Consider the following 57671-nt stretch of genomic DNA (forward strand, 5'->3'; position numbering starts at 1 on the left):
AAAGACAGTAACCAACCACACCACTCGCATCGAGACCCTCGAAACCAAGGCGAAGGCAACCCCTCCGACACAAACACAGGCGATGCCGTCAGAGGTCAAGGTTGTGCTTCCGGACGATATTGCCCGAAAGTCCGACATAGAGAAAGCCGTGACTGAGATTACCCGCAAATGCAATGCCGGAGAACACCCGATACCGCAGTCGGTAACGGTGACTGTCAGTGCATTGGACGCACTTGAAAAAGTGGAGTATGACAAGGCTATCCGAAAGGCTGTCAAGGATGAAATCCAGAATACCGATAAAAAAGCCGTAGAGAACAATGCTATTCTCAAAAGAATTGAGAACCGGCAGAACAGCTCTGATAACGAAATCGCGTTGCGCAACAAACTAAATGCGTTCAAAATCGGGTTCGTAATAAACGTGGTCGTTTTCATCGCATTCGGTGTCATGTTCCTCCATCAAGACAACGAGATTGAGCACCTCAAACGAGTGGAATGGCTCTACCGCTGGAGCCGCATAGGGAGGACAGACACCGAGGAATATCAGGACTTTGAACGCCGTATGCTCGATGGGAAGAAAGAAGAACGTGAAGGCATGAAGACCAAAATCTTCAACATGGAGCGCAACTCCCCGCAGTTCCTCTACTTCCGTCCTGTCGATGACTGGAAACCGGAACCGCCGGAGTCACCCAAATCCGAGGAAACAGAGCAATCAAAGCCAAAGGCTGAATCAAAGCCGAAGCCATTGCCTCATGAGAAACGTTCCCGCCTGACTCCGGGTGAAATAGAAGCTATCAAGAGAGTGCGGGCAAACCCCCATATCCCCGAAGATGCCAAGCCTCCATTACCAGATGGATATGAATAATTCGTGATAACTCGAAGACAGGCAACCCCGACAATCACTGCCGGGGCTGCCTGTCTTTGTCTATGTATGATTAAGCTGTTTTTACTTATCGGTTGGCCATAGACCTGCCGATTTAACTTTATCAGTGAGTTCTGATATTTCGGCATCTGTCAGTTGGTGTATAGTAGTATCTCGCTTGAATGATTTTGCAGGATGTTCTTTCTTTACGCTTTTGCGAAGTGCCTTTTTCTCTTTCTGAAATTCAGCCTTTTCGCGGAGATATTCTTCTTTCATTTCGGCATACTCTTGGCGAAGTTCTTCTTGCTCTGCTTCCAGTCCTGCCTGTTCCTCGGCTAATTCCATTTGCTCTTTCTGAAATTCAGCCTGTTCAGTTTCGTAATCCGATTCTGTGTGCCTGCAGGAGAAGAGGCTTACCGCTATGATTGCTAATATTGTTAGAAGTTTTGCTTTCATATCATCTGTTGTCTTTCGTTTCGTGATAATCCTGAATACCATCCACTACGTTTACATCCACCTTCTTACCTCCGGAGAAGTTCCATGTAAGCGAGAATCCGACATACTGTACGGGGTGGTGTACTTATATGACACCTTGTTCGCTCCGGCTTGTCGGTCGAGTTTGCGACGGTTGCCTAATGGGGTAAAGTCCAATGCTACTTGAAGATTATCGCCAAGAAATGTCTTGTAAATCTGCCCGTTCACATTGTAAACAGCATGGTATGTGCGGTCGAGAGTGCGATAGGTTGGCTCGAAGTTGACGTTTAGCATACCGCCCCAGCCGTGACCGAATCGGAAATTATTGTTGAAATAGAAATATTCCTTGAAGCGGGTCTTGTTATAATGTATTCCGTCAAGCGTTGTGTTCTCGGGAGTGATTTCAATTCTCCCGGAAAGTTTGAAACGCCACCATTTAGTTGGTGCTTCCATCCATTCCGCACCGAAGCCCCAGACACCTTGACCGTTTATATTCACCGGCTTGGCATAAAATACATCGGGAGTCTCCTTGCTCTGGAATGTTTGCCAATATATCCGGTCGTGAGAATAGGCGTAAAGGGCAGTCAGATTAATTTTATTTCGGAGCAGAGATAATCCGGCCATTACTATGTCGGCTGATTGTGCTTTCAAATCAGGATTGCCCACGGTATAATTGTAAGTGTCGCTCCAGTTGATTACCGATGAAATAGCTGTGTATGGTATATCACTGAGAGTCCGCTTATAACTGAGCATGAGAGCATGATTCATTTTCGAGCCGAAAGGCATCATGACCTGTACTGTCGGATTTATCGACCATTGGGTATTTGTACTTTTGTTGCCTACTGAACAGTCTTCGTAGGAAATACGGTTGAGCTGCCAGTTGACACCTGCACTGTATTTGAATTTCCAAACTCTTCCTTGTGCCGAGGCATAGACTATGGGAGTGAATCCGGAAGTCTTGGTCGGAATATCGCTTGTCTCAAAACGATCGTTTTCAACAATATCGGTCGGCGTGTAGTCCGAGGATATGAATTGTGCGGAAGCACCGAATTTCCATATGAGTGTACGGCTGTGGGGATAGCTGAAATCAGCTTTGAATTTCCATAGATTGAGATTGTCGGTTTCATCTAAGGCGGCAGTCTTTTCCGAATCAAGGAAATAGCTGCTGTTGTTGCGGCTATGACGGTTCAGGTAGTCGGCTGTTAGTTCCATCTGAGAGCCACGAGAGGAAAGCGGTTGTGAAAACCGAAGAGTCCCTTCCTGTAGTACAATATTTTTGCGACTGCTGACTGATGAAGTCAGACTCTCATTGTCTGATACAGATGAAGGATGCGGACGATACAAAGATACCAGATAGCTGCCTCCGAGTTGAGCACCTGAGTTGAACTGCTGCGTTAGGCTAAGACGGTTTCTGAAATCGAAGCTGTGAGATTTGGATGACTCTGTGAGAAATGTATGAAGGTTGTCACCCGTCATTGTCTGTTCTGAATTGTCCTTAACCTTGGTTGCCCCGGCATAAAGGTTGTCATACACGCTTAACCCCTTATATCGGTAGTTTATCATGCCACTGATTCCTTCGTTTCCGAACCCACAGCTTCTGTACCAGTCGGCATTTGCAGAGATACTGCCATAATAACCACCCTCCGGAGGACGGCGGAGCGTGATCATTATTGTACCTCCGCTGAGCGAGGCGTTCTGGTCCGCTCCGGCAAGATATTTGACCTGAACTTTGTCTATCATCTCACCCGGAATATTGTTCAGTTCCGAAAGGTCTGAGAGCTTCACGCCGTCAACATAAATCTCACTTGCGGCGAGGCCGTTGATTTTGAAGTTGCCGTTCTCACGGGATATGTTTGGAAGGAATCCCAGTACATCGACAGCGGGCTTCCCCTTTGCGATATCCATACCCCGAAGATTAGTAGTGTAGCCTTCGGCGTTGTTTGTAGTGCGCGAGGCAACCACAGTCACCTCTTGAAGCTGTCGCTCCCTTTGAGCGTATGCTGACAGCCAGACAATGGCTGTCGCGAAGATTAAAATTAACTTTTTCATATCGCTTGGATTTTGAATTTTCACACTGCAAAGTTAGTGTGAAAACAGCGTCCAAGACTACTTAAATATCAACAAAATCATCTTAATCCCGTAACGTAATATATTGACATTCAATGGAAATAGTTTGTAAAAATCTTAAATCGGCCAAATTGGGTCTTAAGGTCGAATTGAAGCCGTCAAAAAGGTTATGAAATCATCTTTTGGCGGTAGATTCAACTTCTTTCTGATTGAGGTTTTGCTGACATATACCGAGTTTGAAGTCTGCTGAATCAAGACACCGATTTCTTTTGTCGAGAAGTCGGCACGCAACAGGCATAGGATCTGTATTTCTCTTTCGGAGAATACCCCCGGATAGTCATTGAGTAGTTTTGTATGGAAGCAATCATACAATTCGTCTATCACAGGATATAGCTCTTGCCAGTTAACCAAGGCGTCGGATATGGATTCAGAATTGCCGACATTGCAGATTTTTCTTAATGCCTCCTGATTTTGAATTGTAGGAGATTCGGCAAAAGTCTTGATTATACCTATCTGCTGCAAAAGTGTCTTTTTCAGTAGTGCCTTTTTGTCGTCGGTGGATGAAACAGCCGCTGCTTTTGAAAGTTGTTCCAACGCATCTATTCTTTCTTCTGCCTCTATAAGCCGTTGTCTTCTTCTATGTGCAATCAGATAAATTACACCGATAAGAACTAGAGCCACGAACATAAAGGCCACGATAAACAGCCACATTCTTTGTCGTTCAATGGTAAGTTCATAGTTGCGACGACTGAGGTCATAAGAGGTTTCAAGCGCGTCATCACGCTCTTGTCTTTTTGTCTCAAGGTCATTGCTTACGCGCCTCAAAGAATTGGCGGTGTTGGAAAGACGGCTCAGCGAGAGTGCTCCGCTATGTTCATAGTTCAGAACTATTTTTAGAAATTCAAGATATGTAGCGGCAACCGGATCGTTGCGGAAGAGATCGACATTCATACGGTCAATCATATCGGCATATTCAGTTGCTTCCGTTAAATTGCCCGAGTTTAGCTGAAGGTTTATCATCGGCACATAGAACTCGGCAAGTTTTTCAGCAGGCGCGCCTTTCATGCGCTCAATGGCATCTTTTAGAATCTCTACCGCCTTTGTTGAGGTCTCTCTCCGTTCGCCAAGAGCGGTAGCATAGTTCACGCGCAAATAAAGCCATTCTGCCGTCCCCGTTTCCGGAGCTTCCGGCAAATCAAATAGCGAATCGCACAGCGCAACGGCATCAGAGCTCCTGTCGAGTGCTACGAGCGGCGTTATCTTCTTGATTTCAAAGTTAAACCGCTTCTTGTTGTCGTCAGCAAGCCGTATTTGCCGCTCTATTAATTCCAAAGACCGGGAATAATCTTTGTCCGCAAACGTAAATCCAAGAAGTTCCTGATTGAGATTCTTTTGAATATTATCTGGCATACTGGCTGCCACTGAATCAATAAGAGAGAAAGCCTCGTCCTTAAGTTCTATCGACCGTAAATGATGTGCCTGAGCTACAACTGATTCTATATATGCTGTAGTATCACCGTTATCTTTATAAAAATTGACAGCAACCGGGATAATTGTATCGGTAACCAACGAATACCCCATATACATATTGGCTTTGGCATGTATCAGAGCATAACGAGCCTTCTGCTCCCTTGTCGAAAGAGCCTCATAGTCAACACCTTTCAGAATCATATAGGCTGAGTCCGGGTGCTGCTTAATAATAGCCTCCGCCTTGGACAACCGACATTCTATCTCTGTATTGCGACCACACGACATCGCCAAGCTTGCCACGATAAACGCAACAAGTATCAGCAGTAATGGGTATCTATGTAGAAGTTTCTTTGTATTCATATTCAGTGACAGCCTATTACACAGCCGTTTTAAGATACAAAATTACAAAAAATCGGCAACAAAACGGCTAACCGTGCCTGCTTATCTTTTTCTGTCCCTTTCTTTTGAAATATTCTTTTGAAATATATGCGCAATTCACACGATAAACAAGAACAGCCACAATAATGACAAACACAATTGCCAAGATACCTGCACATCCTCGCATAAAGTACAATAATTGCCAAGATACCTTATCCAACAGGAATATCATACTAATCATCATGGCAATAGCCACCCCAATAACGCAAAGAGCGATGCGCTTTAATCTTAAATTCGCAGGAGTATTATACAATGATTCGGTAAAATTTGAGGTTGTTCAGCCTTGGCTAAGCCGCTAACTGAGCCAACCGATGATTTATTTTCTTAATTATTTTGAGATGCGGAGATTTTCCGCAAGTCGAAATAATTGTTGAGGCGAGATAAGATTCAAACATAAGCCGTTTGAACTGCGCTACCGAAAGATCCGGATAATCCTTCCTTATGACTTCTTTGCAGACATTGAGGGCTGTGAAGGAAAGATTGAACGCAAAGTCAAGCCGCTCCCTGTCGCGGGTCTGCTGTGACTGAAGTCCGGTAAACTGCTTGGCATCGCGTATGCCGAACTCAATATGAAAGCGGGTGCGGTAGAAACCGATGATCTTTTCAGGCCTCATATAGGTGTCGGTAGAGAAGTAAAGAAGAGGCTCTGCGTTTTCAACCGGACAGACCACGATACGGATGTCGCGTTTCAATGCCCTCGAATGTACGACTGCCGTGTGACATCGGGTTTTGTTTCCTTTGGAATCCTCATATATGAATGAAGTGAACACGGACATATCAAGGTTGGAGAAATCCACTTTCTCTCCATACTTTTTCTTTCTGCCGCGTCTTCGCGGGGCGGAGGAATCCGGCATGGCCAGATACCTCAGATATGAGTTGGCACGTAATCTCCCGACAAATCGGAATCCCATGCCAATCACTTCATTTACAAACTCATATTTGGAGAAAAAGGCATCGGCAACCAGAATATCCGTCAGTGAGAGCAGCTCTGTCGCCTTTGACCTGACAAGTGCCACATACCAGTCAAGCATTGACATTTGTTTCTCAGATTCAAGAGTCCTGAAGTTCGGTGACTGGACAGCACCGAGCATCACGCATGTATGTTTACTCAGACTTATTGCCCCGATCGCCATTATCTCCAGACCGCGTTTGACACGTTGTGCCACCCCGGACCAGAAACGGCCTATGCCATACGTCAGTCTGCCTGCTTTTGAAATGAACGACGGATCGATTGCCACTGCCATGTCATCGGCCGGCCCAAAACAATCCTGCGCCATACCTATGTTGACTTTCATCCAGTCTACGGCTGTCTTGAAATTGGAGGCAAAGGTCTTGGCTGTATGACCGCCATAGCGCGACAGCCGGGTAAAATTGACTTTGCCCGGAATCAACGCTACAGTGCGTATTGTTAAAATCAGCCAGTTGAGGAACCTTTTGCTCATCTTGGTTGTAGTATTTTCAAATACCGACTTACACCGAAAGGTGAAGTCTTTGAGAATCGCCAATACGTTCATGGTATAAGTGTTTTATAATGAACGCTTTGGCGATTCATTTGTATTTGACAATTCGACATATTAACTTAAGTTTCAACTACTTCGGTTATTTTTACCGAATCATTGTTATATAACTTTCTAAGTTCTTCTCTGTCCATGTGATATGTTCTCAGACTGGTTGATTGTTTCTATCTGCGGCCATCACCTTGATAAAGATGTTTTCATCTCAAAATGCGGATAATTCAGAAAATGCAAGGGCTTAATCTTGATTCTTGCCCGTTTGCAGGGCAAATATCTCTTTCTGGCGCTCAATTTCTGCGGTTAATTCTTCCCTTGTCGGGAGGTATGTCAGATATTTGGCTGCATAGAGTTGCTTGCTGTCTTTGAGGATTGAATACCGTGCCAAATCCTTACTCGTTTCCGAGCAAAGGAGTAAGCCGATTGTAGGATTATCACCTTCCGAACATTTCAACTCATCGTACATTCGGATATACATATCCATCTGCCCGATGTCCTCATGCGTAATTCTCGATGTCTTTAAGTCTATTAGCAGGAAACATTTAAGGATATAGTTGTAGAATACGAGGTCTATATAATATTCGCCTATGTCGGTTTTTATTCTCTGCTGACGGGCAACAAAGGCATATCCTTTGCCAAGTTCAAGGATGAATTTTTGCAGGTGGTCGATAATCGCGGATTCAAGATTAGTTTCCGAATACGCCGCATCTTGCGAAAAGCCCAAGAACTCTGCCACAACCGGATTCCGCAGAAATTTATGCCGGTCTTTCTGATAATCTGCGGTAAGCCGTTGCATCTCATCAACGACTTCACCACGTTTTGATTCCGGTGTCTGAAGCAGACGATGATAATATTGAGAGCCGATGTTGCGGTCAAGGGTACGGTAGCTCCAATTTTCGGTAGATGCTTCTCTCAGATACCAATCTCGCTCATCCTCGTTTTTAACACGCATAAGACGCTCATAATGCATCCATGAAAGGTTATTAGGCATGGGATAGACACACTCCTTGCCTGATATGGTTGTCGGAGATTCAGCAAGCAATGGTTGCTGATTCAAAAAGCAGTTCTTAAATTCAGCAAGCAGTGGTTGCTGAATTTGTAATCCTCTGAAAGAAAGGTAGAACTTCCTATAATTACGGAGGGTGGTAGCTGAATAACCTTTGCCATATTCTGCCGTCAACGCCTCTGATGCAAGCTCTATGATTCGTTTACCATATTCAGCGCGCTCCCGACCATGCTGCTCCTGTTCGACAATTCTTTTTCCAACAAGCCAGTTAGCCGCGACTTGAAAGAGGTCAGCGGCCTGATATGCCTTTTGTTTGGCGGTATATACTATCGCCTTTATATCGCTGATGAATTGAGCGTCATCAGCGTTGATATTGTAGTATTTATTCAGCTCGGATTGCATTTTGCAAAGTTACGAATTTTATTGGGAATCAGGGCTATTATCCGAGAATGTTAACAAGATCTTGTTTCATTTCCTCGTCAATGTCGCGATAACGGGCAAAAGCCTTGCTGCCCTCTTTGTGGCCTGATAAAGCTCCGACAAGATTGGGGTCTTTGACTTCCTTGTAGATGTTGCCGATAAAGGTACGTCGCGCGAGGTGGCTGCTTGCAATCTCGTTGATAGCCCGCTTCTCTTCATTGCCGGTAGTAGGATTCAATACGGTCACAATACGGGTGATACCGCATCGGGTAAAAATTTTCTTGATGGCATCGTTGTATTTTTGAGGGCTGATGAAGGGCAGAAGCATGTTCCCTTTCTTGTGGTCAGCATATCTGGATAAGATTTCTTTCGCACGATTATTTAGTGGCACACGAAGCACCTCAGGGCGCTCTCCTTTCGTTTTGTCAGGGATATACTCAACAGCTCCGTCAATTACACTATTGTCTGTCATACGCATAAGGTCGGAAACACGACACCCGATAAGACACTGAAAGACAAATATGTCGCGCTGGACTGCCAAAGCCGGATTTTCCGAGAGGTCAAAATCGGCAATCTTCTCCACCTCGGCAACAGATATATAATATGGCCGACCATATTTTTCAGTGCCGATTCCTTTGAATTTCGCAAAAGGATTGTTTTGCGTATACCCTCTCTCAATGCACCAGTTATAGAAAGCACGGAACCGCTTGAATGTGCAGCAGATGGTATTCGCTCCTTTGGGTTTGGGTCGTTTAGGCTTACGTTGAGTGCGGACTACTGCCGGAACCTCGGCATATATTTCCGGATATTTATCGAACAACTCCGGCTCTGCTTTCAGAAAATCTCCAAATTTCTCAATCCAATCGGTTGTGAAATTGTCGAGAGTCATCTTATAGTTGCGGTTTGCTGTTTTCTGAATGTACATCTCAAAACGACTCAATGCCCGCGCAAGGACTCTATAATGGTTCGCTCTCGCAGTGGAAAGAGGATGTTTTTCAAGATATTCATTAAACAGCCCGAAGAACGTCAGTTCAACTTTTTTCACCTCATATTTTTCAGGGTGGTTGAAATGGTCTATCAAATCGCGGAAAAAATCCTGCGACAGACTCTCCGGTGGATTATCTATACAGGCTGATACGATAAGTTGCTCCAGCGTAGTCAGACGTTTTTCTATCTCATTAAGAGCCTTCGCCTCTTTCTGATTGGCTCTCGGCATAATAATCGCGCCATCTTTGAAGCGTTTTGGATTCATATAGATGCCGCTTTTCAGCCGCAGACGCAATGAGCGCGAAACAGTCAGCCGAAGCAGAATCTCAGCCTCGCCCGAAGTGTTAACCTTTGTAGATATGTTTCTCGTGATTGTAGCCATAAGAAGTAGTTTAGATTAAGAACGTCGCAAAGATAAACATTGTTGTCCATCACATCAAGTTTTTGTCCACATTTTGTCCACCAAAGTTAAATCTGCGTGTTACTCATTAAATCTTAATTACTCGCACAAGGCACAATACTAATACAGATATAACGCTGTAATATAGGCGATTATAGCTACTTGTTACTTAGGATAGATATTCAACTCCATTCATCCTCATTCATATTTATTGTTCTCTCCGGGGTCACAATCAAAAATGGCAAAATGCCGCAAAGCACTGAAATCACTTGATTTTCAGTGCTTTTTCTTTTTGCCAAAATTTCAGAATGGCGCAGAATACAGAGGTGGTGAGTGAGTCATTAGTGAGTACTCACGTTTGTGAGTAATTCGACTCACGGTTGGCAGAAATCATCAGTGAGTCGGCTGAAACACCGAAAGTTAAGCCGTTATCACGCCTCACAAAGTGGGGTTTTGAGTATGGGAACGAACCTTTGACCCGGTTGGGGTCGCAATTTTCAGAGCTTCTAAACACTATTTAACTCTTAAAATATTCTTTAACCATAATTCCCCGCTCAAAACGCTGTTTGAAGCCGATTTCTGCGATTTGCACCATTTTGCACCATTTTGCACCGTGAGCTGGACTCACGGTTTTGGTGAAATACAGGCGTGAGCCGTCCAATCAGTCATATCCGTGATATTTGATGTTCTTTCTCGTTTGGTGATGTCGGCGAAAATGATTATATTTATATAACCATTAAACCCACAGAGAAATGACACCAGATTCTTATTTTACTCTGACTTTCTACGCAAGGAAGCCAAAGACAGAAAAGAGCGAATATCCGCTCTACGCCCGTATCTCGGTCGGAGGCCAGATGACGGAGTTTACAATCGGTCGTTCAGTGAACCCCAAACACTGGAACCAGAAACGCAACCAGAGCGATGGCACATCGCGCCGCGACAAGGAGCTGAACAAATTTCTTGAGATGGTGCGCGCCCGTTTCTGCGAAATTCACAACATGCTCATCCGTGAGAACAAGCTGGTAAATCCGGCTGTCCTTAAAGCGCATTACATGGGAACTATGGAGAAGCCCAAGATGATGTGCGAGGTGTTCCGCGAGGCAAACGAGAAACGCAAGGAGGAACTTGACCGTGGTGACATCGTGAAGCCCACCTATCAGCGCTGGACTCGTTGCGTTGCCTATCTGGAAGACTTCTTCAAACTTCACTACAAGACCGACGACATTCCGATAAAGGAGGTTACATCGGGGATGCTTGACGACTTCGAGCATTTCCTTCGCATGAAGAAATCCTGCGCCAACAACGCTGCCGTGCGCTATCTCCGCTGCGTCAAAAACGTGTTGCAGTACGCTCTCGCCCACAAGTGGATAGACCACGACCCGTTTATCGGCAAGAAATACCAGCGTACATACAGTGAGCGTCAGTTCTTGACCGAGGCTGAAATAAAGACCATAATGGATCTTGACCTGAAGGAGTTGCCACGACTGGAAGTAGTGCGTGACACCTTCGTGTTCTGCTGCTTCTCCGGACTTGCCTTTTGCGACATGAAATCACTCACCATTGACGACATACAAGACGATGACAAAGGCAATACTTGGATACGCAAGGCCCGTGCCAAGACAGGAGAAATGTGTATAATCCCGATGCTTGACATACCCCGCCAGCTCATCAAAAAGTATTCGGATCATCCTGTTGTGAAGGCTACGGGAGTAGTCATGCCGGTGATTACCAACCAGAAGATGAACGCCTATCTGAAAGAGATTGCAGATTTGGCAAAAATCAAAAAGCATCTGACAACCCATGTGGCGCGCCATACATTCGCCTCTATGTCGCTTTGCAACAACGTGTCCATCGAGGTAATATCCAAGATGCTCGGACACAGTGATATAAAGACAACGCAAATTTACGCCAAGATGCAGGATCAAGCTGTGTATGATGGTATGGCAACCATGCGCAGCAAATTCAACAATGTGCAGGTGGTATAAATTCGACTGTCACTGAATGAAATAAATGCGGTCATCGGTATTACCCGGTGGCCGCATTTTCGGTTTCAGTATTTGGGGCGGTATGTGGATTTCAAAAATTCCTCCACATCATCATCTGCATAGAGTATCTTGCCGTCAAGCCGGTAATAGGCAATCTGCCTGTTATCACGGTATTCCTGCAATGTGCGTCTTGAAATGTTGAGTTTTTCCGAGAGCTGGGCATCGGTATAAAACTTTTTGCCCAAGAACGACGGATGTATTTCAGTGTTCAATCTCTCAACGATTTCAAGCACTGTAAGACTGTCGGCATGGAAATTCCCTATTTCATTACTGTCATGAGTATATATCGTTCCCATTTCTCGGTACAGCCTCTACCCGTTCAAGTAATCCGAAAGCATCTCCGGCGAGGAACATAGATCCTTTCCCGCTCTTGATGAACCCTATACGTCCACTCTTTTTGAGCGAGCGTGCTTTGGACTCGGAGATATGGAGCAACTCACAGAGTTCCTGCAACGTAAGCCAATCATCAGGCTCTTTGTTTCTTACGCGCTCGAAGAAAGTGATAAATACTTTCTTCAAATATGACATTCGGCTGAATATTTCTTCAAGTTCGGATTTTTCGATTTGAACAAACTCTGGCATAAATTATTGGTGGATTAAGTGGTGGATGGGATATGTGTTTGAAAAAAGAAGGCGGGTATCCCTCCCGCCTTCTCACCACTAAATCCACAATCAAAATAAATTATGACTGCGATTCAGTGGCAAAGTTAGCGATTTTTATCGGATTATGCACTATGGTCAAGCGGCTATTTTTCAATCACGATATAAATTATCGCTGTCGTGGCGGTCATTCGTTTTTGGGCGTGTAGCACAGAATGTCGGTGACGGTATCGGTGAGCCATTCGCCGAAGCCCTTGACGGCTTTTCTGCCTGTTATTGTTCCGTAGGGTATCTCGTCAGCTCCGTATTGCCCGACCAGTATGCTGTGGGCAAGATTGTAGGGAGCGAGGTCAAGCAGCAGACGGTCGCCTTCGGGCGTGCAGGCGATAGTGCCGTCCTTTATCGTGATGAAGCCCTTGCGCACAAGACCTTCGAGTGCCGTGCCGTATTCGTGTACGGTGTGGCAGTAAGGCATATCAGGGTGCGTAGTGTCTGCGGTCAGCGTCGCATATCCGGTGAGGTTGGCAAGTGTCGGAACAAAGCCGTATGAAATGGGCGATACCTCTTTGACCGGTGCCATCATCTTTTCGACTATGGTGATTGTCTGTTCCGATGTGCCTGTATATTCGGGCTTCGGCTTTCTCACCTCCCATCGGCAGGTGAATGTCAGTCCGGCGATTTCAGCCGTCACAGAGGCATACTGCTTCTTTTCCGGTGGCATTGCCGCCGCGTCCATGCGCCCTGCAATAAGCCTGTACAGGCTGCGCTCGGTCTTTGTGGCTCGTTTGGATAGTCGGCGCAACACGGTTATTCTGTTGCCGGCGTCCGGTGCGGTGATGTATGGCGATGAGATAAAGCCCTGCTCGTAGAGCTTCTCCGCTGTCCTGACGGTGAGCGACGGCATAAAGCCGAAGTTGTCGAATGCGTCCATCTGGAGAGTGAGCATCGTGTGGAGTCTGACTACCGACGCATCTTCCTCCGTGACGGTCATCCGCGCCTTGACGGGTTCGCCGACAGGGATAGTGTCAACGATTGCGGCACAGACCCTCTCGCTCTGCCAAGACTGATCAGAAACGAGGTGCAGCCCTCCGTAATCGAGGAAGATTCTGTACGCCTTCGGCTGGGCGTCATATTGTGCCGCCTGTTCATCCATGTCACCGAGATACTGCATGGCGACGACCTCCTTGCGTGTCAGCGGCTCGCCTTCGTAATACCAGCGTTTGAGAACTCCGGCGAAATTATATTCAAACATCATGTCCATCGCGCCTGCCACAAGACCCGACTGGGCGAGATTGTGCAGGTGACGGCCCTTTTCTCGCTTGGAGAATGAACGCCTGATAGATGCACGGGTAATGCTGGGAAGCCACATGCGGCTCGTCGGATGCCCGACTCGGAAGTGTCGGCAGATATTGAAGAAACGCGCCTGAGCGTCTGCACCCTCGTCTGAGGCGAATACCACCTCTTTTGCGTTACGGAACAGCGGTTTGAGAACGCGGTCACGTTTCTTGTCGGTGACGGCGATCTTGAATTTCTCCGGCACGAATGGCAGACAGCCGTTAGAAGCCTTGTCAAGACCGACAGGCTTGATGAAGCCGCGGTGAACGTAGACGACGGTGATGTCGCCGTTGGTATATACCCCGTATGCCGGGTTAAGTGTCGCCTTCAACGCTTTGGCGACGGCTATGGCTATGCGGTATTTTTCGCATAAAATCAGTTGTGTCATAATTTTTGTGGTTTAGTTGGTGAATGTTTTGAGAACATGGGGAGGCCGCGCGTACCTCCCCATGTCGTGAAGATACTTGTCAGGATACTGACAGGTTGCCGGAGGCGGGATATTTGTCGCAGTGGATTTTGTGGATTCAGTGGTCGGATCTATGTTCCGGCAGACGTGTCAGCGAATCGCAGTCGTTTTGACTGTGGATAACGGATAAAGTGGTGAGGCGGCTACGGCTTTGGAGTCTTGAGCTTGGGCTGGTGCTGCTTTTTCTGCTGCGCCTCGTCCTTCGGCTCTGTCTGTCCGCGCTGGAGCGGTTCATTCACGTTCTTGGTCGCCTCGTTGGTCTTGCCGTCATCGTTTACCGCCATCTGGGTTTTGCTTTCCTCGGCGATGCCCACCACCTTGTCGCGGTCGGGATATACGCGGGTGGTCTGAGGCTTGCGCTCTTTGGGATCATATTGCAGGTATATGGTACAGTCGTTGCCACTCCTGTCCTTGCCCTCACCGACGAGTACCTGTTTCCCGGCGAGGTAGTCAGCCTGTTTCTGCTCGTCAAGCGGAATATGGTACCACTGTGTCAGACGCTTGGGATTGCCGTTGGCGTCGTGCCAGTTGTCTTTGAGGCTTTGCCCGGATTGTTGCCCGCCCTGTTGCTGGCTCTGTTGTGCCCGCTGTGCCTCCTGCTCGTTCTGCTGACGGTACTGAGCCGAGTTGACAAAGGCGATGTCACGCTTGGAGGCGTTGTATTGCAGGTCGGCGGTGAATTTCTGACCGTTGGGGAGTTCGACGTGCTGTTCCTTGATAAGACCGCCGCTTTTGAGTATGCCTATCTGCTGCATTGTCAGATTTATATTGGCAACCTTCTGTTTGATAAAGATTTTATCGATAGGAACGCTCTCGATTTCGTTTGTGAGGCGGTCTATGCTCACGAGGCATTTATGCACCTCTCCTGTCGCTGGGTCTTTGAGGTCAACGGCTTTGCCGAGATTGCCCGTGTTGGATAACTCCACCTTGTCCTCGGCGGTGAATGTGTAGCCCCGGAATGGCTGGTCAAGCAACGGTTCTTTCTTGACGAAATGTGGCGTGAGCGAATATGTGCCGTCGGGATTTGTGCGGAATGACAGGCGTGCGTCCAGCTTTTCGCCGCTTCCGTCGGGGTCGTTGACTTTATGTAGCTCAGGCGACTTGTGATGGTAAACCATTTGTTGGAGCGCGCCTGACTTTTCAAGATCCTCCCGGCTGATGCCCCATTGTTTCTCTATCTCCGCCCAGTTCACCTTGTCGGGGTCAACCGGTTTGATTTTTGCGGCGGGTGTCTTCATCTTGACGCGGTATTTGTCAAGCATCTCCCTGTTGGTTTCGGGGTCGTTGAGCATTTCCGCCATAGGCTGCCCCAGAGCCTCGTAGTCGGCGGCCGACATCTTGAATATGCCGAAGGTGGTCGGGTTCTTCGCCTGACGCATGAAGTTGGCGATGAATGCCTCGATGGGGTTCTGCCCTTTGGTGAACTTGATGAGTTCGCTTAACGGGGTCGATTTTACATCGGCCATTTTGGGGGTGCCGTCGGGGTTTTGACCGACGACCGCGCCTACCTGCCCGGTTTCATTGTCGCGGGCAATCAGCACTTCTTCCTTTGGATTTTCTTCCATGAGTGAATTAAAGATTTAGCGGTGATTATTTATCGGTGTTTCCACCGGTGTTGTTATGTTTTTTCTTCATCTTGGGATAGTCCGGATGCCGGGAGCTGATGAAGTGATTGTCTATGAAATCATTGAAGGCTTCCTGTGTCACGAATGCTGCCCCGCAGGTCAGACTTTCGTAGATTTCAATTTTTCCCTCGTCACGGTATTTGCGCATTGTCTTTTTGGAGATGTGCAACCCAAAGGCCACATCATCAAGGGATATTATACGCTTACCGTGGTAAAATAATTCGGGAGGTGCGCGAATGTCGTCATTGTGAGTTCTGATGCCGGCGAGAGCCATGCCTGCAATCACAGCGGTCTTGAAATCCGCTTCGGTGGATGTTCCGTTGCCCATAATGTCATTCCGCGTCTGTGGTGCTGAACATCTCTCTGAGTGCCACGCTCAAAAATAAGAACATGAGGCAAGCGACAAACCAGTCGATATTCTCCGCATTGTCATCGCACACAGGAGCGGAACATGCTTGCTTTCCGTCGAACTTACGCTTGAATGAACGTTTTTTCTTTTTCGTGGAAGACTTCTTTACGAAGTCGGTGGCATTGGGTGGATTTTTTGTTTCCATTCGGTTGTTTTGGGTTTGGTTTGCGAGGAATAGCCCTCGGTTGAAATTATAACCGAATGGTTGAAAATTGAGGTGATCGGAGGCGTGTTAAAATCAACAACACACTAAATAGCAGCCTCTTAATTGCTTGAAATTTACAATAGTTAAATTTTTGCTTTCACGCTGGATAGTAAATAAACCTGAAGATTAAGCGTGAAATATATCCTTAAAATGAAAAAATGGCAGATTAGATTAAGGCAAAAAAATAGCGTATAATATCTACGCTAACTATTGAAGGTTCTGCAATACCTATGACGATAGCTTGAATACTATACGCTATGCAGTAAGCATAGCATAAGCATCACGCCAAGCTCGTCATTAATGAATTTTGCAGATTCTCAATAGAACTTATGCGGAAGTTATGTTATCCTATAAATTTGATGCGATTGACTCTACAACCGCAGTCTTTGCTATTTTAACACTGCAAAGTTAGTGATTTTTTACGAGCTGTCAAACCTCCGGCTCGCCCTTCTTGCCGATACAGTGTTTTTTACGCTGTTCTATCAGAGCGCGTTCCGATATTCCCAACAGCTTTGCCGCTCCTGTCCAAGAACCACTGCGACGGTACGCCTCAATGATTTTTTCCTTGTCTTTTTGCGGCTTGCGCAGAGTAAGGCTGTCATCTGCATCAGGCTCCGACTGGCTGAAATTGAGGTCAGTTGCCGATATTATATCTGTCTTTGAATGGAATGCGGCATAGAGGACGGTATCTTTCAGTTCCCTTACATTGCCGGGCCACGGGTGCAGCTTCAACGCTTTGACTGCCGAGGCATCGAGCTTTTTCTTGTGCTGTTCTCTGCGATGGGCAAAACGTGTCAGGAAATAGTCTGACAACGGCACGATGTCTTCGGTCACTTCCCTTAATGGCGGCACTGTGATGTCAACTGGTCGTAGAATGTAGAACAGATTTGGGCGAAACGTCTTTTCAGACACCATACGACGCAGGTCGGGGTCTGCTGTGCATATAACCCTCACATTCGGATGCTCGTTTTCAAGTATATGCAGAAGCACCGATTGTTTCTCGAAGGTCAGCAACTGCACGTTCTTGATTATGATCGTACCGCCGTCAGCCTTCTTGAAGTACCCTTCCATACGGTTAAGCACTTCGCTGCGCAGATTTGCAGGGTCATGGTTGCCCACAAGTGCCGCGCCGCCGGCTTCTATGACGGTGCATGGCTTTTGCGACCGCGAACTGAGCCTGTAAATCTCTTTTGCAATCTGCTCTTTCCCTGAACCGCATTCGCCGAAGATGACGGCATTGACATCCGTCGCGGCAATATTTCTTATTGCCCGCTCAATCACAGCAAATGCCTCGCTTTGGCGTGGGATAAGCTCGTCATGGAGCAACAGCATTGTTCTGCCCGGTCTTGCATACCTGCCCACTGTTTCGACAAGCTGCTTGTCCATTGCCGGACGCTGAATGATGTTGACGGCACCTCCGTCTTTCATCACATCGGCAATATCCAATGGGTTGAGATTGTCCACTATGGCGACTACGGGAAATCCGTATCCCTCCGTCTTCTGCCAGTTGATTAACTCCTGTGCTGTGCCACGGACGAATTTCATCGCCGCGACAATCACTGCGCCGGGTGGCAGTTTTGCCACCTCGTCTTTTGCGGCCTCCATCGTATCGACGGCAATCGGCTCATATCCGTGCTTGACAAGCAAGCCCGACATAAGCCGACGGTCTGATTCGGAGGCATCTACAATTAGAATTGTCTTCATCGTGTAGTAAATAATTAAGTTAAACAGATATGTAATATTTATTATTCTGTCATGTTTTCAATATTGCCAGCCATAATGAATGGGAGATTTCTTTTTATTCTATCCTTTGTCCAATCCCACCACCGAAGCGACAGTAGTTGCTCAATAATATCCGGGCTATACCGTTTGCGGATTACTTTTGCCGGTATACCGCCAACGATAGAGTAAGGAGGAACATCCTTAGTTACGACTGCTCTTGTTCCTATAATGGCACCATCTCCGATTTTTACACCGGCAAGAATAACTGCCTCAAAACCAATCCATACATCATTGCCTATCACGATGTCACCTTTGTTGTCCCAAGCAGAAGCTACATTTGACTTTTCCAATTCCCAATCTTCATAAAACAGAGAGAATGTATAGGTTGACAAAGATTTTAGTGTATGGTTGGCACAGTTAAACAGAAACTTTACACCACAGGCAATGGAACAAAACTTGCCAATTATCAGTCGCTCATGATTAATAGGGTAATGATACAGCACATTATTCTGCTCGAACTGACGAGGGTCTGAGATAAAATCATTGTAAATCGTGTAATCACCTACCTCAATCGACGGGTCTTTAACCACTGCGTTCAGATAAACGGTTTGTGTGTCACCCTTACGGGGATATATTTTATTCATCATATCCTGTTGTTTTTTGAATTGTATAATTTCAGATAAATAAAAGATTGAATACCGAGCATTATCACATATAGATATTCTACGCTCCAATAAGTTGCCAATCGGACATTGAGATTACTCAATCCCCATAAACAGAATAAATAGGCGATAGTAGTGATTACTTGAAAAAAGAATACGGTCTTTGTCGCACCGGTACCTGTCACCGCATTAAGATAAATATAACCCGGCAGTGCGAAGAAGTAATTCAGAAGCATAACCACATATGGTTGCCATGCGATTTGCTTAACAACCGGATTTTCAGTATACGCCCCGATAATTAATGGATGAAGTGACAACGCAATAATAATCAATGGGGTACCGATATAAAGCCCCAATCGGATTACCTTATGACAAAGCGGAAAAACTGCATTTCTCTCACCTGCGCCAATTGAATTGCTTACCAAAGAGCTTGTGACAGCCCCCAATGCAGTTACTATAACAGAGAATAAAGCGGAAACACTTCTTACAATATTAGATACCGCCAATTCGATTTCTCCCAATCTCTCAATAGCGATAAAAAACAAGAACCAGATGGCTACGCTTGTAAAAAACTGGAGCATACTCCAGACAGAGACAGAAAACACCTCTTTTAGTATTTTTATGTCTATACGCCAAGATAAACCATACTTGTGTTTTCTTACGCAAAGAAACATATAAGCTACCAATATCAACAATGAGCACAACTCTGCAAATGAAGAGCCGATAGCGGCTCCTGATATACCCATATCATATCTGAAAATCAAAAGCCAGTTGAGAGGAATGTTCATCAATACGGCAGTTAAAGCAGCTAAATTCAGAGGTTTTGTTTCTGTAATGCCGACTAAAAACGAGCGGATAGCAAGAAACGGGAAAGAGAAGAACAATCCTATTATACGCCAATCCAGATACTTGACAACTGCATTATAGACTTCGGGAGAGGTAATCAGATACTTTAATAGTTGTGGAGAAAAGAACTTTGATAACAGACAAAGTAATGACGCAAGTATCAGTAAGAAACACAGGCCTTGAAAAAACGTTTTTCCAGTTTCTTCGTATTTTTGTTCTCCGTTGCGTCGTGCAATTACAACTTGCAGCCCTACACTGAACCCTAAGCCAAGCATATAGATTGCCAAGAACCATATTCCGGCAAGTGCGGATGCGCCAAGTTCGATTTCACCGACATGCCCCAAGAACAAGGCATCGGTTATATTTATCAGCTGTTCAATAAGAAAGCTCATCATCACAGGATATGCGATGAGCCATATTTGTTTATAGCTATAATTCACTTGTTCAAATCAATATGATAAGATACAGTAAGCCACACCACATAATGCGGTGTAACGCTGCCTAATGTAAAATGAAATTGTAAAATGGGGATATATGGCAAAGCAATAAAGGGCAGGCTTCGATAAGCCTACCTATTGCTGAATAGCATTAGTTGAGAGTGCTATTCGTTGAGCGTAGCTATATGCACAACTGCCATTTCATATTGTTGAACTGTGCTGTATTTTCGATTTGTTCCACAAAGTTAATCATTATATATGAGTTTGCAAAATAATCTCTTTTTGAATGAGTGTTATGGCGGCTACGGGAAATCCGTATCACTCAGTCTTCTGCCAGTTGATCAACTTCTGCGCTGTGCCACGGACGAATTTCATCACCGCACCGATAACTGCGCCCAGTGGCAGTTTCTCTCTACGCTTCGCTGAGAGCGCCAAGGCGATAATGCCAGTACAACCGTCCGCGACAGCAGGTATAGCTTAAAAAAATAGCCGTCCAGGTTTTGGGCGGCTATTTTTGTGAGAGTTTCCAGCGGTCGGGAAGCAGGTCGCGGTATTTTTCGATCGGGGTGTTTGGCGGCCATGCGGCACATCGGTCGATTATGTCGCAGAAGTAGTCGAAGACGTTGACTCCGCAGCGGTGGCAGGTGATCGCAAGAGAGTGGTACAGGGCGGCGGCTTCGGCTCCGGAGTGGGAGCCGATTGTAAGTCGGCGACGGGTCAGGGATATGTAGCGGTTGATTCGCTCGACTTCGTTGTTGTCGAGTCTGTAGGTGGGTGAGGCAAAGATGCGTGGTATCTCGTCCCATTGTTTGAGTGCATGTTCGGTGGCGGCGAGCAGCGGGTCGTCGGGTGGCACGCCGATGCGGTCTTTGACTGCTGTCAGTCTCATGCGGATTTTCTCGAGCATCACCTTGGAGTATCGTTGTCTCCACTCAAGGTGCTTTCCCGCCGTCCATCCGTCTTTGCCTATGCGGTGCTGATGCTCGAAGTGGTAAAGGAGTCCGAAGAGCTTTGCTATTTCCTGCGCCTTTGGATTGTCTTTCAGATCGAGAAACTTTCGCTTGATGTGCTGCAGGCATGGCAAGCGTTTTATCCCGCTCATCCCACCGATTCCGATATGCCGGTATCCCGAGTAATAGTCGCACTGGAAGGCTCCGTTGAAGCCTTTTATGTGTTGCTCGAAGACTTCGGCCGAGCGGGAGCCGTCGTCATAGAAGAAGTACACAAGCCCGGTTGTCATGCCGACGAACACCCATATGTAGCCTTTCTTGATCTTTCTTCCCGAAGGAGTTGCCACCTGCAGCCGCACTTTCTGATAGGTCTCGTCACCGCAGATATAATTGTCCGCGACTATTGCCTGACCCAGCGCCTTGTATAGATTTTCCAGATGTACCCTTACCTTACTTACGAGCTTCTGTGCGGTGCCTTTGTCAAGGTCGAAGCCGTGGGCACGGAAGTATTCGACAGCATTTTCAAGTGGCATGCAGTGGAGATAGCGTAGCTCGGCGAGTCCGGCTATGAAGGAAGATGTATACTGCGAGTTAAGCAGCGGTGTGGCGGGTGCGGAACCTTTGTATATTTTCTCGTCCTGCACGTATTTTCTGACCTTGTAGATAATTTTTTTGAAGCGCATCGGCTCCATGACGTAGCGCACGACATCGCACTCGCCGATAAACGTCGCCGCCTCGGGATTGAAGTCCGGACTGTCAGGCTCCACTATAATGGTCTCCACCTCACACTCCGGATGCGTCTTCCTTTTGGCGCCGTTGTTGGTACGTTTCTTCTCTGGCTTCTGCTGTCGAGTTTCGGATGTGGCAGGAGTCGTCACCGGTTTCTTCTGACGCTCCGACGGCGAGCCCTGCAGACGCTGCACTGCCTGACGCGCGGCTTTCTCTTTGCTCAGTTCCGCACTTTTGCCTTTCATAGCCTCCTCCATTGAGGCCATTTGCTTGCGCAGTTCATCTACAGTCGCCACAAGCTTCTCGTTGGTCGACTGCAGCTTTTCATTGGATAAAGTAAGCGAGCTGACAGAGGCCAACGCCTCGTCGAGCCGCCCTTGAAGGAACTCGATCTGACGTTGCAGAAACTCTATCAACTCGTTCTTTTTCATGGTGTAAAGTTACAAAAAATATCTGACATTTGCAACTTTCCACGCCATTTATTTATTTGATTAACAAATTATTAAGCCTTATTTTACGGCCATTCTGAAGCGATTTTCGACCATCACCTTCACAGGCGTGAGGCCCCTCATCAGCATATAGAAATCGTCCCATTGGAGCCTGCGCACGCCGTCATCGCCCTTTTTGAGCACCTCCCGGAAACGGCCTCGCGACAGTCTTTTTGTGTACATCAAAAATCCGTCGCCATCCCATTTCAACGCCTTCATGGTCTTGCGGTCCTTTGAGAAAAACACATACACATCGCCCGATGCCGGAGAATGCCCCTTCCACGACCACACCATCTGGGCCAGACCCCGGATGCCGTAGCGCATCGATACCGGCTGCCGGCATACCCAGAGCCGCATATCCGCCTCAAGACTCCACATCACTCCTGCGTGTCATGACATCCACCAGAAGCGCCAGCCCCTCCGCGCTTATCTCTCCCAGACTCACGCCTCGGCCCCAACCGAGTTCGATGTGCACGTCACGCACGACACTGGTGGCACCGACATCCCGGCTCTCATCCGCAACCTGAATACCGGGAACCTTAACCTCCCGGAATAACGGCCCGCCACCTTCCCGCGACGAATCCGGTCTCTCCGGCAGACTGCGTTGATAATCGCTTATGCTGATTTTGCGGCGCCGAAGCCACTCATAAAGCCGCTGGACGTTGACGCCGGTACCGGCACAGAAACGGTTCAATGCGATATAGCCGTCTGTCTCGCATTGATTCTTGTAACGCGTCCATGTCTCTGAATAGACATCGGACAAAGACTTGTTATAACCCATGATTCTTTTTGTCGACAAAGATACAACTCTCTTTCGGAGTTCGTCAATATGCTATCGCGGATGGTTGTACGATTATCTCCCTTAGTTCTGCGACAGGCACGTCGAAATCTGAGGCGAGCAGCTCTTGACTGACCTCGTTGTAGTCAAATTCAAAATTTGTGCAATCCGTGAGGTATTCAAGCATGAAGCACCACACGGCATATCCTGTGTGGCTGAATTTACGACGCAGGGCTTTGACCTTGATGTCGTTCCTCATGTCTATGTCGTGGCTGAAGTAGTCTGCTCCGCCGTTGTCGTTATTCTTTTGTCGTGCCATGTCGTGGGTCGGTCTTATAGTGTCGCAACAATGGATTTACGCAGCCGCTCGTTCCGGCTGTTCCATTCGAAGGTTCGTATCATCCATTGCTTGTAATCTGATGGAATGTCCTTAATTCTTTCCCCTTTGTATTTGCCAAAGGGCATTATTTCGATTGGTGGTTCTTGTTTCGTATCGATTGCCGTCGTGTCCTCTCTTGTGTACTTGCCGATTTGGTCGATGGGTATGCCGGAGAGAAGCACTCCTCCTGTGCCGAAAAGCCGCCACATCTTGCCCTGCTCGAATACCAAGTCTTCAATTCTGCCGAACCGCTTCACGTTCCCTCCGAGGTCAACGATGAGTGCGTCTTCCTTGTCGGGGTCTATTCGTGTGGCGCGTCCGAGGATTTGGTAATAAAGGGCTATTGAGGCGGTGCTGATACCGAGGACGATGCAGTCTATCTTGGTGTAGTCAAATCCTGTAGAAAGCACCCGGACATTGAACAGCACCCGGAGTCTCCCTGCCCGGAAGTCTGCGATGTTCTGTTCTCGCTGTGCTTTGTCCATGTCTCCGTAGATGACCGCTGAATGTGGATAATGCTCGGAGAGGGCTATTGCGTCCGCTACGCTTGGCGCAAAGGCGAGGATATGCTTTCGGTCGGGATTGCTGTCAAGGGCGCGTATGATTGCGTCTGTGCCGCCGTTTGCGTCGTATGCTCGCTGTACGCTGTCCTCGGTATATTCGCTCTTGCTGCTGTTGAATACGAGGAGGCTGTCATCGAACCCCTCGGTCTGGTATCGCAGCTTGCACCAAAATCCGAGGCGCACCATTTCCTGCACCTGTCCTACATGGATTATCTCTTTGAAGAAGTTCCCTTTCTTACTCCGGCTCGTCAGCATGACAAGTTTGGAGTATGTACCTCCGTCTCTGTCACGATTCGTCTGCAATTTGACCGGGGTTGCGGTTATGCCGAGGACGTGCGTAATTCCGCTCTCTTGGAGGAAACGTCCGAGCATTGAGTCTGCTTCTCTTGGATAAAGGTGCGCTTCGTCTATGAGCATCTTCGTGAAGCCGTGTCTCTTGAATTCCGCACCGAGGTTTTTGATTGAGCCGATGGTCGCGTATGTAATCTGTGCCATCTCTCGTTTCCCGAAGCTCGCGCTGTAAATCCCGGCATTGCTCCCGAAGCCACCGCAGAGGGTATCGTACTTTCGGAAGTTCTGCTCAAGCAATTCTTTTGATGGCTGGAGGACGATGAGCTTGTCGGTCGTGTTCTTTGCCACAAAAGCCGTGAGGATTGACTTGCCCCATGCCGTCGGCAGGACTATGAGGCTCGGCTTCGGTTTCTTCTCTTGGAAGAAAGCGATTGCTTTGCGTATTGGTTCTTCTTGGTTTTCCCGGAGTGTAATCATTTCGTAAAAAAGTAATGCTCCGCAGGTAGGGCTAACCACGCACTACAGCCGCGTCGGGAGTCCTTTCGGTCTTCCCACCCATGTGCGGAGCAAATATTTTCATTCTTTTTCATGTCGTCGTTTCGGTTATCGCAACCATGTATGATTGGGAGGTAATCACTTTTGTGGTTGCTTTTGCTTCTTGTCGAGCTTTGATTCCACCGGGAGCGTCTGCTTGCGCTCCAGCTTCTTTGCAAGGTTAAGTGCCATTCTACGGGCGTTAAACTGCGTTGTGGTGCGCATTCCACGTTCTTGGAGCATAGAAGCGTATGCTCTGATGAATTCGACCGCTTTGTCCCGGTCTGCGTTGGAAATGCCAATCATAACCCTATCTGTATATCTCGGTTTTGTTATTTGAGCAGAAGTCTTCGCGCTCCCTGTACTTGGTGCGTGTATGCGGCAGCAAGGTCGGGGTGTTCGGCGACAAAGGCTTTATCGTCGAATTTGTTGCTTGGCTTCGGGGCTTTCCATGTGGCGATGGTGTCTCCACCGTAGGAGAGTGCTTCTGCGTCTTCAAAAGCCATCTTCAGGGTTGCTTCAAGACTTTCCTTGCGCTCCTTGAGTGCGTCGAGTTCTTTCTTGACCACCTTGAGGTCTTGGTATGCCGAGAAGACCTCCTCGCTACACTCGATGATTTTCCCTCCTGTGTGGCGATTGTATTTGATGAGAACGTCGGCTACGTTGACCGCGCTGGGTTCTTGACCTCCTACGATGTTGTCAGTCCAAAAGCGCGAGACGGAGTCGATGAGCCACTCGAAGAAGTCAGGCACGAGCTTGAGGTCTTGGTATCCGAAATCGAAACCTTGTCCGGCTGAAAGCCATGCGAGGCTACCCTGCGTATATCCGGCTACACCGAGCTGATACTGCACCTGCGCAAACCAATATTTAGGGAGGTCTTCCGGGTCAACTTTCATGCGCGTGGTCTTGATTTCGAGGATGCCCTTATTGTCGTTGGCTCGGCTATCGTCTGAGAGCCAATAGGTGCGGTCGGGGCTTACTTGGAGATAGGGACGGTCGTTGTCTCGGATAATCCAATCGATCGCGCTGCGCTTGATGATTTCGCGTCCTGTCGCGTCGTTCCACATCCGTACAACCATCCGCGATAGCATATTGACGAACTCCGAAAGAGAGTTGTATCTTTGTCGACAAAAAGAATCATGGGTTATAACAAGTCTTTGTCCGATGTCTATTCAGAGACATGGACGCGTTACAAGAATCAATGCGAGACAGACGGCTATATCGCATTGAACCGTTTCTGTGCCGGTACCGGCGTCAACGTCCAGCGGCTTTATGAGTGGCTTCGGCGCCGCAAAATCAGCATAAGCGATTATCAACGCAGTCTGCCGGAGAGACCGGATTCGTCGCGGGAAGGTGGCGGGCCGTTATTCCGGGAGGTTAAGGTTCCCGGTATTCAGGTTGCGGATGAGAGCCGGGATGTCGGTGCCACCAGTGTCGTGCGTGACGTGCACATCGAACTCGGTTGGGGCCGAGGCGTGAGTCTGGGAGAGATAAGCGCGGAGGGGCTGGCGCTTCTGGTGGATGTCATGACACGCAGGAGTGATGTGGAGTCTTGAGGCGGATATGCGGCTCTGGGTATGCCGGCAGCCGGTATCGATGCGCTACGGCATCCGGGGTCTGGCCCAGATGGTGTGGTCGTGGAAGGGGCATTCTCCGGCATCGGGCGATGTGTATGTGTTTTTCTCAAAGGACCGCAAGACCATGAAGGCGTTGAAATGGGATGGCGACGGATTTTTGATGTACACAAAAAGACTGTCGCGAGGCCGTTTCCGGGAGGTGCTCAAAAAGGGCGATGACGGCGTGCGCAGGCTCCAATGGGACGATTTCTATATGCTGATGAGGGGCCTCACGCCTGTGAAGGTGATGGTCGAAAATCGCTTCAGAATGGCCGTAAAATAAGGCTTAATAATTTGTTAATCAAATAAATAAATGGCGTGGAAAGTTGCAAATGTCAGATATTTTTTGTAACTTTACACCATGAAAAAGAACGAGTTGATAGAGTTTCTGCAACGTCAGATCGAGTTCCTTCAAGGGCGGCTCGACGAGGCGTTGGCCTCTGTCAGCTCGCTTACTTTATCCAATGAAAAGCTGCAGTCGACCAACGAGAAGCTTGTGGCGACTGTAGATGAACTGCGCAAGCAAATGGCCTCAATGGAGGAGGCTATGAAAGGCAAAAGTGCGGAACTGAGCAAAGAGAAAGCCGCGCGTCAGGCAGTGCAGCGTCTGCAGGGCTCGCCGTCGGAGCGTCAGAAGAAACCGGTGACGACTCCTGCCACATCCGAAACTCGACAGCAGAAGCCAGAGAAGAAACGTACCAACAACGGCGCCAAAAGGAAGACGCATCCGGAGTGTGAGGTGGAGACCATTATAGTGGAGCCTGACAGTCCGGACTTCAATCCCGAGGCGGCGACGTTTATCGGCGAGTGCGATGTCGTGCGCTACGTCATGGAGCCGATGCGCTTCAAAAAAATTATCTACAAGGTCAGAAAATACGTGCAGGACGAGAAAATATACAAAGGTTCCGCACCCGCCACACCGCTGCTTAACTCGCAGTATACATCTTCCTTCATAGCCGGACTCGCCGAGCTACGCTATCTCCACTGCATGCCACTTGAAAATGCTGTCGAATACTTCCGTGCCCACGGCTTCGACCTTGACAAAGGCACCGCACAGAAGCTCGTAAGTAAGGTAAGGGTACATCTGGAAAATCTATACAAGGCGCTGGGTCAGGCAATAGTCGCGGACAATTATATCTGCGGTGACGAGACCTATCAGAAAGTGCGGCTGCAGGTGGCAACTCCTTCGGGAAGAAAGATCAAGAAAGGCTACATATGGGTGTTCGTCGGCATGACAACCGGGCTTGTGTACTTCTTCTATGACGACGGCTCCCGCTCGGCCGAAGTCTTCGAGCAACACATAAAAGGCTTCAACGGAGCCTTCCAGTGCGACTATTACTCGGGATACCGGCATATCGGAATCGGTGGGATGAGCGGGATAAAACGCTTGCCATGCCTGCAGCACATCAAGCGAAAGTTTCTCGATCTGAAAGACAATCCAAAGGCGCAGGAAATAGCAAAGCTCTTCGGACTCCTTTACCACTTCGAGCATCAGCACCGCATAGGCAAAGACGGATGGACGGCGGGAAAGCACCTTGAGTGGAGACAACGATACTCCAAGGTGATGCTCGAGAAAATCCGCATGAGACTGACAGCAGTCAAAGACCGCATCGGCGTGCCACCCGACGACCCGCTGCTCGCCGCCACCGAACATGCACTCAAACAATGGGACGAGATACCACGCATCTTTGCCTCACCCACCTACAGACTCGACAACAACGAAGTCGAGCGAATCAACCGCTACATATCCCTGACCCGTCGCCGACTTACAATCGGCTCCCACTCCGGAGCCGAAGCCGCCGCCCTGTACCACTCTCTTGCGATCACCTGCCACCGCTGCGGAGTCAACGTCTTCGACTACTTCTGCGACATAATCGACCGATGTGCCGCATGGCCGCCAAACACCCCGATCGAAAAATACCGCGACCTGCTTCCCGACCGCTGGAAACTCTCACAAAAATAGCCGCCCAAAACCTGGACGGCTATTTTTTTAAGCTATACCTGCTGTCGCGGACGGTTGTACCAGCAGTCCTATCCCTTCACAGTGGAGGTGATGCCATACGCTGACAAGATTGCCAAAGGGCAGACCATCGAACTGCGCTTCGAGATAAAGCCGGAAGGCAACTATTCCAACACCCTCTACACAATCCGCTACTTCCAGTATGACGGCGAAGGCTCGCTAAAACTCGTTGACGGCCCGGTGCTGGTCAACAACGACCGTGTGCTTCTGGAAAGCAAGACCTTCCGTCTGAACTATACGCCAAATCAGCCGATGCCCATAAATTCCTCGTGGTTGTGGAAGACTTATGTAATGGACAACATACATCCTCTAATGTGGCGATGACATTTATGTTTGCATCACCTGATAAGTGATTAAGGGTGTGTGCATTAACTTTAATCATAACAACATAATTTTAGGGTTAAGAAAATAGTCATATTTTATATCAGACATTTTTTAATTCTACAATATGTTTAATTTACTATTCACAAACTTCTTGGATTTGCAAAGACATGAGCAAGCCTCATTCTCTGAGCAAAGACAAGCATATCTGCACAAACTACACGCAGATGGAATGGGCATTCGACATTTGCGAGGATTGGCTGGTCTGCTAATCGCAATTGATGAACTTCTTGCCCTTAGAGAAAGTGACACATTCGAGATTCCATTGGAATATATCGTCCAAAAGACATCTGAATGGGATTCGATGACACGTCAACAACGGTGTGATATGCGCGTGGAGGTTAATTTCCATTGTCGCTTTCTTGGTGCGTCCAAGAGATGGTTGACATATTTGGGAAGACTGGATCACCGCTATTATCCTGAGGATAATATAATCAGCAAGATTTTTCCAAGAGGATACTTTCGAGTTCGACACCTTGTCTCACCGATGTATATGGAACGGCTCGCATATCTGGAAGCTCAAGAACAACAGGGGGTTCCTTCAGTGACTTTGAGACGAATCGCACAATATCAACTGACAGCCATAGAGTTGCTTGATTTACCATCTACTTCTCTTGTAACCATGAGTGAAATACAAAACGCGGCAGCTATATGGCGAGATGTTGAGGATCCAAGCAAACGAAAGAAATCCGGTACCGATAATAGTTATCGGACGTTCATTCATGTCACAACTAATTGGCTTTCACATATGGGACTACTTGCCCAGCCGGAGGAACATGATTTTCCCGAAAAAGACAAGATCATGTCATATCTCAACTGGCTTGTTGAATCCAAAGGATATTCTGCCCAGACTCATAGAAGCCGTCTGAGTATACTTCGTCATCTGATGAATTACCTTCAGGGCTCAAGTTTATTGCTTGCCGATATTCAATCTACAGACATTGACAGTTATCTCAAAGAACGTCATTACAATGGGTGTAATCGACGCACTATTGCAGGGCTTGTATCCGTACTACGTTGCTTCTTCAGATATGCGGCTGATAGACAATGGGTGAAAGACGATTTGTGGAAAACACTTTCCGCCCCTCGGCTGTACACGATGGAGCAACTTCCGTCATATCTTCATTGGGATGATGTGAAAGTTATCTTGACTGAATCTACGCGAAATCCGACGATTCAGGGCATAAGGAATCATGCAATTTTATCGCTTTTGGCAATGTATGGCTTGAGATCCAGTGAAATCACTGAACTGAGACTCAAGGACATTGACTGGCGGAATAGCGTCATTCATCTGCGTAGGGCAAAAGGATGCAGACCGCAGGTAATGCCTCTGATAGATGAGGTTGCACAGCCACTTCTGAGATATATCCTTGAAGCTCGTCCAAAGTATCCGAAGCAGGAGTTTGTGTTCCTTACTACCCGAGCTCCATTCCACGGTATATGTACATCAACAGTTTACCAAGTGGCAAGTAGATCTCTGGAAGGCAGGCAACTCAACATAAGGCATCATGGTCCTCACAGTTACCGACACAGTTGCGCAACGAGACTGGTCAATGAAGGACACTCTCTTAAAGAAGTCGCAGATGTGCTCGGACATGTGAAAATCGATACTACCGCCATCTACGCCAAAGTCAATTTCTCCAGACTAAGGGAAGTGTCGGATATGGACTGGAAGGAGGTGCTTGAGTTATGATGCTCAATAGTGCCATTGACAAATATGTCGAGTATAGACGTTCATTGGGAGAGTCGTTCAAAACCAATGCGAATCTTCTGAAACAGTTCTGCAATTATCTGGGAAAGATATGAATCTGTTAGAGATAACCGCATCCATCACATCAGATTTTTTGCAATCAGGAGGCAACGAGATTACTCGAAAGTGGTTTACGCGTCACGCTGCTCTGTCTGGCTTCTTCCGGTGGTGCATGTCACGAGGGTATGTATCAAAAATACCCTTGACTATGGATAAGCCTAAGAAACCGCAGCGAATAACACCGTATATTTACTCAGATATCGAGCTCAAGAAGTTGTTCTCAGCTGCCATGACATATCAGAAACGGCCTTCTCTCACATATCCTGAATGCGTCAAAGCAATCCTTCAGTTGACATATGTGCTGGGGTTAAGAATCTCAGAAACCATGAGCCTTCGCATGAAAGATGTGGATCTGGCAAACTGTTGTATCACAATCCATGAATCCAAATTTTACACGTCAAGAACTGTCACTTTCAACGAGGAAGTAAAGAGACTGATTGAAAAGTTCTTTTCATGGAGAAAGGACAACTGCAAGATCTCTGATGAAGACACATCTCTATGGATTATGTGTAACGGCTCGTCAATGAGACTGAACTGCATAAACGGCATCTTCAAAAAGATACGTATAGAAGCAGGAATCAGCCGAAACGACAACACAAGGTATCAGCCACGTATCCACGATCTTCGTCATACGTTCGCTGTGAACCGATTAAGAAAGTGGTACCAAGATGGTAAGGATGTTCAGACTCTTTTGCCTGTGTTATCTACCTATCTGGGCCATAAACAAGTGAGTTACACAACTGTGTATCTTACCATGACTACCGGACTGCTCTCAGATGCGGCCAATCTATTCTTTGAATATGCAAACCCCAAAACAAATCAACATGAATGAAAAAACCATATATCTCAGTTATTGGGTGCGGCGTTATCTCACCGACTATATGCTGGCTGCCAAGAATCTGTCGCGTAATACGGTACGTAGCTACCGCGATACCTTCAGACTTCTTGTTGGCTACCTTCGAGATGTCTGTAATAAAAATCCAGACAAGCTCCACCTTCAGGAACTGACAATCAATGTCGTGTCAGACTTTCTTGACAATCAGCAGGAAACCCGTAACGTCTCAGTGGCTACTCGAAACCAAAGACTTGCCGCATTACAGGCCTTCGCAAAGTATGTATCCATGAACTCTCCGGAGCATATGGAATGGAGCCGAAACATACGCAATATCCCTAAGAAGAAAGCCCCTAAGAAAATGATAACGTATCTTGAAAAGTCTGAGATGGATGCTTTGCTATCTCTGCCCGACCAGAGATCCGCTCAGGGCAGACGCGACTACGCTCTTTTGATCTTCCTATACAATACAGGAGCGAGAGCCGAAGAAGCATCCGACCTGAACGTATCATCCGTGACGCTTGCCAAAAGCAAAAGTGAATCAACAATCCCCTTGGTAACCATTGTTGGGAAAGGAAACAAGACTCGCAGATGCCCCCTTTGGGACAATGTCTGTGCAATCCTTAAGACAATAATCAATGACAGAAAGCCAGATGAACCACTCTTCTTAAACCGCTACGGCCAACGTATAACCCGATTTGGAATATACGAAGTGGTGAGTCGGTATGCTCAAAAACTGGAACTACAGTTCCCTTCCGTAAGGGACAAGAGAGTTAGCCCACATACGATCCGGCATACCACCGCAACACATCTTCTGCAAGCAGGAGTGGATATAAATACGATCCGTGCTTGGCTCGGACACGTATCTATAAACACAACGAACATCTATGCTGAAGTAAATATGGAGATGAAAGCTAAAGCTCTCATGACCTGTGCTATCGATAGTTCCAATGGGAAGAAAATCTCATGGAAAACCGATGAAAATCTTCTCTCTTACTTGGATAGCCTATGATGAATCTCTGCCAGTGCCTTCAAAATAATGTTGTGAACAGCAAACTTACATATCTGATTTACTCATCGTTGGAGGCACTGTTAAACATAAATGTCATCGCCACATTAGAGGATAACTTCAGCTCAACCCCGTGGGAACAGACAGCGGCGACGATAACGACGGCAAGATTGTCAGCCCGATTGTGACACCCGTAAACCCGGCTATCCGATGAAGAAAATCCTGCTGATGTTCCTCGCGTTGCTCACCGTGATGGTGGGCAACGCCGCCGGGCGGAAGATAAACATAATGGAACTGCCGCCATTCGAGAGAGCTGTGATTATCATCAAGAAATTTGAAACGTTGCATGACTCCCGTCGCCACTGGCCTTATCTGGGCTATGGGCATAGAAAATTGCCCGGTGAAAAATATTTCAAAGGCTATCGTATGAGCGAAAAAGAAGCCGATGCCCTGTTACGAAAGGATTTGAGAAAGTTTATTGCGATTTTCAAGGAGTTTCCACCGAATGATGCGCTGTTGCTCGGTGTTCTATCCTACAACATAGGCCCCGGCGCAGTCAAAAAAAGCTCCGTATATCGTATGCTGAAATCCGGCGACCGCAACATCTTCAAAGCCTACACAGCCCACTGCCACTACAAAGGTAAATTCCACAAGCAATTGCACCAACGGAGGCTGACAGAATACTTATGCTTGTACAATCATAAGTGATAGCCGCTGTGCCCAACACAACAAAATAAGTTTATTTACGTTATATATTATATAATGCTTGGGTATATAAATTTTTATTTGTACCTTTGCATCGCTCATCTGTAAACAGAAGGAGTTTCGAGGCTCGGTTTATCAAGGCATAAATCTGAGCCTTGTGTTTTATGGTGGGGTAAATAAAGATTGTATTTATACTATAGTATTTGAGGCAATCTCTTACGATATTTCTTTAATATCGCCTTCTCCCCATATTCTCGATTAAGATAGTACGCTGTAAGCAAGAAATAGCCTTTTGAATCACCATGCTGAGGCTCAAGGACTATAACATATTTATGGGTCTTGTTATAAATATATGTTTTGATTACATCTTTACGAGCTTTCTTGTCGCGTTCTGTTGCACTAAAAATAATGACACTATCGTCAATTTTTTCTTCTATGTGAGGTCTTATCCAATGTAAGCGTTGCGAACGATGAATGTCAAATACTCGATGTTTAACTCTCTTTCCATCCTCCTCAATTTCAATTTCTTCCGTGGTAAGATGAGTAAATTCTCTGTCCATATCCAGTACCCCATCACTTTTTAACGGATAAATCCGCTTGCCTCTGAAGATAAAATTTGGATTATCCGTTATATCCCTGTCAAAAATACCTCTCAAGGAATTGTTCCGATCTCTGTCAGACATAAACGCAATGTCTAACAAATCGGGATATTTTTTCAATTTATTAAAAGGCATCGTTTAATGTTTAAGAGAAATATAAAATAAATTCACCTTCTGTGCAGAGAGCGGAGAGGTGCAAGTTAATGATACGTATGAATGGCTTTCAATGTACTCAATAATTCTACGCTTTGCGACAACTTTCCCTTCAATGTTTCCGGTTTTAATCCGCAACTTGTAATTTATTGCCCCCATTAAGACATCTGCCAGTTGAAGGAAAACACTCTCATGAGAACGGATAAATTGAAAATTGCCTATCGAAGCATTATATTTAAGTATGTCCTTTAACTTGTGCAGTTTCATTTGGCTACAGGTATCCTTAATATCAAAATAGATATTATGTAGCGCAGCCATATCTGTTTTATGATGCAATAATTGGAAATACATTCTGAAATAAAAATCATTGTATGTATATTCCGCCCGACTTTCGTCTATATGTGACTTGTCAACGACTACCGCCCGAAAATTCAGGCCGGATACCGAGAAAAAATATTCTACCAGTTCTCGATACATTTGATATGTCTTGTCGTGTATCCCAGTCCACTTCCATTCGCCATTAAAGGCATATTTTGTTTTGATAGCCTTTAATTGCTCTCTAATCATTTTTATTTGATTAGAGGCTACACTTACATACCCGTATATCATATAAGGACACCCATCATTTGGTAAATGGGTGCTTTCATCGCAATATATATTGAATGTCTTGTTTTTTTGTTCCATAATAGTATGCAAAGATACTACAAAAACACATATGAATCAACTTTCTATTGTGATAGTGATTGATTAAGGTTATACTGCTCAAAATTCCAGTCTGCGCATTTCATATCTGGTGATTTCTCTCCCTGATTCAAGTATATGTTGAAAATCTTGAGATATTATAGAAAAAGATCCCCAATCGCCGCCTTTTGGCGGCCGAAATTTTTGGCAAAATCAAGGCTGGCAACTTCATCGCGAGGTCGCCAACCTTTTCTATATTACGACTTGGCTAATGTTATTTCTTCTTGTTAAGCCACTCGTCACGGCGTCGTCTGCACTCGCTGAGAGTGTCTGCCACGCAGGAATATAACTCTCCGTCAGTGTGGCGGTAGTCATATTGATAGTGTTTCTTTCGCCGTGAGCGGTAGCCGGTGTAAAACGCCTCATATTGTTCAGTGCCGGGAGTGGTAGTAGTGCTGACTCCGTTGGCGGTTAGCTTGGTTGCCATAGTATTGCTGTTTAGTATTCTACAATCAGTATCCGATATTCAAAAGTTATATCGGGGTTGGTTATCTTCCTTTGTTTAAGCCATAGATGGTGACTGCCAAAGCCATATACGAAGTATCGGTCAAGGTCGTACTTATTGGCAAAGTCAGCTACTATCTGCCGTAGCGTTTTCTCGCTGTCGGCATAGAGAATATGGTTCACAAATTCTATGATAATTTCGGCTATCTTATCGTCAAATATGATGGTCGGATGTTCAAATGTCACGTTCATAATCGGTGGGTGTTGTGACCTGCGCCATTGCTGACGCAGGTCGGATTATACATTAGGCAGTCATTCGTGCTTTGATTAGCTGGGCGTTGGAGTTTACCAAATCCACAATGCGGTCGTGGTATGGGGTGTTGAGATTTCCCTTGCCGTGGCATTGCACCACTCTGAGGGTCTGCAAATCAACCTCCACGGTTTCTATGATTCTGTCACCAATCCTTGCGGACAGCACAAGTGACTCTGCTTTTGTGTAGTAACCAGCTCCGAACACGCATATATTCTGCGCTTTGCCTTCCTCATAGTATTCCTCGATACTTTCAAGAACCTTTACCGTTATCTCGTTGTCGGAGATTACCAGCCCGAAGAATTTGGACTTCATAGCCTTGAAATCGTCCTCACGCTGTTTCTCCTCCAACAGTTTACGCTGTTCACGGTCACGCCTTTCAGCTTCCCATCGGCGTTCATTCTCAGTGCGCTCCTTCATTCGCTTGGCTTCTATTCTGCGCATCGCCCTGTCGTGTGCGTCAATGAAATCTGCGGGGCAGATGTTCTTCGGGTTGCGTATGTCCTGCCCAAGATTGTTCAGCATTTGCAGATAGTCACACCACAGTTCAAGGCTGTTGATTTTGTAGTGGTGGCGTTTGGCGATTAGATATGATGCCCAGAGCATCTCGGCATTGCGTGGGTTGAGGATAAAGTATTTCATGTCCTCAATCTCTCCGGATTTCATCAGCGTTTCAATCCGTGTGTCGGAAAGCAGCCTCTTGAAAAGCAACACGGGTGAAATACCGTAGAAATCGCCCTTGAACCCGTTGCGTCTGAGCTGTGGGATTGTGCGTATCAGCGGATAGACTTCGCTCCACTTGCAGACATCATCGTAAAGGCTGTTGTATGGGCGCACCTCCATGTCGCTGTATAACGACCACTGGTCGCAGTAGTAGGATGGAAATGTGCGGAGCAATGCCATGTCGGTCACTTTGCCGTCGGGTGAAATCCAACGCTGAACCACCTCGGTGCAGTAGAATTTCATCGGCTCTCCCTTCTTGCTTGAATAGTGAGCCTGCGCCACTCTGATTACCTGATAACCCCGGCAGGTGGTGAGTATGCAGAAATACCGTACACCCTTCTGAGTGCGTCTGCGTGTGTCCTGCACTTTCAGTTCCGCTCCGCAGTGAGGGCAGATGCAACCTTCAAGGGCGTCACACAGCGTGCCGTCACCGCTTTTCCATGAGTGTCCGCAGTCGGGCAGGTAAGCATACCGCTTTTGGCTCGGTATGCGATATGTTCAACGCAGTTGGTGTATGCCCACTCGGTCTGCTTTGTGGATATTGGTCGCAGGGTTGCTGAAAGTCGTGCGACCTCTTTCTGTATCATTGTCTTGGGTTTCATAGCTGTAATGTATTAGAAGTCAAATAGACTGCGTTGTTCAACTTGGGGTCTGTTCTCTGTCGCTTTCTTGGATTGCGAAGGTCTGCGCATTTTGGACGTACAACCATCCGCGATAGCATATTGACGAACTCCGAAAGAGAGTTGTATCTTTGTCGACAAAAAGAATCATGGGTTATAACAAGTCTTTGTCCGATGTCTATTCAGAGACATGGACGCGTTACAAGAATCAATGCGAGACAGACGGCTATATCGCATTGAACCGTTTCTGTGCCGGTACCGGCGTCAACGTCCAGCGGCTTTATGAGTGGCTTCGGCGCCGCAAAATCAGCATAAGCGATTATCAACGCAGTCTGCCGGAGAGACCGGATTCGTCGCGGGAAGGTGGCGGGCCGTTATTCCGGGAGGTTAAGGTTCCCGGTATTCAGGTTGCGGATGAGAGCCGGGATGTCGGTGCCACCAGTGTCGTGCGTGACGTGCACATCGAACTCGGTTGGGGCCGAGGCGTGAGTCTGGGAGAGATAAGCGCGGAGGGGCTGGCGCTTCTGGTGGATGTCATGACACGCAGGAGTGATGTGGAGTCTTGAGGCGGATATGCGGCTCTGGGTATGCCGGCAGCCGGTATCGATGCGCTACGGCATCCGGGGTCTGGCCCAGATGGTGTGGTCGTGGAAGGGGCATTCTCCGGCATCGGGCGATGTGTATGTGTTTTTCTCAAAGGACCGCAAGACCATGAAGGCGTTGAAATGGGATGGCGACGGATTTTTGATGTACACAAAAAGACTGTCGCGAGGCCGTTTCCGGGAGGTGCTCAAAAAGGGCGATGACGGCGTGCGCAGGCTCCAATGGGACGATTTCTATATGCTGATGAGGGGCCTCACGCCTGTGAAGGTGATGGTCGAAAATCGCTTCAGAATGGCCGTAAAATAAGGCTTAATAATTTGTTAATCAAATAAATAAATGGCGTGGAAAGTTGCAAATGTCAGATATTTTTTGTAACTTTACACCATGAAAAAGAACGAGTTGATAGAGTTTCTGCAACGTCAGATCGAGTTCCTTCAAGGGCGGCTCGACGAGGCGTTGGCCTCTGTCAGCTCGCTTACTTTATCCAATGAAAAGCTGCAGTCGACCAACGAGAAGCTTGTGGCGACTGTAGATGAACTGCGCAAGCAAATGGCCTCAATGGAGGAGGCTATGAAAGGCAAAAGTGCGGAACTGAGCAAAGAGAAAGCCGCGCGTCAGGCAGTGCAGCGTCTGCAGGGCTCGCCGTCGGAGCGTCAGAAGAAACCGGTGACGACTCCTGCCACATCCGAAACTCGACAGCAGAAGCCAGAGAAGAAACGTACCAACAACGGCGCCAAAAGGAAGACGCATCCGGAGTGTGAGGTGGAGACCATTATAGTGGAGCCTGACAGTCCGGACTTCAATCCCGAGGCGGCGACGTTTATCGGCGAGTGCGATGTCGTGCGCTACGTCATGGAGCCGATGCGCTTCAAAAAAATTATCTACAAGGTCAGAAAATACGTGCAGGACGAGAAAATATACAAAGGTTCCGCACCCGCCACACCGCTGCTTAACTCGCAGTATACATCTTCCTTCATAGCCGGACTCGCCGAGCTACGCTATCTCCACTGCATGCCACTTGAAAATGCTGTCGAATACTTCCGTGCCCACGGCTTCGACCTTGACAAAGGCACCGCACAGAAGCTCGTAAGTAAGGTAAGGGTACATCTGGAAAATCTATACAAGGCGCTGGGTCAGGCAATAGTCGCGGACAATTATATCTGCGGTGACGAGACCTATCAGAAAGTGCGGCTGCAGGTGGCAACTCCTTCGGGAAGAAAGATCAAGAAAGGCTACATATGGGTGTTCGTCGGCATGACAACCGGGCTTGTGTACTTCTTCTATGACGACGGCTCCCGCTCGGCCGAAGTCTTCGAGCAACACATAAAAGGCTTCAACGGAGCCTTCCAGTGCGACTATTACTCGGGATACCGGCATATCGGAATCGGTGGGATGAGCGGGATAAAACGCTTGCCATGCCTGCAGCACATCAAGCGAAAGTTTCTCGATCTGAAAGACAATCCAAAGGCGCAGGAAATAGCAAAGCTCTTCGGACTCCTTTACCACTTCGAGCATCAGCACCGCATAGGCAAAGACGGATGGACGGCGGGAAAGCACCTTGAGTGGAGACAACGATACTCCAAGGTGATGCTCGAGAAAATCCGCATGAGACTGACAGCAGTCAAAGACCGCATCGGCGTGCCACCCGACGACCCGCTGCTCGCCGCCACCGAACATGCACTCAAACAATGGGACGAGATACCACGCATCTTTGCCTCACCCACCTACAGACTCGACAACAACGAAGTCGAGCGAATCAACCGCTACATATCCCTGACCCGTCGCCGACTTACAATCGGCTCCCACTCCGGAGCCGAAGCCGCCGCCCTGTACCACTCTCTTGCGATCACCTGCCACCGCTGCGGAGTCAACGTCTTCGACTACTTCTGCGACATAATCGACCGATGTGCCGCATGGCCGCCAAACACCCCGATCGAAAAATACCGCGACCTGCTTCCCGACCGCTGGAAACTCTCACAAAAATAGCCGCCCAAAACCTGGACGGCTATTTTTTTAAGCTATACCTGCTGTCGCGGACGGTTGTACATTCATGCCGGAGACCCGTTTTCAGCAAAAGAGCTGTCTTTTATTTATTTGACAACATTTATCATAATATGGGTATCCGGTGCCGGAAAATATTCGTTGGACTATATGATAAGGGTCAAACTGATAAAATCTTTAAACCAAAATAAAAAATGAATTGGATATTGCTGTTTCTTGCCGGATTGTTTGAGGTTAGCCTCGCATTCTGTCTTGGAAAAACCAAGGCAACAACCGGAACAGAGTTTTATTTATGGGGTACTGGTTTTCTTTTGTCCACAGTGCTTAGCATGTACCTACTTGCGAAGGCCATTCAGACCTTGCCGATAGGTACGGCATACGCGGTATGGACAGGAATCGGTGCAGTCGGTACGGTAATTATAGGCATCTTGGTTTTCAAAGAGCCGGCCACCCCTTTGCGGTTGTTTTTTATCTTTACTCTTATTGCATCAATTATCGGACTAAAGCTCGTGACAAACTAAGAAAAGATGCCTTGTGTTTTGAAAGAAAATGAAGGAATACCAAAACTCCTTCTTATTATTATGGCATTGGCTACTGGCTTCTCGGTAGCCAATTGTTATTACAACCAATCGCTATTGGGCAGTATTGTTTCCGACTTCCACGCTTCTGAGTATGATGGAAGCATAATCAGCGCGCTTACTCAATTCGGATACGTCGTAGGATTATGTATAGTCATTCCTCTTGGCAATACTCTATCAAAAAAGCGTATCATAACAATTGATTATTTTTGCTGTTCTATGGCTCTTCTATCAGTCGCTATAACGAAAGACTTGTTTATCATAAAATTATCATCTTTCATAATAGGGATCAGTTCTGTAATGCCTCAATTTTTTATACCGATGGCGGCTCTTTATTCCGAGCCTAAAAACAAGGCTCTGAACATAGGTATAATTCAGTCTTGTTTATTGATTGGCATTTTAGGCTCCCGATTTCTAAGCGGAATCATATCAGAAGCCATTTCCTGGCGTTACGTTTATTTCTTTGCATCCGTTGTGATGCTTTTATGCCTGATAGCAATAGCGATAACTTTACCCGGCGATAAGACGTTGCCAACGTCCAACTACAGAGGGACTCTAAAATCAATGATCAGTCTATTGCGGCATAACAAAACGCTGCATACTTCAGCAGCAAGATCTGCAACCGCCTACGCATCTTTCTTCGCCCTGTGGAGTTGTATATCATATCGGATGAAAGCCTCCCCGTTTTTTGCCTCAGATGATGTAATCGGCAGTCTTGGGCTCTGCGGTATAGCAGGTGCTTCATGTGTGATAATACTAAGCAAGCACACCCAAACTTGGGGAAGTAGGAGATGTTCGATTGCCGGTGCGTTATCAATGTTATTCGCTTGGTTTACAGCACTTGCATTTGATGGATATTTCGTAAGCATAGTTATCACAGTCCTGATTATTGATGCCGGTATGCAATGCATACATCTCTCCAATCAGACAAAAGTAGTAACAAGCAGCAATGTCAATGCAAATTTCCTAAACACATTGTATATGATACTATATTTCGTCGGGGGAACCATAGGAACACTTATAGCGGGCATATTGTGGACAAAATATCAATGGATTGGGACTATTATTATTGGAATATTATTTACACTGATTTCATTATTCATAAGCATATTAACTACCGATTGAATTATAATGACACTAAAATCAACGTAACATGAACAGGATCCTCATTGTAGATGCCTCCGAATCAGACCGTCGGCTTATTTCGGGCTTGCTTGTCAAGTCCGGCTATGAGCCGATTGCCGTCGAGGCAATCGAGGCAGCAAAGGACGAGGTGGCGTTATCGCCTTGGCGCTCTCAGCGAAGCGTAGAGAGAAACTGCCACCGGGCGCAGTTATCGTTGCGGCGATGACATTCGTCCGTGGCACAGCACAGGAGTTAATCAACTGGCAGAAGACTGAGGGATACGGATTTCCTGTAGTCGCCATAGTGGACAATCTCAACCCGTTGGATATTGCCGATGTGATGAAAGACGGAGGTGCCGTCAACATCATTCAGCGTCCGGCAATGGACAAGCAGCTTGTCGAAACAGTGGGCAGGTATGCAAGACCGGCCAGAACAATGCTCCTGCTCCCTGACGAGCTTATCCCACGCCAAAGCGAGGCATTTGCCAGGATTGAGCGGGCAATAAGAAATATTGCCACGACGGACGTCAATGCCGTCATCTTCGGCGAATGCGGCTCAGGAAAAGAGCAGATCGCAAAAGAGATTTACAGGCTCAGTTCGCGGTCACAAAAGCCATGCAACGTCATAGAAGCCGGCGGCGCGGCTCTGGTTGGCAACCACGACCCTGCAAATCTGCGTAGCGAAGTGCTAAACCGGATGGAAGGATAATTCAAAAAGGCTGACGGCGGTACAATCATCATCAAGAACGTGCAGTTGTTGAACTTCGAGAAACAATCGGTGCTTCTTCACATACTTGAAAACGAGCATCCGAATGTGAGGGTTATATGCACCGCAGACCCCGACCTGCGTCGTATGGTGTCTGAAAAGACGTTTCGCCCAAATCTGTTCTATACTCTACGACCGGTTGACATCACGGTGCCGCCATTACGGGAGGTGACCGAAGACATCGTGCCGTTGTCAGACTATTTCCTGACACGTTTTGCCCACAGCAGAGAACAGCACAGGAAAAAACTCGATGCCTCGGCAGTCAAAGCGTTGAAGCTGCACCCGTGGCCCGGCAATGTAAGGGAACTTAAAGATACCGTACTTTATGCCGCCTTCCATTCAAAAACCGATGTAATATCGGCAGCCGACCTCAATTTCAGCCAGTCGGAGCCTGATGCCGACAACGGATATGAGTTGCAAGATCCGGCAGTTGAAAAAGCCAAAATAATAGCTGCATTGAGACAAGTAAATGGCAACAAGACAATGGCTGCCAAACTGTTGAAAATCGACCGAAGCACACTCTATGTCAAGATGCGTCAATACGAGCTGACGTAAAGGGATGGCAAATCTCGCTGAAAATTGCTAACTTTGCACTTGAAATAGACATAATCGCGTTCGAAGAGTCGGACGGTTTGAACATACTACATAACACCGCATTTAAGATTGGATAAAATCTGGTAAATTTTTGACTATTAGATTGAATGCGTGATGATTATGCTATGCACCTGCATAGCGTGCCGTCACGTTTCTAATAGAGGTCTTACCAGATACCTTACCAATAAGCGTGTTCGGCGCGCTTTTTATTTATGTCGGGCAATAAGATTACTCCTAATTTGTAGAAAAATCCGACAGGTATCTATTGTTTCTACAACCTTATATTTTGATCCGCTGCTAATACTGTCAGCATATTCCATTATCTGCAAGCGTATTACAAATTTATTTTATTCAAAATCATCCATTAAAAGTAAACATTCGGTTATAATATTGCACGGACTGACTCCGGCAATTCATTCAAAATATAACCGAAAATGGCACGACAAATAATCATAAGTGATGATAACGTATCCGATTCCAATGAGATAAAACGCCTCTTATCCGGCTTCGGAGCCGACATAATTCAGACTTTGCGTATCTGCTCAGCCAAAGAACTGCTGACGAAATTCAAGACAGGCGATATTGTAATCTGCGATTTCAAACTGGCAGACGGTAACGCAGTAGAATTGATGGAGTGGCTTGACCATAAGAATATCGGATGTAATGTATTCGTTATTACCGATGTTGAAACTGTTGCGGATGCCGTTACGTCGTTCCGTCCAGGGGCAAAGGACTACATCAACAAGCGTCTTATCCGCGAACTGCTTATACCGAAAATCAAGACATTAATCGGCAGAGATGATGATGACAATTTCCAGTTGTTGTTCTCCCGAAAAAGCGACGGATATCTGCGGGCTTACAGTGCAGCCCATGTTGTCGCACCCACCAATCTTAATGTGATGATAATCGGTGAAAGCGGTGTCGGGAAAGAGCCTCTGGCACATGAAATTTACGATATGAGCCAGCAGTGCGACAGACCGTGCGTGTTGATGGACTGCGGTACGCTCCATTATCTTGCGTTGAACAACAACACGAAACAACAGCCTACGCTATTGGATGCCGTTGCATCACAATTCCGTAAAGCTCAGGGTAGTACAGTGATACTCGACAATATTCAGCAACTCTCGACGGATATGCAGTCCATAATGCTCCATGTCATTGCCAACTGTAAACAGCCTCCGCGCATAATCGCTACCGCCTCTCCCGATATTTCAGAGATGGTGATTGAGGGCGGCTTTCTCTCGGCGTTATTCTATAAAATCAAAGAGTTTACAATTGCCTTACCTCCTCTCCGGGATTGTCAGGACGACATCATGCTGCTCGCCGATTTTTACCTCCGGCATTATAACCAAGAATTTCACAAACAGGTAAAGCGTTTCGACGCTTCGGCACAAAAGGAGATGCGTGTACATTCATGGTCGGGAAATATCCGGGAACTGAAACACGTTGTCCGTGTCGCCGTACTGAAATCACGCGGAGAAATCATCACCTCGAAAGAGCTGGACTTCGACACGCCCAATACCGGCGCACATATTCAGTTCAAACTAAAAAAAGACGATGAAAAAAGCAAAATCACATCCGCCATAGTCCATGCCAACGGCAATCTCACCCAAGCAGCCAATCTCCTCGGCATATCACTCAGAACCCTTTTGGTGAAAAGGAAAAAGTACGGACTAAAATAAAGCAGCCGGACTTATATATTTTGAGGGAAATATCCATCAACTCGTTCATAATCATGGCTTGGAAAAGCAAATTGCCGTCGTACAGTAATATCGTATTTGGCTGTATTTCGAAAATGTTGTAAATTTGCAGTAAATTCGGAATAGGAATGAATCACGACAAATACATACAAAGAGATTCTTATCTCAAAAAGCTGATTATCAGAAAAGACAATGGCGAAGTAAAAATTATAACCGGCCCCCGCCGGTGTGGCAAATCTTGGCTATTAAGTCATATATACCGGGATTATCTCACCGCTCAAGGAGTACCCTCTGAAAATATCATTGCTTTGGACTTTGACAAGGATGACGACAAATATGATTTCGACATTCTTGATCCAAAGGCTGTAAAGAATCATATCTACTCACAGATAAAGAGCGATACCGAGAACTACTATATCTTTCTTGACGAGATACAAGAACTTGAAAATTTTGAGCGACTTGTAAACGGTCTTAACGGTCATGACAATATAGATGTTTATGTGACCGGCAGCAACTCCCGTTTTCTGTCAAAAGACATACGGACTATATTCCGTGGCAGGGGTGATGAAATCAGGGTGTTCCCTTTGTCATTCAGGGAGTTTTATCGGGCGTTACACTATGACGTTCGTGAAGCATGGAAAGTGTACTCAACTTTTGGCGGAATGCCTCGTCTTATCCACTACACTGATGATGAGCAGAAAATAAACTATCTTCAGAACTTGTGGGATAAGACTTATATCGATGATGTGGTAGAGAGAAACAAAGTAAGAAATGAACTTGCCGTTTCTCGACTTGCCACCTCGTTATGTAGTTCCATTGGCTCGCTTACCAATCCGGCACGCATAGCCAATACCCTCGAATCGGTGCAAAAGATGAAGATTGATTCCAAAACAGTATCGTCTTATATTGACTATCTTGAAAATGCCTTCCTGTTTGAAAGCGCGGAGAGATACGATGTCAAGGGCAGGCGTTATTATGAAACCAATAAGAAATACTACTGCATCGATATCGGTCTTAGAAACGCGAGGTTGAATTTTCGTCAGCAGGAGCCGACACATATAATGGAGAATGTTCTATATAATCATCTGCGTGTTCTCGGTTATCTTGTAGATGTGGGCATAGTGGAAAGTCGTGAAATGAAAGACGGCAAAATGTCATATTCACAGCGAGAGATAGACTTCATCGCTAACAAAGGAAGCCGGAAGTATTATATTCAGTCTGCTTACTCGATTCCGTCCGAAGAAAAGCGGGAGCAGGAGCTCGCATCTCTCCTGAAAATATCCGACTCATTCAAGAAGATTGTGGTTGTCGGCGACGAGATAATGCCTTATACCGATGACAACGGTATATACTTCACAGGCTTATTTGATTTCCTGTTGAAAGATGAATGGCTATAATACAGTCAACAAATTTTAATAGGCAGAATTAGGAATAACGCCTAAAAAGCAGTAAATTTGTATTGCCCTAATGGAATAATGGGTAAGAACATTGAAATAATGCCGTGTGCAATTCGTGAACAACGGGAAGCGTGGCATTACAATATTCTGAATACTACTTAGTTACAACGATAAACCTCGGTTTCTCCGGGGTCACAAAGCAAAGCGGCAAAACGCTGCAAAACACTGCAAATCACTTGATTTTCAGCGTTTTTCTTTTTTGCCCAAATCGAGGAACACTGAAAAATATTACGGTCGGCTGTGAGTGATGTGTGAGTGGTCACAATTGTGAGCGATTTCACTCATAGTTGATTATTCTGGGAGCAATCAAAGCCAAAGGCAGAAACAAAACCGAAGCCTCTGCCACATGAGCAACATTCCCGCTTGACGCCCGGCGAAGTCCAAGCAATAAAGGATATGCGGACAAATCCCCATATACCCGAATATGCCAAGCCTCCATTACCAGATGGATATGAATAATTCGTGATAACTCGAAGACAGGCAACCCCGACAATCACTGCCGGGGCTGCCTGTCTTTGTCTATGTATGATTAAGCTGTTTTTACTTATCGGTTGGCCATAGACCTGCCGATTTAACCTTATCAGTGAGTTCTGATATTTCGGTATCTGTCAGTTGGTGTATAGTAGTATCTCGCTTTACTGATTTTGCAGGATTTTCTTTCTTTACACTTTTGCGAAGTGCCTTTTGCTCTTTTTGAAATTCAGCCTTTTCGCGGAGATATTCCTTCTTCATCTCGGCATACTCTCGGCGAAGCTCTCCTTGCTCCGTTTCCAGTTCTGCCTGTTCCTCGGCTAATTCCATTTGCTCTTTCTGAAATTCAGCCTGTTCAGTTTCGTAATCCGATTCTGTGTGCCTGCAGGAGAAGAGGCTTACCGCTATGATTGCTAATATTGTTAGAAGTATTGCTTTCATATCATCTGTTGTCTTTTGTTTCGTGATAATCCTGAATACCGTCCACTACGTTTACATCCACCTTCTTACCTCCGGAGAAGTTCCATGTAAGCGAGAATCCGACATATTGTACGGGGGTGGTGTACTTATATGACACCTTGTTCGCTCCGGCTTGTCGGTCGAGCTTGCGACGGTTGCCTAATGGGGTAAAGTCCAATGCGACTTGAAGATTATCGCCAAGAATTGTCTTGTAAATCTGCCCGTTCACATTGTAAACAGCATGGTATGTGCGGTCGAGAGTGCGATAGGTTGGCTCGAAGTTGACGTTTAGCATACCGCCCCAGCCGTGACCGAATCGGAAATTATTGTTGAAATAGAAATATTCCTTGAAACGGGTCTTGTTATAATGTATTCCGTCAAGCGTTGTGTTCTCGGGAGTGATTTCAATTCTCCCGGAAAGTTTGAAACGCCACCATTTAGTTGGTGATTCCATCCATTCCGCACCGAATCCCCAAACGCCTTGTCCGTTGATATTCACCGGCTTGGTATAGAACACATCGGGAGTCACCTTGTTCTGGAATGTTTGCCAATAGATTCGGTCGTGAGAATGTGCGTAAAGAGCTGTCAGATTAATTTTATTTCGGAGCAGAGATAATCCGGCCATTACTATGTCGGCTGATTGTGCTTTCAAATCAGGATTGCCCACGGTATAATTGTAAGTGTCGCTCCAGTTGATTATCGATGATATGGCTGTGTATGGGATATCGCTGAGAGTCCGCTTATAACTGAGCATAAGAGCATGGTTCATTTTAGAGCCGAAAGGCATCATTACCTGTACGGTCGGATTTATCGACCATTGGGTATTTGTATTTTTTTTGTCGACGGAACAGTCTTCGTAGGAAATGCGATTAAGCTGCCAATTGACACCAGCGCTGTATTTGAGTTTCCAAACCCTTCCTTGTGCCGAGGCATAGACTATAGATGTGAATCCGGTTGTCTTGGTTGGAATGTCGCTTGTCTCAAAACGGTCACTTTCAACGATATCGGTCGGAGTGTATTTTGAGGATATCAATTGCGCTGAAGCTCCGAATTTCCATACGAGCGTACGACTGTAGGGATAGATGAAATCGGCCTTGAACTTCCAGAGATTGAGGTTGTCGGTTTCTTCTATGACGGCAGTCTTCTCAGAATTCATGAAATAGCTGCTGTTGTTCCGGCTGTGGCGATTCAGGTAATCGGCTGTAAGCTCCATACGAGAGCCACGAGAGGGAAGCGGTTGTAAGAATCGAAGAGTCCCTTCCTGTAGTACAATATTTTTGCGACTGCTGACTGATGAAGTCAGACTTTCATTGTCTGATACAGATGAAGGATGCGGACGATACAAAGATACCAGATAGCTGCCTCCGAGTTGAGCACCTGAGTTGAACTGCTGCGTGAGGCTAAGACGGTTTCTGAAATCGAAGCCGTGAAATTTGGATGACTCTGTGAGAAATGTATGAAGGTTGTCACCCGTCATTGTCTGTTCTGAATTGTCCTTAACCTTGGTTGCCCCGGCATAAAGGTTGTCATACACGCTTAACCCCTTATATCGGTAGTTTATCATGCCACTGATTCCTTCGTTTCCGAACCCACAGCTTCTGTACCAATCGGCATTTGCAGAGATACTGCCATAATAACCACCCTCCGGAGGACGGCGGAGCGTGATCATTATTGTACCTCCGCTGAGCGAGGCGTTCTGGTCCGCTCCGGCAAGATATTTGACCTGAACTTTGTCTATCATCTCACCCGGAATATTGTTCAGTTCCGAAAGGTCTGAGAGCTTCACGCCGTCAACATAAATCTCGCTTGCGGAGAGGCCGTTGATTTTGAAGTTGCCATTCTCTCGGGATATGTTTGGAAGAAATCCCAGTACATCAACAGCGGGCTTCCCTTTGCGATGTCCGTACCCCGAAGATTGGTGGTGTAGCCTTCGGCATTGTTTGTTGTGCGCGAGGCAACCACAGTCACCTCTTGAAGCTGTTGCTCCTTTTGAGCATGTGTAGGCAATATGCATGCTGCTGCCATTAGTGCGATAAATAAATGCTTCATATCATTGGTGTTTTGAATTTTCACAATGCAAAGGTATAGCTGATTAAAATTCCTTACCATACCCAAAAGTGTACAAATGCGGTTGGAGGTGAAAACATACACTTTTGGGTATGGCACAGTACTATAATGAAGAGCGGATTTAGGTAAACATAATATGTCTACATACAATTGAGTTTCACTCCATTTTGCTTGCAGAATACAGTATTTTACCTAAAAGGATTAACTTTACCATAAATGTTGCCTCTTTTAATCTCTCTTCGGTAAGTTAAATAAAATTTCGTGAATATACATGTTGAAATCACAATAGGACAAAGACCGATCCATTTTGAGCCGTGGAAAATTACACTGTATATACAATATAAAAGGCCTACAAATGAAGAAATTGCAAATATAAGAGAGACGTTGCGATTTGCGATGTTGCTTACCATGACAAAGTTTTCAATTATTTTAGTGCAAAGTTACGACCGTTAAAAATTCCTTGCCATACCCAAAAGTGTACAAATGCGGTTGGAGATGAAAACATACACTTTTGGGTATGGCACAGCAGGGGGGATAGTCCTAATTTTGCAGTGTAAAATCAATTATGAATATGACAAGTGAAGAAAAACGCCTTATTAAAGACTGCCGAATAGCGGTAATAGGGGCGATAGAATTTATAGACAAAATCAAAGCCGAACTCAAACAGTTGGGCTTTGAGTCCATTCAAATAACATCTCGCTTTGATAAAATGCCTATGCCGAGTAATGTTGATGTTATTGCCGAGAATGTCAATGAAGGCAGTTCTTGTTTTTCAAAAGATGTGACTATACCTATAATCCTGCCATTCGACTTTGTAAATGGAGCGGGGGCTATTATAGTAATGCCTGACGATGACAAAGACATATTGGATAAACCTGACCTCAGACTGTGGGCCGCTAACTATATGGCGGGATACTGCGCATTTTGGAATGTAGTGGGCTGCGAGTGGTTGCGTGATTCATTACCCGACATTAGAAACGGCTTGACGCGCCATGCGGCACTAAAAACCGCAGCACATATATGTGCACGGATAACAGCCAACATCGCTGTCGGGCGCGAGGTAAAACATTTCCCCCGATTTTATCTGTGCAAGAATTTAGAGTAACTTGTTGTTTGTAGCGGCACCTATGGCTTCGGAGATATTGCGTACATCAAGTTTCTCGAATATGCGCTGACGGTATTTCTTGATGGTGTCGGGCGACAGACATATTCTGTCGGCAATCTCCGACATGGTGTAGCCTTGAATCGAGAGAGTGAGCACAGCCTTTTCCCCGTCTGTAAGAGTCGGCATCTGCCGTTTGTCCCATCTGCGGGTGTTTTGGTTATATTCAAAATATTCCGAAGAACCTACACGGTGCATCTCAATATGACCGGGAAATGTGTGGGTAGATGCTGACACAACGCATAGAGCAAGCCATATACGACCGTCAGAGGTTAAGGCAAGAGGGGTCAGTTTGTGATTTACGAGAATCTTCTTGCCACCGTTCAGTATATGAAAGTCGTAAGAAATGTACCAGTCTTTCCGCTCATTGACAGGAATTGTTTGATGGAATGAAAATCCCGCCTCATTTAAATCAATTAAAAACTGCTGTTCATCTTCCGGCACATATCCCAGATAGAAACGGTAGCCCAGTTTCATCATCTGTTCAGGTGTCAATCCGCACAGGAACATCGGATTTGGCGATACGTACAGAAAATTCTGCTTAAAATAGTCGATGATATAGACGCTCTGATATGTGGAGCGGGAAAAAGCCTCTGCCGAGCGGATATATTCATCCACCTGGCTGTAATCAAGTTCCTCCGGGAGCTTGACCTCATTATCAGGTATGAAGAAATCGTCTGTCGTTTTCATATGCCTACAATTCTCAAAATGCGTATAATGCAGAAAATGCAAAGGCTTAATCTTGATTCTTGCCCGTTTGCAGGGCGAAAATCTCTTTCTGATGCTCAATTTCTGCGGATAATTCTTCCTTTGTCGGGAGATATGTCAGATATTTGGCAGCGTAGAGTTGTTTGCTGTCCTTGAGAATTGAATATCGTGCTAAGTCTTTGCTTGTTTCCGAGCAAAGGAGCAATCCGATTGTAGGATTATCGCCTTCCGAGCATTTCAACTCATCGTACATACGGATATACATATCCATTTGCCCCACATCCTCGTAGGATATTTGAGAGCTTTTTAAGTCCATGAGCAGAAAGCATTTAAGAATATAGTTGTAAAACACAAGGCCAATGTAATACTCGCCCATGTCAGTCTTTATCCTCTGCTGACGCGCGACAAAAGCAAACCCTTTGCCAAGTTCGAGGATAAACTTCTGGAGATGGTCGATAATCGCAGATTCAAGATTGGTTTCAGAGTATGCTGCATCTTGTGAAAAGCCCAAAAACTCTGCCACGACCGGATTTCGCAGGAATTTATGTCGGTCTTTCTGATAGTCTGCGGTAAGCCGTTTCATCTCATCGACGACTTCACCACGCTTTGATTCCGGTGTCTGAAGCAGACGATGATAATATTGAGAGCCTATGTTACGGTTGAGTGTACGGACACTCCAGCTCTCTCCGGCAGCTTCCCTCATATACCAATCACGTTCATCTTCATTCTTGATTCTCATCAGCCGTTCATAATGTGACCAAGACAAATTGGAGGGGAGTATTTTTGCCAACTCCAATTCGGCAGACACTGACTGCCCTTTTATGGTAAGGCCGTTTTCGGATTGGTCAGACACCGTCTGCCCAATTAGCAAGTTATTGAATGTCAGATAGAACTTTCTGAAACTCTTTATATTTACAACAGAATATCCCTTTCCGAACTCTGCCGTTAGAGCCTCGGAAGCAAGCTCAACAATGTGCTTCCCGTATTGAGCCCTTTCCTGTCCATGTTGCTCTTGTTCAACAATGCGTCTGCTGACAAGCCAGTTGCTGACTACTTGGTATAAGTCAGCGGCCTGATATGCCTTTTGTTTGGCGGTATATACTATCGCCTTTATATCGCTGATGAATTGAGCATCATCAGCGTCGATATTGTCATATTCCTTCAGTTCGGATTTCATTTTGCAAAGTTACGAATAATTCGGAATAGAAATGAATAACGACAAATACACCTATCCTTTGTCGGCCCAAATTACCCGCGAAAATGCCTTCAAATAAGTACATTTCAATTTTAACATTTCCCAATTGCGCCACGTTGAGATTTTTGCTTACCTTTGCACTTTCATTTTTCAAAGCACCAATCATTAAGGATAATCCACCATGGGAGGTTTCTTCGGCTCTATTTCGACCAAACCCTGTGTCAACGATCTGTTTTACGGCACAGACTACCACTCTCACCTCGGAACCAAACGTGCGGGAATGGTAACTTTTGACCCCGAATCCGGTTTCAACCGCACAATCCACAGTCTCGAACGCGATTATTTCCGCTCTAAATTTGAAGACGAGCTCGACCGCTTCGTCGGCAATCAGGGACTCGGAGTCATCAGCGACACCGACCCTCAGCCGATAATCGTCAATTCTCACTTGGGGCGTTACGCTGTAGTGACAGTTGCTAAAATCAACAACATCCGCGACATCGCATCCGAACTGCTTGCCGAACGCATGCACTTCAGCGAACTTTCGGCCAACAACATCAACCAGACCGAGCTTGTCGCACTGCTCATCAACATGGGAAAGGATTTTGTTGACGGAATCAATCTCGTCTACAAAAAAGTAAAAGGCTCTTGCTCGATGCTCATTCTCACCGAGGACGGCATTATATGTGCCCGTGACTACCTCGGACGAACCCCGATTGTCATCGGCAAGAAAGACGGAGCCTACGCGGCCGCAAGCGAGACTTCCGCATTCCCCAACCTCGGCTACACCACTGTCCGCGACGTAGGTCCGGGCGAAATCGTCAGACTGCGCCCCGACAGCATGGAAGTGCTCCAAGCCCCTGCGCGACGCGAACAGATCTGTTCGTTCCTATGGGTCTACTACGGCTTCCCCGCAAGCGACTACGACGGAATCAACGTCGAATACACACGCGAGAACGGCGGCCGGAAAATGGGAGAGGAAGACCCCACTGAAGCCGACTGCGTATGCGGCATCCCCGACTCAGGCGTAGGCCATGCACTCGGCTATGCCGAAGGACGCGGCATCCCCTACCGTCGCGCCGTGCTGAAATACACCCCGACATGGCCGCGCAGCTTTACACCGGGCCACCAGTCGCGCCGCGACCTCGTTGCAAAAATGAAACTCATCCCCAACCGTGCGATTCTCGACGGCCAGCGCGTGGTCTTCTGCGACGACTCAATTGTCCGAGGCACTCAGCTACGCGACAACGTGCGCACATTCTTCGAATGCGGTGTCAAGGAAGTCCATGCCCGCATTTCATGTCCACCGTTGGTCTACGGATGTCCGTTCATCGGCTTCACTGCATCGAAAAGCGATCTCGAACTTATCACTCGCCGTATCATCAAGGATTTCGAGGGCGACGACAAAGCAAAACTCGATGTATATGCCACAACAGGAACGCCGGAATACAACCGCATGGTCAACGAGATTGCCCGTCAGCTCGAACTCACAACCCTCCAGTTCAGCAAGATTGAAAATCTCATCGACAGCATCGGTCTCCCCAAGTGCCGCCTGTGCACCCACTGTTTCGACGGTTCAGGCTGCCACCCCGACGAGGCTTGGCGTGAAGACCATCCGGACGAAAAATAAGCCGGCCAAGTCATCAGGGCAACTGAGACACTGAAATTCATAAAACAACAAAAAATAACAGATTCTTATTCGAGACATCCGAACAACGAAAGATTGATTGGCAGTACGCCTTTCGGCTTTCACGGATGACAGGTAATAAAAATCTGTTATTTTTTTATTTCCCTACCCTTCTTTGAAGCCTGTAATTTCTTGAATCCACCTGCCATTACCGGCGGTCATGGAAACGGTAGCCCACACCTATCATCAGGTTATTGGGATTCTTGAAACTATTGAGCTGATAGCCGACATGAAGAAAGAAACTCCGTGCGAGATGTATTTTCAGAGCCAGCACCTGATAGAAATTCTTGGCATCCGTGTTGCCAAACAGATTGTAGCCCATACCGGCATTAATCGAGAAAATAGGCATCACAAGCTCTCCGCGAGCCGAAAGCCCCCACGAAACCTGATGGAAAAACGGCGGACGATAGAATTTCACCTCGTCCCCGTAAGTCCCTTCGATCCAATAGCTCCTTATATCCGAACTCTCGTCATATTGCACATCGAGCGACACTCCAGCCCGCAAAAAACGGTTGAAATTATACATCGGAGCGAAATTAAGGCCCGCGATACCGAAATGACCCGGCAGTTCCTCAGGCCCGTTCAGGTCGGCCACTTTTTTCCGCACAGCTCCGTAGATAACCAGATCATAGCTCAGATGTGGCTTCATCGGCTCTATTTCGAAATTGTCGGCAAGCGCGCCGGTCCTCCTGTCGCCGTTGAGCGTATACGTCACCCCTACCCTTCCGCCAAGCGTATTGACACCCGGATTAGGCAGCGCCGTGTTACCGTTTGAATAATGCGTCAGGTCAATTCCGGCCGTCAGATTCCACTTGGCATCCAGACGGTAGCTCAGCATGAATCCGAGATTGATATATGCGTTGATAGGCGACCCGACAATCACATTGATCGGATTACTGTCCTCGTTATACTTCTTCCATCCGAACGATGCGCCGAAATTCCACTCGTAGTCAAACGTCAGCCCCTTTGCAAGTCTGACAATCGGCGCACCCTGAAACAGATAGGCCGTGACAGGCATGCCGGTCAGATTATTGGCAAAAAACGTCGTAGACCCGACACCGATGCCCTGATAAGCCCCGGGATAGAGACGGCCTGTGCGCGTGGTCTCCGAATAGCCGAACGAATATTTTAGATGCCACGACATTGCAGCGTCCTTTTCCGGCGAGCCTATATAAGTTCTTTTGACAGCGTCCCGCGCGGGCGCGACATACGCTCCGCGCACATCCACACCAATATGATGTATGATCTGACTACCGCGACCACACGTATCTGTCTGCGTGGTTTCTGCCACGGCATCAACTGCACACAGCATCGCCACTGCCGTCAGCACACGGCGCACCAGCCTCACAAGCCGACTGATCTTAACGTTTCTATATCTTTTCATCAAGACTGAATTTATCATATTTCATTCTGAAATCGTAGGGCTGGTTCACCCTGACCTTTACGGGTATCTCCATTTCTCTGCCATCGGCTCTGTTTCTTATCCTCAGATTGGCTATTGTAGCGATGTCGAGACGTTCGACAATAAACACGCCTCTGAAACATGTGTGAGGAGGCAGAGTAATGACATACGCCCTGTCAAACGTACCTTCATACCACAGAGCACTGTCAAAAGCGGGCACTGACACCTGCTCGCCAAATGAAAACGGGACTTTCTCGCCCCAGAGTTGGCCTCTGATCCATCCCCCTTCCGGCTGATATCTGAAAGTCGGAATCTCCACATCAGGAAATCCGGCAGTATCGTCAAACCTCACCTTAAGGTCCGGATTGATACTGTAGTCGACATACACACGGCAAAAATCTGCGATTGGAAACCTATACACCACCGTGTCCGCCCTCTGATTATCAAAATCAACTGAAATCGAATCTTTTACATAGAGGCTTCTGATTTCTTCGTCCTCGTCATATCTGATACCGGTCACCTCATAGCGGTCATCAGCCTTCAGTGACGGGGCGAGTCTGAAACCGACACTCTCACTCTTGAACGAATAACCGAGCGATATGCTCCCCTCGATCGTATGGCCGGTCAGATTCTTTATCGCCTTTACTGCAATCTGTCCCGGGCCGACCCATGCCAGCTCAAACTCCGTCAAGGCATTCTTGAGTGTCATGCGCCTCACATTTTCCGGAGTTCCACCCCTCACGTCATAAAACGACGCATAGTAGCCGTCACCCCAGTTCTCTGAGTCGACAGCTCCTGCATCATCAAACCACTCTCCTGTGAAATTGTGGTCATATACGGTATAAATCGGGTAAGGCTCGTCAAGTTCATCCCACATCCCGTCAGGAGTAAAAGCATCTGCCCTCCAGTTTCAGGCAACATCACACTGATATGGTCAAGATATTTCGTAGGAAATGTAAACATAGCCTCCCCGCCGTCTGGAATGTCAAGCTGACTTTCCGAAGGCGAAGGGACATCACTGACAAATATCCCGTCGTTACACCCTGTAAGCAATAAGGCTGAGACAAGAATGAGAAAGTTTGTGCATAATGTGTTCATAAGCAATATCTGCTGTGTTTTCATAATAACCGGCCTTGTGCCCGTGGCCAATCCAAGACCGGATGCCCCGCAAAGGTAACTAAATAAACTGTATATACAGTATTTTATCACACAATTTTATCTTATTTAATCTTAAATATATATCCCCGACACCCTCTCCGGCCAAAAAAGAGGCAAAAAGTCCACACCAATGGCTCTAATTAAAAGAAAATTCGTATATTTGCAAGCTGAAATTAGGGGGCTTCCCCCTTATTCCATGAAAACCGATCAATAAAAATCATTAACTAACTATTTTTTAATACATCACTCAACCACATGCAAAGCAAAGGATCTTTGGGTAGTGTTGTTGCAGGCGTGATTGCCATCTTCATGGTGCTTATCTGCCTGTTCTACCTTTCATTCTCGCTGGTGACCAATCACTATGAGAAGAAAGCGTCGGAATATGCAGCCATCGAAGCGGCCAAGGACAACAACAGCCCTGAAACTAAACGTAAAGCCTACAGCGAGTACATCAAGAACATCGCAAACGAAAAAGTTTATTTAGGCTATACTTTTAACGAAGTACAGAAACTCGGCGTAGGCCTCGGTCTTGACCTCAAAGGGGGTATGAACGTCACCCTTCAGGTTTCAGTCCCCGACATCCTTCGCTCAATGGCCAACGCAGAGGGCAACCCCTACTTCGAGCGTGCCGTAGAAAGCGCCGATTCGATCACACGCGCCAACAAGAGCAACGATTTCATCGACGTGTTCTGCAACGAATACCGCAAGCTCGATCCGCAGGGCGACCTTTCAGTTGTATTCAAGGATCAGGTTAAGCGCGGCGACAGCTTCGACGCTATCAAAAACTCACTCCGTCAGGAAGTGAAGGACCGCGTAAGCAGCTCGACCAACGTTCTCCGCACCCGTATCGACCAGTTCGGTGTCGTGGCTCCCAACATTCAGGAACTTGAAAAGGACGGCCAGATTCTTCTCGAACTCCCCGGTGTGAAAGAACACGACCGTGTGCGTGAGCTTCTCAAATCAAGCGCCAACCTCGAATTCTACGAGACAGCCCAGTTCGCCGACATCGCCCCGATGCTCCAGAACATTGACAACGCTCTCCGCAACGACACCACCGGCAACGGCAAGGGTCTCTTCGACTACTTCCTTCAGGTAGGCGGCCCGACAATCACCGTCGGATCAGCGCTCGACACCGCCCGCGACACCATCGATGCCATACTCGCATCGCCTGTTGCAAAAGGAATTCTCCCCGCAAACATCAAGCTTGCATGGGAATTCAAACCTCAGGTCGTACAGATCGACGACTCAGTTCGCGGCAAGCGCAATGTCAACATCTACCAGCTCGTGGCTCTTAAGACCTCTAACGGCAAGCCCGCACTCAGCGGTGACGTAATCACTGCCGCAACAAGCGACTATGACGCAATGCAGGGCGGCAACTACGTGTCGATGAACATGAAGCCCGAAGCCGCACGCCAGTGGGCACGCATCACTGCAGCCAACCTCAACAAGCAGGTGGCAATCGTGCTTGACAATCAGGTCTACTCAGCTCCTAACGTAAACTCGGTGATTGAAGGCGGACGTTCACAGATCACAGGCAACTTCACCACCGACGAGGCAAAGGACCTTGCCAACGTGCTCAAGAGCGGTAAGATGGCAGCCAAGGTCGACATCATCTCCGACACTGTAATCGGTCCGTCACTCGGTGAACAGGCCATCCAGCAGGGTATGTGGTCGTTCGTTGTGGCCATCGTTCTGCTCATGATTTTCATGTGCCTCTTCTATGGCTTCATCCCCGGCATCATCGCCAACATCGCGCTTATATTCAACATCTTCTTCACATTCGGTATCCTCGCATCCTTCCAGGCTGTGCTTACCCTTTCGGGTATCGCCGGTATCGTGCTCGCGCTCGGTATGGCTGTCGATGCCAACGTGCTCATCTATGA

Annotated in this window: 53 protein-coding genes and 4 pseudogenes (2 of these 57 only partly in view); 23 read left to right on the forward strand and 34 right to left on the reverse strand. The window is 46.9% G+C overall.

Translation table 11 applies throughout. From position 1 onward, the window contains the following. A protein-coding gene (locus E7747_RS03020; RefSeq protein WP_136414018.1) for a hypothetical protein crosses the window boundary here: on the forward strand, positions 1-862 show its 3' portion. 56 nt of this gene lie to the left of the window's left edge; the window shows 862 of its 918 coding nt (coding positions 57-918); the start codon falls outside the window, past its left edge; it ends in the stop codon at positions 860-862. Between the two features lie 81 nt (positions 863-943). On the opposite strand, the gene E7747_RS03025 is transcribed toward E7747_RS03020, so the two are convergent. The 6 genes from E7747_RS03025 to E7747_RS03050 all read right to left on the reverse strand — a co-directional run bounded on the left by E7747_RS03025 (position 944) and on the right by E7747_RS03050 (position 9614). Then, the gene (locus E7747_RS03025; protein WP_136414020.1) at positions 944-1315 is read right to left on the reverse strand and encodes a hypothetical protein; all 372 of its coding nucleotides are present in this window, start codon (positions 1313-1315) and stop codon (positions 944-946) included. A 51-nt stretch (positions 1316-1366) separates the two neighbouring features. Further along, positions 1367-3382 (reverse strand): outer membrane beta-barrel family protein, encoded by a 2016-nt coding sequence (locus E7747_RS03030; protein WP_136414021.1) that lies wholly within the window; start codon positions 3380-3382, stop codon positions 1367-1369. Between the two features lie 156 nt (positions 3383-3538). Continuing rightward, entirely contained in the window at positions 3539-5230 is a 1692-nt protein-coding gene (locus tag E7747_RS03035; RefSeq protein ID WP_136414023.1) for a helix-turn-helix transcriptional regulator, read from the reverse strand. 365 nt (positions 5231-5595) lie between these two features. Then, positions 5596-6822: a transposase gene (locus E7747_RS03040; RefSeq protein WP_136414025.1), complete on the reverse strand. Its 1227-nt coding sequence runs from the start codon at positions 6820-6822 to the stop codon at positions 5596-5598. Positions 6823-7060: 238 nt separating this feature from the next. Continuing rightward, complete coding sequence (locus E7747_RS03045; RefSeq protein ID WP_136414027.1) at positions 7061-8227, reverse strand: PDDEXK nuclease domain-containing protein; 1167 nt, start codon at positions 8225-8227, stop codon at positions 7061-7063. A gap of 37 nt (positions 8228-8264) precedes the next feature. Further along, the gene (locus E7747_RS03050; RefSeq protein ID WP_136414029.1) at positions 8265-9614 is read right to left on the reverse strand and encodes a site-specific integrase; all 1350 of its coding nucleotides are present in this window, start codon (positions 9612-9614) and stop codon (positions 8265-8267) included. Positions 9615-10384: 770 nt separating this feature from the next. On the opposite strand from E7747_RS03050, the gene E7747_RS03055 reads away from it, so the two are divergent. After that, positions 10385-11617: a site-specific integrase gene (locus E7747_RS03055; RefSeq protein ID WP_136414031.1), complete on the forward strand. Its 1233-nt coding sequence runs from the start codon at positions 10385-10387 to the stop codon at positions 11615-11617. A 65-nt stretch (positions 11618-11682) separates the two neighbouring features. On the opposite strand, the gene E7747_RS03060 is transcribed toward E7747_RS03055, so the two are convergent. The 16 genes from E7747_RS03060 to E7747_RS03135 form a co-directional block, all read right to left on the reverse strand. Further along, positions 11683-11973 carry a helix-turn-helix domain-containing protein gene (locus E7747_RS03060; protein WP_123550669.1) on the reverse strand — a complete coding sequence of 97 codons (291 nt, stop codon included), beginning with the start codon at positions 11971-11973 and terminating at the stop codon, positions 11683-11685. Next, positions 11951-12259 (reverse strand): helix-turn-helix domain-containing protein, encoded by a 309-nt coding sequence (locus E7747_RS03065; RefSeq protein WP_136414033.1) that lies wholly within the window; start codon positions 12257-12259, stop codon positions 11951-11953. The genes E7747_RS03060 and E7747_RS03065 overlap by 23 nt, the downstream gene beginning before the upstream one ends. A gap of 205 nt (positions 12260-12464) precedes the next feature. After that, entirely contained in the window at positions 12465-14000 is a 1536-nt protein-coding gene (locus E7747_RS03070) for a DNA topoisomerase III family protein (protein WP_136414035.1), read from the reverse strand. A 221-nt stretch (positions 14001-14221) separates the two neighbouring features. Beyond that, a complete protein-coding gene (locus E7747_RS03075; protein ID WP_136414037.1) occupies positions 14222-15643 on the reverse strand; it encodes a DUF4099 domain-containing protein in 1422 nt (473 codons plus the stop codon). Positions 15644-15668: 25 nt separating this feature from the next. Next, positions 15669-16031 (reverse strand): hypothetical protein, encoded by a 363-nt coding sequence (locus E7747_RS03080; RefSeq protein ID WP_123618588.1) that lies wholly within the window; start codon positions 16029-16031, stop codon positions 15669-15671. Between the two features lie 4 nt (positions 16032-16035). Beyond that, positions 16036-16257: a hypothetical protein gene (locus tag E7747_RS03085; protein ID WP_136011240.1), complete on the reverse strand. Its 222-nt coding sequence runs from the start codon at positions 16255-16257 to the stop codon at positions 16036-16038. 489 nt (positions 16258-16746) lie between these two features. Further along, positions 16747-18021, reverse strand: coding sequence for a sigma-54-dependent transcriptional regulator (locus E7747_RS03090; RefSeq protein ID WP_136414039.1), 1275 nt, complete (start codon positions 18019-18021; stop codon positions 16747-16749). A 41-nt stretch (positions 18022-18062) separates the two neighbouring features. Next, positions 18063-18686 carry a CatB-related O-acetyltransferase gene (locus tag E7747_RS03095; RefSeq protein ID WP_123550676.1) on the reverse strand — a complete coding sequence of 208 codons (624 nt, stop codon included), beginning with the start codon at positions 18684-18686 and terminating at the stop codon, positions 18063-18065. Continuing rightward, complete coding sequence (locus E7747_RS03100; protein ID WP_228449235.1) at positions 18683-19987, reverse strand: MATE family efflux transporter; 1305 nt, start codon at positions 19985-19987, stop codon at positions 18683-18685. The genes E7747_RS03095 and E7747_RS03100 overlap by 4 nt, the downstream gene beginning before the upstream one ends. Before the next feature lie 505 nt (positions 19988-20492). Beyond that, a complete protein-coding gene (tnpC, locus tag E7747_RS03105; protein WP_136413423.1) occupies positions 20493-22094 on the reverse strand; it encodes an IS66 family transposase in 1602 nt (533 codons plus the stop codon). 78 nt (positions 22095-22172) lie between these two features. After that, positions 22173-22529, reverse strand: coding sequence for an IS66 family insertion sequence element accessory protein TnpB (gene tnpB, locus E7747_RS03110; RefSeq protein WP_136413421.1), 357 nt, complete (start codon positions 22527-22529; stop codon positions 22173-22175). After that, positions 22516-22932, reverse strand: a complete 417-nt coding sequence (locus E7747_RS03115; RefSeq protein WP_136413419.1) for a hypothetical protein — start codon at positions 22930-22932, stop codon at positions 22516-22518. Before E7747_RS03115 ends, tnpB (E7747_RS03110) begins: the two co-directional genes overlap by 14 nt. 43 nt (positions 22933-22975) lie before the next feature. Further along, positions 22976-23248 carry a Lin1244/Lin1753 domain-containing protein gene (locus E7747_RS03120; protein WP_136414043.1) on the reverse strand — a complete coding sequence of 91 codons (273 nt, stop codon included), beginning with the start codon at positions 23246-23248 and terminating at the stop codon, positions 22976-22978. 14 nt (positions 23249-23262) lie between these two features. Then, complete coding sequence (locus tag E7747_RS03125) at positions 23263-24639, reverse strand: putative quorum-sensing-regulated virulence factor (RefSeq protein ID WP_136414045.1); 1377 nt, start codon at positions 24637-24639, stop codon at positions 23263-23265. A 156-nt stretch (positions 24640-24795) separates the two neighbouring features. After that, positions 24796-25002, reverse strand: coding sequence for a hypothetical protein (locus E7747_RS03130; protein WP_136414047.1), 207 nt, complete (start codon positions 25000-25002; stop codon positions 24796-24798). Positions 25003-25028: 26 nt separating this feature from the next. After that, entirely contained in the window at positions 25029-25775 is a 747-nt protein-coding gene (locus E7747_RS03135) for a YqaJ viral recombinase family protein (RefSeq protein ID WP_136414049.1), read from the reverse strand. Positions 25776-25835: 60 nt separating this feature from the next. Here E7747_RS03135 and E7747_RS03140 point away from each other — a divergent pair, with 60 nt between their 5' ends. The 8 genes and pseudogenes from E7747_RS03140 (at position 25836) to E7747_RS03175 (ending at position 33072) form a co-directional block, all read left to right on the forward strand. After that, positions 25836-26252, forward strand: a complete 417-nt coding sequence (locus E7747_RS03140) for a hypothetical protein (RefSeq protein WP_136413419.1) — start codon at positions 25836-25838, stop codon at positions 26250-26252. Beyond that, on the forward strand, positions 26239-26595 hold the full coding sequence (tnpB, locus tag E7747_RS03145) for an IS66 family insertion sequence element accessory protein TnpB (RefSeq protein WP_136413421.1): 357 nt from the start codon (positions 26239-26241) through the stop codon (positions 26593-26595). The genes E7747_RS03140 and tnpB (E7747_RS03145) overlap by 14 nt, the downstream gene beginning before the upstream one ends. A gap of 78 nt (positions 26596-26673) precedes the next feature. After that, positions 26674-28275, forward strand: coding sequence for an IS66 family transposase (tnpC, locus tag E7747_RS03150; RefSeq protein ID WP_136413423.1), 1602 nt, complete (start codon positions 26674-26676; stop codon positions 28273-28275). 21 nt (positions 28276-28296) lie between these two features. After that, positions 28297-28572: pseudogene (locus E7747_RS03155) on the forward strand (TraQ conjugal transfer family protein); the annotation flags it as partial. Between the two features lie 889 nt (positions 28573-29461). Beyond that, the gene (locus tag E7747_RS16460) at positions 29462-30406 is read left to right on the forward strand and encodes a tyrosine-type recombinase/integrase (protein WP_168185206.1); all 945 of its coding nucleotides are present in this window, start codon (positions 29462-29464) and stop codon (positions 30404-30406) included. A gap of 265 nt (positions 30407-30671) precedes the next feature. Continuing rightward, on the forward strand, positions 30672-31355 hold the full coding sequence (locus E7747_RS03165; protein ID WP_168185207.1) for a tyrosine-type recombinase/integrase: 684 nt from the start codon (positions 30672-30674) through the stop codon (positions 31353-31355). Next, complete coding sequence (locus E7747_RS03170) at positions 31348-32367, forward strand: tyrosine-type recombinase/integrase (RefSeq protein ID WP_136414057.1); 1020 nt, start codon at positions 31348-31350, stop codon at positions 32365-32367. Before E7747_RS03165 ends, E7747_RS03170 begins: the two co-directional genes overlap by 8 nt. Before the next feature lie 207 nt (positions 32368-32574). Beyond that, complete coding sequence (locus tag E7747_RS03175; protein ID WP_136414059.1) at positions 32575-33072, forward strand: lysozyme; 498 nt, start codon at positions 32575-32577, stop codon at positions 33070-33072. 191 nt (positions 33073-33263) lie between these two features. Here the strand turns inward: E7747_RS03175 and E7747_RS03180 are convergent, their stop codons facing one another. The 5 genes and pseudogenes from E7747_RS03180 to E7747_RS03200 all read right to left on the reverse strand — a co-directional run bounded on the left by E7747_RS03180 (position 33264) and on the right by E7747_RS03200 (position 36641). Continuing rightward, complete coding sequence (locus E7747_RS03180) at positions 33264-33803, reverse strand: hypothetical protein (RefSeq protein WP_136414061.1); 540 nt, start codon at positions 33801-33803, stop codon at positions 33264-33266. A gap of 3 nt (positions 33804-33806) precedes the next feature. Continuing rightward, complete coding sequence (locus tag E7747_RS03185) at positions 33807-34505, reverse strand: DUF3800 domain-containing protein (protein WP_123612910.1); 699 nt, start codon at positions 34503-34505, stop codon at positions 33807-33809. A 271-nt stretch (positions 34506-34776) separates the two neighbouring features. Further along, complete coding sequence (locus E7747_RS03190; RefSeq protein WP_136414063.1) at positions 34777-34989, reverse strand: DUF3873 domain-containing protein; 213 nt, start codon at positions 34987-34989, stop codon at positions 34777-34779. An 11-nt stretch (positions 34990-35000) separates the two neighbouring features. Continuing rightward, positions 35001-35258, reverse strand: coding sequence for a hypothetical protein (locus E7747_RS03195; RefSeq protein ID WP_136414065.1), 258 nt, complete (start codon positions 35256-35258; stop codon positions 35001-35003). A 52-nt stretch (positions 35259-35310) separates the two neighbouring features. Next, positions 35311-36641, reverse strand: a pseudogene (locus tag E7747_RS03200) (PcfJ domain-containing protein). Positions 36642-36808: 167 nt separating this feature from the next. On the opposite strand from E7747_RS03200, the gene E7747_RS03205 reads away from it, so the two are divergent. The 10 genes and pseudogenes from E7747_RS03205 to E7747_RS03250 all read left to right on the forward strand — a co-directional run bounded on the left by E7747_RS03205 (position 36809) and on the right by E7747_RS03250 (position 45422). Then, positions 36809-37225: a hypothetical protein gene (locus tag E7747_RS03205; protein ID WP_136413419.1), complete on the forward strand. Its 417-nt coding sequence runs from the start codon at positions 36809-36811 to the stop codon at positions 37223-37225. Then, a complete protein-coding gene (tnpB, locus tag E7747_RS03210; RefSeq protein WP_136413421.1) occupies positions 37212-37568 on the forward strand; it encodes an IS66 family insertion sequence element accessory protein TnpB in 357 nt (118 codons plus the stop codon). The genes E7747_RS03205 and tnpB (E7747_RS03210) overlap by 14 nt, the downstream gene beginning before the upstream one ends. Positions 37569-37646: 78 nt before the next feature. Beyond that, positions 37647-39248 (forward strand): IS66 family transposase, encoded by a 1602-nt coding sequence (gene tnpC, locus E7747_RS03215; protein WP_136413423.1) that lies wholly within the window; start codon positions 37647-37649, stop codon positions 39246-39248. Between the two features lie 209 nt (positions 39249-39457). Then, a complete protein-coding gene (locus E7747_RS03220; RefSeq protein WP_107037010.1) occupies positions 39458-39784 on the forward strand; it encodes a DMT family transporter in 327 nt (108 codons plus the stop codon). An 18-nt stretch (positions 39785-39802) separates the two neighbouring features. After that, positions 39803-40966: an MFS transporter gene (locus tag E7747_RS03225; protein WP_228449236.1), complete on the forward strand. Its 1164-nt coding sequence runs from the start codon at positions 39803-39805 to the stop codon at positions 40964-40966. Positions 40967-40994: 28 nt separating this feature from the next. After that, a complete protein-coding gene (locus tag E7747_RS03230) occupies positions 40995-41192 on the forward strand; it encodes a PleD family two-component system response regulator (protein WP_136414067.1) in 198 nt (65 codons plus the stop codon). Between the two features lie 209 nt (positions 41193-41401). Continuing rightward, positions 41402-41881 (forward strand): annotated as a pseudogene (locus E7747_RS16860) (sigma 54-interacting transcriptional regulator); the annotation flags it as partial. A gap of 18 nt (positions 41882-41899) precedes the next feature. Further along, positions 41900-42286: a helix-turn-helix domain-containing protein gene (locus E7747_RS03240; RefSeq protein WP_455550229.1), complete on the forward strand. Its 387-nt coding sequence runs from the start codon at positions 41900-41902 to the stop codon at positions 42284-42286. A gap of 473 nt (positions 42287-42759) precedes the next feature. Then, positions 42760-44007 (forward strand): sigma-54-dependent transcriptional regulator, encoded by a 1248-nt coding sequence (locus E7747_RS03245; protein WP_136414072.1) that lies wholly within the window; start codon positions 42760-42762, stop codon positions 44005-44007. A gap of 146 nt (positions 44008-44153) precedes the next feature. Continuing rightward, the gene (locus E7747_RS03250; protein ID WP_136414074.1) at positions 44154-45422 is read left to right on the forward strand and encodes an ATP-binding protein; all 1269 of its coding nucleotides are present in this window, start codon (positions 44154-44156) and stop codon (positions 45420-45422) included. Positions 45423-46022: 600 nt separating this feature from the next. Here E7747_RS03250 and E7747_RS03255 read toward each other — a convergent pair. From E7747_RS03255 to E7747_RS16465, 3 genes are read right to left on the reverse strand one after another with little or no spacing between them, the layout of a single operon-like run. Continuing rightward, positions 46023-46394 carry a DUF3987 domain-containing protein gene (locus tag E7747_RS03255; protein WP_136414076.1) on the reverse strand — a complete coding sequence of 124 codons (372 nt, stop codon included), beginning with the start codon at positions 46392-46394 and terminating at the stop codon, positions 46023-46025. Between the two features lies 1 nt (position 46395). Further along, the gene (locus tag E7747_RS03260) at positions 46396-48198 is read right to left on the reverse strand and encodes an outer membrane beta-barrel family protein (RefSeq protein WP_168185209.1); all 1803 of its coding nucleotides are present in this window, start codon (positions 48196-48198) and stop codon (positions 46396-46398) included. Beyond that, entirely contained in the window at positions 48195-48461 is a 267-nt protein-coding gene (locus tag E7747_RS16465) for a hypothetical protein (protein WP_168185210.1), read from the reverse strand. Before E7747_RS16465 ends, E7747_RS03260 begins: the two co-directional genes overlap by 4 nt. Before the next feature lie 583 nt (positions 48462-49044). Between E7747_RS16465 and E7747_RS03265 the strand changes: the two genes are divergently transcribed. After that, complete coding sequence (locus E7747_RS03265) at positions 49045-49584, forward strand: hypothetical protein (protein ID WP_136414080.1); 540 nt, start codon at positions 49045-49047, stop codon at positions 49582-49584. On the opposite strand, the gene E7747_RS03270 is transcribed toward E7747_RS03265, so the two are convergent. Together E7747_RS03270 and E7747_RS03275 are read right to left on the reverse strand one after the other, a co-directional pair. After that, entirely contained in the window at positions 49576-50331 is a 756-nt protein-coding gene (locus E7747_RS03270; RefSeq protein ID WP_136414082.1) for a helix-turn-helix transcriptional regulator, read from the reverse strand. The genes E7747_RS03265 and E7747_RS03270 overlap by 9 nt on opposite strands. 46 nt (positions 50332-50377) lie before the next feature. Further along, positions 50378-51526 carry a PDDEXK nuclease domain-containing protein gene (locus tag E7747_RS03275; protein ID WP_136414084.1) on the reverse strand — a complete coding sequence of 383 codons (1149 nt, stop codon included), beginning with the start codon at positions 51524-51526 and terminating at the stop codon, positions 50378-50380. A gap of 199 nt (positions 51527-51725) precedes the next feature. On the opposite strand from E7747_RS03275, the gene E7747_RS03280 reads away from it, so the two are divergent. Then, positions 51726-53171, forward strand: coding sequence for an amidophosphoribosyltransferase (locus E7747_RS03280; RefSeq protein ID WP_136414086.1), 1446 nt, complete (start codon positions 51726-51728; stop codon positions 53169-53171). A 205-nt stretch (positions 53172-53376) separates the two neighbouring features. Here E7747_RS03280 and E7747_RS03285 read toward each other — a convergent pair whose 3' ends face one another. Together E7747_RS03285 and E7747_RS03290 are read right to left on the reverse strand one after the other, a co-directional pair. Next, on the reverse strand, positions 53377-54612 hold the full coding sequence (locus E7747_RS03285; protein ID WP_136414088.1) for an acyloxyacyl hydrolase: 1236 nt from the start codon (positions 54610-54612) through the stop codon (positions 53377-53379). Next, positions 54599-55507, reverse strand: a complete 909-nt coding sequence (locus E7747_RS03290; RefSeq protein ID WP_136414090.1) for a hypothetical protein — start codon at positions 55505-55507, stop codon at positions 54599-54601. The genes E7747_RS03285 and E7747_RS03290 overlap by 14 nt, the downstream gene beginning before the upstream one ends. Before the next feature lie 536 nt (positions 55508-56043). On the opposite strand from E7747_RS03290, the pseudogene secD reads away from it, so the two are divergent. After that, positions 56044-57671: pseudogene (secD, locus tag E7747_RS03295) on the forward strand (protein translocase subunit SecD); it runs 1251 nt beyond the window's last position.

The organism is Duncaniella dubosii (assembly GCF_004803915.1).
GTDB lineage: Bacteria > Bacteroidota > Bacteroidia > Bacteroidales > Muribaculaceae > Duncaniella > Duncaniella dubosii.

Excerpts from the sequence above, each read along its gene's own strand:
- E7747_RS03025 (WP_136414020.1), bottom strand. The coding sequence starts at position 1,315 with ATGAAAGCAAAACTTCTAACAATATTAGCAATCATAGCGGTAAGCCTC.
- E7747_RS03030 (WP_136414021.1), bottom strand. The coding sequence starts at position 3,382 with ATGAAAAAGTTAATTTTAATCTTCGCGACAGCCATTGTCTGGCTGTCA.
- E7747_RS03035 (WP_136414023.1), bottom strand. The coding sequence starts at position 5,230 with ATGAATACAAAGAAACTTCTACATAGATACCCATTACTGCTGATACTT.
- E7747_RS03040 (WP_136414025.1), bottom strand. The coding sequence starts at position 6,822 with ATGAACGTATTGGCGATTCTCAAAGACTTCACCTTTCGGTGTAAGTCG.
- E7747_RS03045 (WP_136414027.1), bottom strand. The coding sequence starts at position 8,227 with ATGCAATCCGAGCTGAATAAATACTACAATATCAACGCTGATGACGCT.
- E7747_RS03050 (WP_136414029.1), bottom strand. The coding sequence starts at position 9,614 with ATGGCTACAATCACGAGAAACATATCTACAAAGGTTAACACTTCGGGC.
- E7747_RS03055 (WP_136414031.1), top strand. The coding sequence starts at position 10,385 with ATGACACCAGATTCTTATTTTACTCTGACTTTCTACGCAAGGAAGCCA.
- E7747_RS03060 (WP_123550669.1), bottom strand. The coding sequence starts at position 11,973 with ATGGGAACGATATATACTCATGACAGTAATGAAATAGGGAATTTCCAT.
- E7747_RS03065 (WP_136414033.1), bottom strand. The coding sequence starts at position 12,259 with ATGCCAGAGTTTGTTCAAATCGAAAAATCCGAACTTGAAGAAATATTC.
- E7747_RS03070 (WP_136414035.1), bottom strand. The coding sequence starts at position 14,000 with ATGACACAACTGATTTTATGCGAAAAATACCGCATAGCCATAGCCGTC.
- E7747_RS03075 (WP_136414037.1), bottom strand. The coding sequence starts at position 15,643 with ATGGAAGAAAATCCAAAGGAAGAAGTGCTGATTGCCCGCGACAATGAA.
- E7747_RS03080 (WP_123618588.1), bottom strand. The coding sequence starts at position 16,031 with ATGGGCAACGGAACATCCACCGAAGCGGATTTCAAGACCGCTGTGATT.
- E7747_RS03085 (WP_136011240.1), bottom strand. The coding sequence starts at position 16,257 with ATGGAAACAAAAAATCCACCCAATGCCACCGACTTCGTAAAGAAGTCT.
- E7747_RS03090 (WP_136414039.1), bottom strand. The coding sequence starts at position 18,021 with ATGAAGACAATTCTAATTGTAGATGCCTCCGAATCAGACCGTCGGCTT.
- E7747_RS03095 (WP_123550676.1), bottom strand. The coding sequence starts at position 18,686 with ATGATGAATAAAATATATCCCCGTAAGGGTGACACACAAACCGTTTAT.
- tnpC (WP_136413423.1), bottom strand. The coding sequence starts at position 22,094 with ATGAAAAAGAACGAGTTGATAGAGTTTCTGCAACGTCAGATCGAGTTC.
- tnpB (WP_136413421.1), bottom strand. The coding sequence starts at position 22,529 with ATGTGGAGTCTTGAGGCGGATATGCGGCTCTGGGTATGCCGGCAGCCG.
- E7747_RS03115 (WP_136413419.1), bottom strand. The coding sequence starts at position 22,932 with ATGGGTTATAACAAGTCTTTGTCCGATGTCTATTCAGAGACATGGACG.
- E7747_RS03120 (WP_136414043.1), bottom strand. The coding sequence starts at position 23,248 with ATGGCACGACAAAAGAATAACGACAACGGCGGAGCAGACTACTTCAGC.
- E7747_RS03125 (WP_136414045.1), bottom strand. The coding sequence starts at position 24,639 with ATGATTACACTCCGGGAAAACCAAGAAGAACCAATACGCAAAGCAATC.
- E7747_RS03130 (WP_136414047.1), bottom strand. The coding sequence starts at position 25,002 with ATGATTGGCATTTCCAACGCAGACCGGGACAAAGCGGTCGAATTCATC.
- E7747_RS03135 (WP_136414049.1), bottom strand. The coding sequence starts at position 25,775 with ATGGTTGTACGGATGTGGAACGACGCGACAGGACGCGAAATCATCAAG.
- E7747_RS03140 (WP_136413419.1), top strand. The coding sequence starts at position 25,836 with ATGGGTTATAACAAGTCTTTGTCCGATGTCTATTCAGAGACATGGACG.
- tnpB (WP_136413421.1), top strand. The coding sequence starts at position 26,239 with ATGTGGAGTCTTGAGGCGGATATGCGGCTCTGGGTATGCCGGCAGCCG.
- tnpC (WP_136413423.1), top strand. The coding sequence starts at position 26,674 with ATGAAAAAGAACGAGTTGATAGAGTTTCTGCAACGTCAGATCGAGTTC.
- E7747_RS16460 (WP_168185206.1), top strand. The coding sequence starts at position 29,462 with ATGGGACTACTTGCCCAGCCGGAGGAACATGATTTTCCCGAAAAAGAC.
- E7747_RS03165 (WP_168185207.1), top strand. The coding sequence starts at position 30,672 with ATGGATAAGCCTAAGAAACCGCAGCGAATAACACCGTATATTTACTCA.
- E7747_RS03170 (WP_136414057.1), top strand. The coding sequence starts at position 31,348 with ATGAATGAAAAAACCATATATCTCAGTTATTGGGTGCGGCGTTATCTC.
- E7747_RS03175 (WP_136414059.1), top strand. The coding sequence starts at position 32,575 with ATGAAGAAAATCCTGCTGATGTTCCTCGCGTTGCTCACCGTGATGGTG.
- E7747_RS03180 (WP_136414061.1), bottom strand. The coding sequence starts at position 33,803 with ATGCCTTTTAATAAATTGAAAAAATATCCCGATTTGTTAGACATTGCG.
- E7747_RS03185 (WP_123612910.1), bottom strand. The coding sequence starts at position 34,505 with ATGGAACAAAAAAACAAGACATTCAATATATATTGCGATGAAAGCACC.
- E7747_RS03190 (WP_136414063.1), bottom strand. The coding sequence starts at position 34,989 with ATGGCAACCAAGCTAACCGCCAACGGAGTCAGCACTACTACCACTCCC.
- E7747_RS03195 (WP_136414065.1), bottom strand. The coding sequence starts at position 35,258 with ATGAACGTGACATTTGAACATCCGACCATCATATTTGACGATAAGATA.
- E7747_RS03205 (WP_136413419.1), top strand. The coding sequence starts at position 36,809 with ATGGGTTATAACAAGTCTTTGTCCGATGTCTATTCAGAGACATGGACG.
- tnpB (WP_136413421.1), top strand. The coding sequence starts at position 37,212 with ATGTGGAGTCTTGAGGCGGATATGCGGCTCTGGGTATGCCGGCAGCCG.
- tnpC (WP_136413423.1), top strand. The coding sequence starts at position 37,647 with ATGAAAAAGAACGAGTTGATAGAGTTTCTGCAACGTCAGATCGAGTTC.
- E7747_RS03220 (WP_107037010.1), top strand. The coding sequence starts at position 39,458 with ATGAATTGGATATTGCTGTTTCTTGCCGGATTGTTTGAGGTTAGCCTC.
- E7747_RS03230 (WP_136414067.1), top strand. The coding sequence starts at position 40,995 with ATGAACAGGATCCTCATTGTAGATGCCTCCGAATCAGACCGTCGGCTT.
- E7747_RS03245 (WP_136414072.1), top strand. The coding sequence starts at position 42,760 with ATGGCACGACAAATAATCATAAGTGATGATAACGTATCCGATTCCAAT.
- E7747_RS03250 (WP_136414074.1), top strand. The coding sequence starts at position 44,154 with ATGAATCACGACAAATACATACAAAGAGATTCTTATCTCAAAAAGCTG.
- E7747_RS03255 (WP_136414076.1), bottom strand. The coding sequence starts at position 46,394 with ATGAAAGCAATACTTCTAACAATATTAGCAATCATAGCGGTAAGCCTC.
- E7747_RS16465 (WP_168185210.1), bottom strand. The coding sequence starts at position 48,461 with ATGAAGCATTTATTTATCGCACTAATGGCAGCAGCATGCATATTGCCT.
- E7747_RS03265 (WP_136414080.1), top strand. The coding sequence starts at position 49,045 with ATGAATATGACAAGTGAAGAAAAACGCCTTATTAAAGACTGCCGAATA.
- E7747_RS03270 (WP_136414082.1), bottom strand. The coding sequence starts at position 50,331 with ATGAAAACGACAGACGATTTCTTCATACCTGATAATGAGGTCAAGCTC.
- E7747_RS03275 (WP_136414084.1), bottom strand. The coding sequence starts at position 51,526 with ATGAAATCCGAACTGAAGGAATATGACAATATCGACGCTGATGATGCT.
- E7747_RS03280 (WP_136414086.1), top strand. The coding sequence starts at position 51,726 with ATGGGAGGTTTCTTCGGCTCTATTTCGACCAAACCCTGTGTCAACGAT.
- E7747_RS03285 (WP_136414088.1), bottom strand. The coding sequence starts at position 54,612 with ATGAAAAGATATAGAAACGTTAAGATCAGTCGGCTTGTGAGGCTGGTG.
- E7747_RS03290 (WP_136414090.1), bottom strand. The coding sequence starts at position 55,507 with ATGTGGGATGAACTTGACGAGCCTTACCCGATTTATACCGTATATGAC.